General features: G+C 67.1%; 49 protein-coding genes (1 of these 49 only partly in view). 24 read left to right on the top strand and 25 right to left on the bottom strand.

Going from position 1 to position 57,114, the window contains the following annotated elements:
- A protein-coding gene (locus VRZ77_RS16280; protein WP_414593653.1) for a pyridoxal phosphate-dependent aminotransferase crosses the window boundary here: on the bottom strand, positions 1-788 show its 5' portion. The gene continues 421 nt to the left of window position 1, outside the view; 788 of the gene's 1,209 nt are visible here — the first part of the coding sequence; the start codon lies at positions 786-788; the stop codon falls past the left edge of the window.
- Positions 789-938: 150 nt separating this feature from the next.
- Here VRZ77_RS16280 and VRZ77_RS16275 point away from each other — a divergent pair, with 150 nt between their 5' ends.
- From VRZ77_RS16275 to aat, 6 genes are all read left to right on the top strand, one after another.
- Positions 939-2,384, top strand: coding sequence for a M48 family metalloprotease (locus tag VRZ77_RS16275; protein ID WP_414593660.1), 1,446 nt, complete (start codon positions 939-941; stop codon positions 2,382-2,384).
- A 44-nt stretch (positions 2,385-2,428) separates the two neighbouring features.
- Positions 2,429-3,214 carry a DsbA family protein gene (locus tag VRZ77_RS16270; protein WP_414593652.1) on the top strand — a complete coding sequence of 262 codons (786 nt, stop codon included), beginning with the start codon at positions 2,429-2,431 and terminating at the stop codon, positions 3,212-3,214.
- 192 nt (positions 3,215-3,406) lie between these two features.
- Positions 3,407-3,844 (top strand): type II 3-dehydroquinate dehydratase, encoded by a 438-nt coding sequence (gene aroQ, locus VRZ77_RS16265; RefSeq protein ID WP_414593651.1) that lies wholly within the window; start codon positions 3,407-3,409, stop codon positions 3,842-3,844.
- 33 nt (positions 3,845-3,877) lie between these two features.
- Positions 3,878-4,351 carry an acetyl-CoA carboxylase biotin carboxyl carrier protein gene (gene accB, locus VRZ77_RS16260; RefSeq protein WP_414593659.1) on the top strand — a complete coding sequence of 158 codons (474 nt, stop codon included), beginning with the start codon at positions 3,878-3,880 and terminating at the stop codon, positions 4,349-4,351.
- Between the two features lie 11 nt (positions 4,352-4,362).
- Entirely contained in the window at positions 4,363-5,715 is a 1,353-nt protein-coding gene (accC, locus tag VRZ77_RS16255) for an acetyl-CoA carboxylase biotin carboxylase subunit (RefSeq protein WP_414593650.1), read from the top strand.
- A gap of 96 nt (positions 5,716-5,811) precedes the next feature.
- Positions 5,812-6,489, top strand: a complete 678-nt coding sequence (aat, locus tag VRZ77_RS16250; RefSeq protein ID WP_414593649.1) for a leucyl/phenylalanyl-tRNA--protein transferase — start codon at positions 5,812-5,814, stop codon at positions 6,487-6,489.
- Here aat and VRZ77_RS16245 read toward each other — a convergent pair.
- The 3 genes from VRZ77_RS16245 to VRZ77_RS16235 all read right to left on the bottom strand — a co-directional run bounded on the left by VRZ77_RS16245 (position 6,420) and on the right by VRZ77_RS16235 (position 8,929).
- Positions 6,420-7,055 (bottom strand): DUF2155 domain-containing protein, encoded by a 636-nt coding sequence (locus tag VRZ77_RS16245; protein ID WP_414593648.1) that lies wholly within the window; start codon positions 7,053-7,055, stop codon positions 6,420-6,422. The genes aat and VRZ77_RS16245 overlap by 70 nt on opposite strands.
- 161 nt (positions 7,056-7,216) lie before the next feature.
- Positions 7,217-7,630, bottom strand: coding sequence for an NADH:ubiquinone oxidoreductase subunit NDUFA12 (locus tag VRZ77_RS16240; protein ID WP_414593647.1), 414 nt, complete (start codon positions 7,628-7,630; stop codon positions 7,217-7,219).
- 102 nt (positions 7,631-7,732) lie between these two features.
- Complete coding sequence (locus VRZ77_RS16235) at positions 7,733-8,929, bottom strand: MFS transporter (RefSeq protein WP_414593646.1); 1,197 nt, start codon at positions 8,927-8,929, stop codon at positions 7,733-7,735.
- A gap of 552 nt (positions 8,930-9,481) precedes the next feature.
- Between VRZ77_RS16235 and VRZ77_RS16230 the strand changes: the two genes are divergently transcribed.
- The 3 genes from VRZ77_RS16230 (at position 9,482) to VRZ77_RS16220 (ending at position 14,280) form a co-directional block, all read left to right on the top strand.
- A complete protein-coding gene (locus tag VRZ77_RS16230) occupies positions 9,482-13,195 on the top strand; it encodes a vitamin B12-dependent ribonucleotide reductase (protein ID WP_414593645.1) in 3,714 nt (1,237 codons plus the stop codon).
- Positions 13,196-13,302: 107 nt separating this feature from the next.
- The gene (locus tag VRZ77_RS16225; protein WP_414593644.1) at positions 13,303-13,683 is read left to right on the top strand and encodes a GFA family protein; all 381 of its coding nucleotides are present in this window, start codon (positions 13,303-13,305) and stop codon (positions 13,681-13,683) included.
- A gap of 60 nt (positions 13,684-13,743) precedes the next feature.
- Positions 13,744-14,280: a GNAT family N-acetyltransferase gene (locus tag VRZ77_RS16220; protein WP_414593643.1), complete on the top strand. Its 537-nt coding sequence runs from the start codon at positions 13,744-13,746 to the stop codon at positions 14,278-14,280.
- Positions 14,281-14,387: 107 nt separating this feature from the next.
- Here VRZ77_RS16220 and VRZ77_RS16215 read toward each other — a convergent pair whose 3' ends face one another.
- The 4 genes from VRZ77_RS16215 to VRZ77_RS16200 all read right to left on the bottom strand — a co-directional run bounded on the left by VRZ77_RS16215 (position 14,388) and on the right by VRZ77_RS16200 (position 18,172).
- Positions 14,388-14,603: a cold-shock protein gene (locus VRZ77_RS16215; RefSeq protein WP_241619192.1), complete on the bottom strand. Its 216-nt coding sequence runs from the start codon at positions 14,601-14,603 to the stop codon at positions 14,388-14,390.
- Between the two features lie 292 nt (positions 14,604-14,895).
- Positions 14,896-15,108: a cold-shock protein gene (locus tag VRZ77_RS16210; protein ID WP_013165948.1), complete on the bottom strand. Its 213-nt coding sequence runs from the start codon at positions 15,106-15,108 to the stop codon at positions 14,896-14,898.
- A 266-nt stretch (positions 15,109-15,374) separates the two neighbouring features.
- The gene (locus VRZ77_RS16205; RefSeq protein WP_414593642.1) at positions 15,375-15,695 is read right to left on the bottom strand and encodes a glycine zipper domain-containing protein; all 321 of its coding nucleotides are present in this window, start codon (positions 15,693-15,695) and stop codon (positions 15,375-15,377) included.
- A 197-nt stretch (positions 15,696-15,892) separates the two neighbouring features.
- On the bottom strand, positions 15,893-18,172 hold the full coding sequence (locus VRZ77_RS16200; protein WP_414593641.1) for an NADP-dependent malic enzyme: 2,280 nt from the start codon (positions 18,170-18,172) through the stop codon (positions 15,893-15,895).
- Between the two features lie 158 nt (positions 18,173-18,330).
- On the opposite strand from VRZ77_RS16200, the gene VRZ77_RS16195 reads away from it, so the two are divergent.
- Positions 18,331-20,331, top strand: coding sequence for a hypothetical protein (locus VRZ77_RS16195; protein WP_414593640.1), 2,001 nt, complete (start codon positions 18,331-18,333; stop codon positions 20,329-20,331).
- Between the two features lie 63 nt (positions 20,332-20,394).
- Here VRZ77_RS16195 and aspS read toward each other — a convergent pair whose 3' ends face one another.
- Both aspS and VRZ77_RS16185 read right to left on the bottom strand, forming a co-directional pair.
- Positions 20,395-22,167 carry an aspartate--tRNA ligase gene (gene aspS, locus VRZ77_RS16190; RefSeq protein ID WP_414593658.1) on the bottom strand — a complete coding sequence of 591 codons (1,773 nt, stop codon included), beginning with the start codon at positions 22,165-22,167 and terminating at the stop codon, positions 20,395-20,397.
- A gap of 153 nt (positions 22,168-22,320) precedes the next feature.
- Positions 22,321-22,788, bottom strand: a complete 468-nt coding sequence (locus VRZ77_RS16185; protein ID WP_414593639.1) for a DUF992 domain-containing protein — start codon at positions 22,786-22,788, stop codon at positions 22,321-22,323.
- Positions 22,789-22,930: 142 nt separating this feature from the next.
- Between VRZ77_RS16185 and rnd the strand changes: the two genes are divergently transcribed.
- Positions 22,931-24,094 carry a ribonuclease D gene (gene rnd / locus VRZ77_RS16180; protein WP_414593638.1) on the top strand — a complete coding sequence of 388 codons (1,164 nt, stop codon included), beginning with the start codon at positions 22,931-22,933 and terminating at the stop codon, positions 24,092-24,094.
- A 96-nt stretch (positions 24,095-24,190) separates the two neighbouring features.
- Here rnd and VRZ77_RS16175 read toward each other — a convergent pair whose 3' ends face one another.
- The 4 genes from VRZ77_RS16175 to VRZ77_RS16160 form a co-directional block, all read right to left on the bottom strand.
- Positions 24,191-25,705 (bottom strand): Ppx/GppA family phosphatase, encoded by a 1,515-nt coding sequence (locus VRZ77_RS16175; protein WP_414593637.1) that lies wholly within the window; start codon positions 25,703-25,705, stop codon positions 24,191-24,193.
- A 4-nt stretch (positions 25,706-25,709) separates the two neighbouring features.
- The gene (locus tag VRZ77_RS16170) at positions 25,710-27,833 is read right to left on the bottom strand and encodes an RNA degradosome polyphosphate kinase (RefSeq protein WP_414593657.1); all 2,124 of its coding nucleotides are present in this window, start codon (positions 27,831-27,833) and stop codon (positions 25,710-25,712) included.
- Positions 27,834-28,024: 191 nt separating this feature from the next.
- On the bottom strand, positions 28,025-28,750 hold the full coding sequence (locus tag VRZ77_RS16165; RefSeq protein WP_414593636.1) for a chromosomal replication initiator DnaA: 726 nt from the start codon (positions 28,748-28,750) through the stop codon (positions 28,025-28,027).
- A 3-nt stretch (positions 28,751-28,753) separates the two neighbouring features.
- Entirely contained in the window at positions 28,754-29,842 is a 1,089-nt protein-coding gene (locus VRZ77_RS16160; protein WP_414593635.1) for an AI-2E family transporter, read from the bottom strand.
- A gap of 249 nt (positions 29,843-30,091) precedes the next feature.
- On the opposite strand from VRZ77_RS16160, the gene VRZ77_RS16155 reads away from it, so the two are divergent.
- The 4 genes from VRZ77_RS16155 to VRZ77_RS16140 all read left to right on the top strand — a co-directional run bounded on the left by VRZ77_RS16155 (position 30,092) and on the right by VRZ77_RS16140 (position 33,586).
- Entirely contained in the window at positions 30,092-31,237 is a 1,146-nt protein-coding gene (locus VRZ77_RS16155) for a benzoate/H(+) symporter BenE family transporter (RefSeq protein ID WP_414593634.1), read from the top strand.
- 74 nt (positions 31,238-31,311) lie between these two features.
- Positions 31,312-32,394, top strand: a complete 1,083-nt coding sequence (purM, locus tag VRZ77_RS16150) for a phosphoribosylformylglycinamidine cyclo-ligase (protein WP_414593633.1) — start codon at positions 31,312-31,314, stop codon at positions 32,392-32,394.
- A complete protein-coding gene (gene purN, locus VRZ77_RS16145) occupies positions 32,391-33,044 on the top strand; it encodes a phosphoribosylglycinamide formyltransferase (RefSeq protein WP_414593632.1) in 654 nt (217 codons plus the stop codon). The genes purM and purN overlap by 4 nt, the downstream gene beginning before the upstream one ends.
- Before the next feature lie 194 nt (positions 33,045-33,238).
- Positions 33,239-33,586: a DUF6790 family protein gene (locus tag VRZ77_RS16140; RefSeq protein WP_414593656.1), complete on the top strand. Its 348-nt coding sequence runs from the start codon at positions 33,239-33,241 to the stop codon at positions 33,584-33,586.
- Between the two features lie 4 nt (positions 33,587-33,590).
- On the opposite strand, the gene VRZ77_RS16135 is transcribed toward VRZ77_RS16140, so the two are convergent.
- From VRZ77_RS16135 to ndk, 5 genes are all read right to left on the bottom strand, one after another.
- A complete protein-coding gene (locus tag VRZ77_RS16135; RefSeq protein ID WP_414593631.1) occupies positions 33,591-34,421 on the bottom strand; it encodes a transglutaminase-like domain-containing protein in 831 nt (276 codons plus the stop codon).
- Between the two features lie 77 nt (positions 34,422-34,498).
- The gene (locus VRZ77_RS16130; protein WP_414593630.1) at positions 34,499-36,601 is read right to left on the bottom strand and encodes a molybdopterin-containing oxidoreductase family protein; all 2,103 of its coding nucleotides are present in this window, start codon (positions 36,599-36,601) and stop codon (positions 34,499-34,501) included.
- 70 nt (positions 36,602-36,671) lie between these two features.
- Positions 36,672-37,415, bottom strand: a complete 744-nt coding sequence (locus tag VRZ77_RS16125) for a TerC family protein (protein ID WP_414593629.1) — start codon at positions 37,413-37,415, stop codon at positions 36,672-36,674.
- Between the two features lie 167 nt (positions 37,416-37,582).
- Complete coding sequence (locus VRZ77_RS16120) at positions 37,583-38,281, bottom strand: TerC family protein (protein WP_414593628.1); 699 nt, start codon at positions 38,279-38,281, stop codon at positions 37,583-37,585.
- A 376-nt stretch (positions 38,282-38,657) separates the two neighbouring features.
- On the bottom strand, positions 38,658-39,080 hold the full coding sequence (gene ndk, locus VRZ77_RS16115; protein ID WP_414593627.1) for a nucleoside-diphosphate kinase: 423 nt from the start codon (positions 39,078-39,080) through the stop codon (positions 38,658-38,660).
- A 378-nt stretch (positions 39,081-39,458) separates the two neighbouring features.
- Here ndk and VRZ77_RS16110 point away from each other — a divergent pair, with 378 nt between their 5' ends.
- The 3 genes from VRZ77_RS16110 to VRZ77_RS16100 all read left to right on the top strand — a co-directional run bounded on the left by VRZ77_RS16110 (position 39,459) and on the right by VRZ77_RS16100 (position 42,552).
- On the top strand, positions 39,459-39,677 hold the full coding sequence (locus tag VRZ77_RS16110) for a hypothetical protein (RefSeq protein ID WP_414593626.1): 219 nt from the start codon (positions 39,459-39,461) through the stop codon (positions 39,675-39,677).
- Between the two features lie 392 nt (positions 39,678-40,069).
- Positions 40,070-40,633 (top strand): DinB family protein, encoded by a 564-nt coding sequence (locus VRZ77_RS16105; protein ID WP_414593625.1) that lies wholly within the window; start codon positions 40,070-40,072, stop codon positions 40,631-40,633.
- A 53-nt stretch (positions 40,634-40,686) separates the two neighbouring features.
- On the top strand, positions 40,687-42,552 hold the full coding sequence (locus VRZ77_RS16100; protein WP_414593624.1) for an ABC-F family ATP-binding cassette domain-containing protein: 1,866 nt from the start codon (positions 40,687-40,689) through the stop codon (positions 42,550-42,552).
- Positions 42,553-42,806: 254 nt separating this feature from the next.
- Here VRZ77_RS16100 and VRZ77_RS16095 read toward each other — a convergent pair whose 3' ends face one another.
- The 3 genes from VRZ77_RS16095 to VRZ77_RS16085 all read right to left on the bottom strand — a co-directional run bounded on the left by VRZ77_RS16095 (position 42,807) and on the right by VRZ77_RS16085 (position 46,379).
- Positions 42,807-44,048 (bottom strand): porin, encoded by a 1,242-nt coding sequence (locus VRZ77_RS16095; protein ID WP_414593623.1) that lies wholly within the window; start codon positions 44,046-44,048, stop codon positions 42,807-42,809.
- A 322-nt stretch (positions 44,049-44,370) separates the two neighbouring features.
- Positions 44,371-44,817 (bottom strand): DNA polymerase III subunit chi, encoded by a 447-nt coding sequence (locus tag VRZ77_RS16090; protein ID WP_414593622.1) that lies wholly within the window; start codon positions 44,815-44,817, stop codon positions 44,371-44,373.
- A 56-nt stretch (positions 44,818-44,873) separates the two neighbouring features.
- Entirely contained in the window at positions 44,874-46,379 is a 1,506-nt protein-coding gene (locus VRZ77_RS16085; RefSeq protein WP_414593621.1) for a leucyl aminopeptidase, read from the bottom strand.
- A gap of 208 nt (positions 46,380-46,587) precedes the next feature.
- Here VRZ77_RS16085 and lptF point away from each other — a divergent pair, with 208 nt between their 5' ends.
- The 6 genes from lptF to rsmA all read left to right on the top strand — a co-directional run bounded on the left by lptF (position 46,588) and on the right by rsmA (position 54,363).
- Positions 46,588-47,745: an LPS export ABC transporter permease LptF gene (gene lptF / locus VRZ77_RS16080; protein ID WP_414593620.1), complete on the top strand. Its 1,158-nt coding sequence runs from the start codon at positions 46,588-46,590 to the stop codon at positions 47,743-47,745.
- 40 nt (positions 47,746-47,785) lie between these two features.
- The gene (gene lptG / locus VRZ77_RS16075; protein WP_414593619.1) at positions 47,786-48,871 is read left to right on the top strand and encodes an LPS export ABC transporter permease LptG; all 1,086 of its coding nucleotides are present in this window, start codon (positions 47,786-47,788) and stop codon (positions 48,869-48,871) included.
- 92 nt (positions 48,872-48,963) lie between these two features.
- Entirely contained in the window at positions 48,964-51,336 is a 2,373-nt protein-coding gene (locus VRZ77_RS16070) for an LPS-assembly protein LptD (protein WP_414593655.1), read from the top strand.
- A gap of 142 nt (positions 51,337-51,478) precedes the next feature.
- Positions 51,479-52,459 carry a peptidylprolyl isomerase gene (locus VRZ77_RS16065; protein ID WP_414593618.1) on the top strand — a complete coding sequence of 327 codons (981 nt, stop codon included), beginning with the start codon at positions 51,479-51,481 and terminating at the stop codon, positions 52,457-52,459.
- An 8-nt stretch (positions 52,460-52,467) separates the two neighbouring features.
- Positions 52,468-53,496, top strand: a complete 1,029-nt coding sequence (gene pdxA, locus VRZ77_RS16060) for a 4-hydroxythreonine-4-phosphate dehydrogenase PdxA (RefSeq protein ID WP_414593617.1) — start codon at positions 52,468-52,470, stop codon at positions 53,494-53,496.
- The gene (rsmA, locus tag VRZ77_RS16055; RefSeq protein ID WP_414593616.1) at positions 53,497-54,363 is read left to right on the top strand and encodes a 16S rRNA (adenine(1518)-N(6)/adenine(1519)-N(6))-dimethyltransferase RsmA; all 867 of its coding nucleotides are present in this window, start codon (positions 53,497-53,499) and stop codon (positions 54,361-54,363) included.
- 15 nt (positions 54,364-54,378) lie between these two features.
- Here rsmA and gmk read toward each other — a convergent pair whose 3' ends face one another.
- The 3 genes from gmk to mltG all read right to left on the bottom strand — a co-directional run.
- Positions 54,379-55,032 (bottom strand): guanylate kinase, encoded by a 654-nt coding sequence (gene gmk, locus VRZ77_RS16050; protein ID WP_414593615.1) that lies wholly within the window; start codon positions 55,030-55,032, stop codon positions 54,379-54,381.
- A gap of 5 nt (positions 55,033-55,037) precedes the next feature.
- Entirely contained in the window at positions 55,038-55,925 is an 888-nt protein-coding gene (locus tag VRZ77_RS16045; protein WP_414593614.1) for a YicC/YloC family endoribonuclease, read from the bottom strand.
- Positions 55,926-56,030: 105 nt separating this feature from the next.
- The coding region (gene mltG / locus VRZ77_RS16040) for an endolytic transglycosylase MltG (RefSeq protein WP_414593613.1) at positions 56,031-57,114 on the bottom strand (1,084 nt) is incomplete at its 5' end.

Raw genomic sequence — 57,114 nt, 5'->3', positions numbered from 1 at the left:
ACCATCCAGCCGACACGCCAGCCGGTCATGCAGAAATATTTGGAGAAGGAATGGATCACCGCCGCGTTGGGCGACAGCGCGGCGGCGGTGGTCGCGGGGAAGGCATAGTCCAGCCCGTGGTAGATTTCATCGGAGATGAAGCGGATGCCGAGCCCCTCGGCGGTGGCGATCAGCTCGGCCAGCGCCTCGGGCCGCATCATGGTGCCGGTCGGATTGGCCGGGCTGGCCACCAGCACGCCCTTGAGCGGGCCCTGCGCATGGGCCTGCGCGAGGGCCTGCGGCGTGATGACCCAGCGCGAGGCGGCATCGGTCTCGATCAGCACCGGCTCGCAGCCGAGCGCGGTGAGGATGTGGCGATAGGGCGGGTAGCCGGGATTGGCGATCGCCACCCGGTCGCCGGGCTCGAACATCGACAGGAAGGCCAGCAGGAAGCCGGCCGAGGAGCCGGTGGTCACCACCACCCGCGCCGGGTCGAGGTCGAGATCGAGATCGTAGGTCTCGCGATAATGGCGGGCGATTCGGGCGCGCAGCGAGGGGATGCCGAGCGCGGTGGTGTAGCCGATGCGCCCATGCTCGAGCGCGCGCGCCGCCGCGGCCCGCGCCGCCTGCGGTGCCGACGCGGCCGGCTGGCCGACCTCCATATGGATGACATGCCCGCCCGCGGCCTCGATCCGCGCGGCGCGCTCCATCACGTCCATGACGATGAAGGGCGCGATTTCGCTGCGGCGCGAGGCGGCGGTGAGCGCCGCCGCGACGGCTTCGGGCGTGAGCGGTAAAGAAAGGCTCATTGAGGCCACCTGGTCCGGCCGGTCGCCGCATCCGCGCCGCATTCTGCGGGTCGTGTGCGGCCTCCCGTTCAATTGAAGATGATCGGCAGGCCCTTGACCCCTCCGCCGTTGGGCGTCAGGTCTCAAGGCCCGGCATGCAAGCGATGGATGATGCTTCTGTCCCGCATTGACAACCCCCCGTTTCGGCGGACGGCTGAGGCACCTGCGCCATCTGGCATCCTCCGCGGCTGCGCGCGGGGCCTTGCGCTCGCCGCCACCCTTGTCGGGCTCGCCACGCCTGCGGGCGCGCAGCAGGCGCGCGTGCCCGGCGTGATCCGCGACGCCGAGATCGAGGCGCTGATGCGCGACTATACGCGCCCGATCTTCAAGGCTGCCGGCCTCACTCAGCAGAACATCCAGGTCGTGCTGATCGGCAATGATTCGTTCAACGCCTTCGTCGCAGACGGCAAGCGCATCTTCATCAACACCGGCGCGCTGAAGCAGGCCGAGACGCCGAACGAGGTGATCGGCGTGCTGGCGCACGAGACCGGGCATATCGCCGGCGGCCATCTCGCACGCATGCGCCAGCAGATGGAATCGGCGCAGACTGCCGCCATCGTCGCCATGCTGCTGGCAGCCGGCGGCGTCGCGGCGGGCGCGTCCAGCGGCGCCAATATGGGGGGCGCGGCGGCGGGCGCGATGATGCTGCCGCAGGACATGATCCGCCGCTCCCTGCTCGCCTACAAGCGCAGCGAGGAACAGGCCGCCGACCGCTCGGCCGTGACCTATCTGAACGCGACAAAGCAGTCGGCGAAAGGCATGCTGAAGACGTTCGAGCGCTTCCAGAGCGACCAGCTCTTCATCAGCCAGCGCGTCGACCCCTATCTGCTCAGCCATCCCATGGCGACCGACCGCATCCAGGCGCTGGAGACGCTGGCCCATGCCAGCCCCTATTTCAACGCCAAGGATTCGCCCGAGCTTCAGGCCCGGCACGACATGATGCGCGCCAAGCTGGTCGGCTTCACCCAGACGCCGGACGCGGTGGCCCGAATCTACGGGCAGCAGACCACCCTGCCCGCGCGCTATGCCCGCGCCATCTCCGCCTATCGCTTTGGCAGCATCCCGGACGCGATCCGCCAGATCGACGCGCTGATCGCGCAGAATCCCGGCAATCCCTATTTCCATGAGCTGAAGGGACAGGCGTTGCTGGAGGCCGGCCGGGCCAAGGAGGCGGTGCCGCCGCTGCGCCGCGCCGTGCAGCTTTCTAACGGCCATCCGCTGATCCGCATGCTGCTCGGCCAGGCGCTGGTCGCGAGCAACGACAAGGCCGCCATGGACGAGGCGGTGCGCGAGCTGAATTTCAGCCTGCAGCGCGAGCCGGATTCGCCCTCCGGCTGGCGCTATCTCGCCATGGCCTATGGCCAGCGCGGCGACATTCCCAATGCCGACCTCGCCTCCGCGCAGTCGGCCTTCGCCGGCGGCGACATCAAACTCGCGCGCGAGCTCGCCGCCCGCGCCCGCACCAAGTTTCCGCTCGGTTCGCCCGGCTGGCTCAAGGCCGACGACATCGTGAACCTCAAGCCCCCCGTCGACGCGCGCGGACGGCCGCAACAATGATGCCCCGCGCGCCGGCCGAACCGATGCCCCTTCTGGAGAGACCCATGTCGCTGCCCTCCCTCGTCCGCACCGCCGCGCGCGGCCTGGCTGCCGGATGCCTCGTGCTCGGCCTCGCCGCCAGCTTCGCCCCGACTCCCGCCCGCGCGCTCGACGAGGCGCAGCGCAAGGAGTTCGAGGGCGTGATCCGCGAGTACCTCATCAGCAACCCGGAAGTGATCCAGGAAGCGATCGCCGAATTGCAGAAGCGTCAGGCCGCCGCCGAGGCCGCCCAGCGCGAGAAGGCCGTGGCCGAGCTGAAGCCGCTGATCTTCGATTCCCCGCGCGGCAGCGTCATCGGCAACCCCAAGGGCGACGTCACGCTGGTCGAGTTCTTCGATTACAATTGCGGCTACTGCAAGCGCGCCCTCGGCGACATGGTGGAGCTGCTGGACAATGACCCCAAGCTCAAGATCGTGCTGAAGGAATTCCCGGTGCTCGGACCGGGCTCGGTGGAAGCTTCGCAGGTCGCGGTCGCGGTGCGCCTCGTCGCTCCCGACAAGTACCTCGCCTTCCACAAGAAGCTGCTCGGCGAGCGCGGGCAGGCCAACAAGGCCAAGGCGCTGGAAGCCGCCGAGGCGGTCGGCGTCGACCGTACCGCGCTGGAAAAGAAGCTCACCGATCCGGAAGTCGCCGCCACCCTTCAAGAGAGCCTCCAGCTCGCCGACGCTCTCGGCATCGACGGCACGCCGAGCTATGTGGCTGGCGAAAGCGTCATCGTCGGCGCGGTCGGGCACGACCAGCTCAAGGACGTGGTCGCCTCCGTCCGCTCCTGCGGCAAGGCCAAGTGCTGAGGCCAAGTGCTGATCGAAAACCTGACGGGCGCGGCGGGCGGCGAGCTGAGCCGATTCGTCGCGCCGGCGCCGCGAGCTGGGGGTTAGTAACCCTCAAAGCAAGCCGGGGCTTGGCGTGCGGGCAGGCATTGCCTATAACCCGCGGCTGTCCCGGCTTCCGCCGCGCGACGGCGACCGGCTGATCGAGACCCGATGTCTGAAATCATTCACGTTGTTAACGGCCCGAACCTCAACCTGCTCGGCACCCGCGAGCCGGAGGTCTATGGCCGCGCCACCATCGCCGATGTCGAGGCGGCGTGCCGCGAGACCTGCGCGGGCTACGGCTTCGAACTGGTGTTCCGTCAGTCGAACCATGAAGGCGATCTCGTCAACTTCCTTCAGGAAGCACGCGGCTCGCTCGGCGTCGTGATCAACGCCGCCGCCTATACCCACACCTCCGTCGCACTTGCCGACGCGATCAAGGCCGTCGGCCTCAATGTCGTCGAAGTGCACCTGTCAAACGTCTTCGCGCGCGAGGCCTTCCGCCATCATTCCTATATTTCGCCGGTTGCCCGCGGGGTGATCTGCGGGTTGGGGATCGACGGCTACCGCCTCGCCATCCACGCGCTAGCCGCAAGCCGTGGAAACTGAGGGAGACGGGCGAGCGACCGTCACGGGATCATGATGAAAACAAACAAGCCGGCCATTGACCCCGCGCTGGTGCGCGAGATCGCAACTCTGCTGTCCGAAAGCGACCTCACCGAGATCGAGGTCCAGCACGAGGATCTGCGCATCCGCGTCGTGCGGGCAGCCCCCACCGTCTACGCCGCCCCGGCGCCCGTCGCGGTGGCGCCCGCCGCTGCCGCCCCGGCTCCGGCCGCAGCCGCGCCCGCCCCGGCCGCGGCCGCCGATCCGGCCAAGCATCCCGGCGTCGTGCCCTCGCCGATGGTCGGCACTGCCTATCTCGGACCCGAGCCCGGCGCCCGGTCCTTCGTCGATGTCGGCACCGTGGTGAAGGAGGGTCAGACCCTGCTCATCGTCGAGGCCATGAAGACGATGAACGCCATTCCCGCTCCCCGCGCGGGCACCGTCACCCGCATCCTCGTCGACAACGCGCAGCCGGTCGAATATGGCGAGCCGCTCATGATCATCGAGTGAGGACGGCTGGAATGTTCAGCAAGATCCTCATCGCCAATCGCGGCGAGATCGCCCTGCGCGTGCTCCGGGCCTGCAAGGAGCTCGGCATCGCCACGGTCGCGGTGCATTCCACCGCCGACGCCAACGCCATGCACGTCAAGCTCGCCGACGAGAGCGTGTGCATCGGCCCGCCGCCCGCGCGCGACAGCTATCTCAACATCCCCGCTTTGCTCGCCGCCTGCGAGATCACCGGGGCGGAAGCGGTGCATCCCGGCTACGGCTTCCTCGCCGAAAACGCCCGTTTCGCAGAGATTCTGATCGACCACGGCGTGCAGTTCATCGGGCCCAAGCCCGAGCACATCCGCATCATGGGCGACAAGATCGAGGCGAAGCGGACCGCCAAGAAGCTCGGCATCCCCTGCGTCCCCGGTTCCGAAGGCGGCATTTCCTCCGACGAGGAAGCCGCCAAGGTCGCTACAGAGATCGGCTTCCCGGTGCTGATCAAGGCCGCTGCCGGCGGCGGCGGACGCGGCATGAAGGTCGCGCGCTCCGCGGACGAACTGTCCTCCGCCCTGTCGCAGGCGCGCTCGGAAGCCCGCGCGGCCTTCGGCGACGATGCGGTCTATATCGAGAAATATCTCGGCACGCCGCGCCACATCGAAATCCAGGTGCTCGGCGACGGCCAGGGCAACGCCATCCATCTCGGCGAGCGCGACTGCTCCCTGCAGCGCCGGCACCAGAAGGTGTGGGAAGAGGCCCCCTCGCCCACCATCACCGCCGAACAGCGCGCCCGGATCGGCGAGACCGTCTCCAAGGCCATGCGCGACATGAAGTATCTCGGCGCGGGCACCATCGAGTTCCTGTACGAGAACGGCGAGTTCTACTTCATCGAGATGAACACCCGCATCCAGGTGGAGCATCCGGTGACCGAGGCCATCACCGGCATCGACCTGATCCGCGAGCAGATCCGCGTCGCCACCGGCGAGCCGCTCGGCATCGAGCAGAAGGATGTGGTGCTGCGCGGCCATGCCATCGAGTGCCGCGTCAACGCCGAGCACCCGCGCACCTTCCGCCCCTCGCCGGGGCGGATCGACAACTGGCATGTGCCGGGCGGGCTCGGCGTGCGTGTCGATTCGGCCGTGTATCAGGGCTATACGATCCCGCCCTATTACGACAGCCTCGCCGGGAAGCTCATTGTTCACGCCAATACGCGCGAAGAATGCCTCGCCCGTCTCAAGCGAGCGCTGGACGAATTCGTGGTCGAAGGCATCGAGACCACGCTGCCGCTGTTCCGCGAGCTGGTGCGCAATCCCGATATCGAACGCGGCGCCTACGACATCCACTGGCTGGAGCACTTCCTCGCCGAGGGCGAGCCGGCGAGCTGATCCCGGCTACGTGCCCTCCTCCCGGCCAGGCCGGACAGCCACGGAAATAAGCGGCGGCGCCTTCACAGCGCCGCCGTTCTTCGTCATGCTTGAGGCATGTCACACCCGCGCGAGCATCAGGTCGAGATCACCCCGGAAGTCCTGCTCAAGGCCTATGCCTGCGGCATCTTCCCGATGGCGGAAAGCGCCGACGATCCGGGGCTGTACTGGATCGAGCCGGAGCGGCGCGGCATCATTCCGCTCTCCGAGTTCCAGCTCTCCAGCCGCCTCGCCCGCACGGTGCGCTCGGACCGCTTCGAGATCCGCGTCGACCATGATTTCGAGGCGGTGATCGACGGCTGCGCCGAGCCCGCCGATGGCCGCAGCTCGACCTGGATCAATCCGCGCATCCGCAAGCTCTATTGCGACCTGCACGCCCGCGGCTTCTGCCACTCGGTGGAAGCCTGGGAGGACGGCAGGCTGGTCGGCGGGCTCTACGGCGTGCGGTTGGGCCGCGCCTTTTTCGGCGAGAGCATGTTCCACCGCGCGCGCGATGCCTCGAAGGTCGCGCTGGTGCATCTGGTGGCGCGGCTGCGCAAGGGCGGCTTCATGCTGCTGGACACGCAGTTCGTCACCGACCATCTGCGCAGCTTCGGCGCCGTGGAGGTGCCGCGCCGGCACTATCACCGGCTGCTGGAACAGGCGCTCGACGGCGAGGGAGATTTCTACTGCTGGGGACCCGGCGAGGCGATTTCCGGCGCGGTCTGCTTGCAGTCGGTCAGCCACGCATCATAGATCGGGTGCTCGATGCCGTGCAGGCCGGGGCTGGAGGCGAACATCCAGCCGCCGAACAGCGGCTTGATCTTGCCGTCCAGCGTGATCTCCTGAACCTCGACAAAGCCGGTGGTGTTCTGGGTCTCGTTCTCGGGCCGGGTGTAGCAGGCGCGCGGGGTGATGCGCAGCGCGCCGAACTGCACGGTCTCGTTGATCGCGACATCGAAGCTGATGATGCGGCCGGTGATCTTGTCGAGGCCGGAGAACACCGCCGTCTTGTTGGCGATCTTCTGCTCGGGCGGCTGCACCACCTCGATATCCCCGCTCGGCCCATAGGTCGCCGCGCCCGGCACGTCGGGCTGCGCGGGCGCCGGGGCGCGGTTCTCGCCGCCGGCGGGCGGCTCCATGATTGAGGGCACGCCGGGGCCACCGGGCGGCGAATCGGGATTTTCCACCGGGCCACCGGGCGGGGGCGCGAGCGGGGCCGATTCGACGCCGCCCTGCCAGCCCTGCTGGGCGCTCGCCGGCCCGGCGAAAGCCATGGCGAGGCCGAACGCCGCAAGAAGGACGGTGGTTTTCGAGAACATGGAACCGGGCACCTTCGCATCGCCTTGCGCAGCACGCCCACCGCCGGCGCATCGCTGCGGCGCAGAATGCGCGGCATTAAGGCGGTGTCGGGGCGAAACCCGTGGCAGCGGAAAAAGCAAGGCGACCCGCATGGCGCGGGCAGCCACGGGCGCGGAAAGCCTCACTCCGGGGTCCAGGCCCGGTAATCGCCGGTCACGACCGGGCGGTGGCCGAGACCCAGAGTGGAGCCCGGCGGCCGATAGGCTTCGGCGGTGCCGGTCGGGTTGGCGCGGTGCGGCTTCTCCCACTCGCGCGGGACATAGTTTTCCTCGCTCGGCGGCACGTCGGAACGCTGGTGCATCCAGGCATGCCAGCCGGGGGGAATCGCGGTCGCCTCGGCCACGCCGTTGAAGATCACCCAGCGGCGCTCGAAGCCGAGCGTCGGGTCGATCTTGCCGCCCTTGACGCGGTAATAGCTGTTGCCGAACTCGTCCGTGCCGACCTTCTCGCCATAGCGCCACGTATAGAAACGGGTGCCCATGGTCTGGCCATTCCACCAGGTGAAGGTCTCGACGAGGAAGTCATAAAGTTTCACGAAAATCGTCCCTGGACGGCTGGAAACAGGCAGCTTGAAACCTGGTCGGACCATGCCATCCGCGCCCGCTCCTGTCCAGACGCGAGCGGGCGCGTGCGACGGTTACGCACGGCGCGAGCGGAACTCGCTCAGGTAATAAAGCACCGCAAGGAGCAGAATGGCGCAGCCCGCCAGCGTGACATAGGCCCAGCCGCCATGCTCGTAGAGCGGGCTGGCCAGTGCCGAGCCGGTGGCGCCACCGAGGAAGAACAGCGCGATATAGAGCGCGTTCAGCCGCGCGCGAATGTCCGGCGCCAGCATGAAGATGGCCCGCTGGCCAAGCACGAGATTCGCGGTCACCGCCACGTCGAGCACAATGGCGCCGGCCACGAGGATGCCGACCGAGGCGTTGTTCGCCCCGATCTCGGTGATCGCCATGCCGGCGAAGGCCAGCAGCAGCATCGCTCCGGTGGCCGCGCGCGACCAGCCGCGGTCGGCGACCCAGCCGGCCAGCGGCGACACCACCACGCTCGCCGCACCTGCCAGCGCGAACAGGGCGATGGCCTGCTGGCCGAAGCCGAATTCCGGGCCGATCAGCAGGAGCGGCACCGCGGTCCAGAACAGGGTGAACACGCCGAACATCGCCGCCTGATAGGCCGCGCGGCGGCGCAGCAGCGGCTGCGACAGGAACAGCGGCAGCAGCGAGCCGACCAGCGCGCCATAGCCCACCTGCCCTTGCGGCCGGCGATGGGGCAGCGCCGCGCGCAGGCCGAGCGCAAGGCCAAGCATCAGCAGCGCGGCCAGCGCAAACACCGCGCGCCAGCCGAACCAGTGCGCGATCATGCTGGACACCGGGCGGGCGAGCAGGATGCCGGTCATCAGCCCGGACACCACGCTGCCGACCTTGCGCCCGCGCTCGGCAGGATGGGCGAGATGGGCGGCAAACGGCACCGCGATCTGCGCCACCACCGAGCCGACGCCATAGAGCAGCGCGGCAGCGAGGAAGAGCGCCGGCCCGGTGGCGGCGAAAGCGAGCGAAAGCCCGGCGGCGGCGCAGATCAGGATGGTGGCGATCAGCGCCCGATTCTCCACGATGTCGCCAAGCGGCACCAGCAGAAGGAGGCCCAATATGTAGCCCACCTGCCCGACCGTGACGACGAGGCTGGCCATGGTCTCGTCGAGACCGATGTCGCCGGCGATCAGGGCGATGAGCGGCTGGGCGTAATAGAGATTGGCCGCGCCGGCGCCGGCGGCCAGCGCCAGCAGGAAAAAGGTGATGTTACCGGCGCCATGCGAGGGCGCGTGTGCATGTGTGTTCATGTGCGGAAACCTTGGCCTGAACGGCCCAAACCATAAGGAGTTGCGCCCCATTTGGAGTGTGGCCCCGCCGCTGTCCAGATGGCGCTGCGGCAGGTGTTTTCCATTTGCACGTCGCCAGTTGGATTGCGCATCTGGCGGCTGCGCCCCATGCTTGCCCTCGTCAGCCGATTCTGGCGCAGCGCATATCAGTCCCGCTGTGGCCAGAGAGTACGGCGCGCAATCCCCATTGTTCAGCTTGTTAGAAACCGAAAACGGTTGCGTCGCGTCTGGAATCCCGCCCGCGTCAAATCGGCGTTAAGGTGGTCGAAAGGATTGCCGACCCACACTATATGTAGATGACGGATCGATGGCGTCCACAAGGGATTGTCACCAAGAGGATTGCCAGCCCGGAGGAATCGCGGCAACTTCATGGCACATTCAAGGGTTCCGGCCGCGCCGGAAATTCCGACAAATCGCCATGAAGCCCGCTGACGCAGCAGCTGCGTCCGGCGCAAGTATTTTTGACCTTTAGATCGTGCGTCCATCCGTCGGGACGCCATGGGAGCGAACAACATGCGCATCGAGCGCCGCTACACCAAGGCCGGCCGTTCTCCCTATGCGGACATCGCCTTCCGCAAGGTGACGAGCGAGATTCGCAACCCCGACGGGTCGATCGTGTTCCGCCTCGAAAACATCGAGGTGCCCGAGCATTTCTCGCAGGTCGCGAGCGACATCCTCGCCCAGAAGTATTTCCGCAAGGCCGGCGTGCCCGCGCGGCTTAAGAAGGTCGAGGAAGAGACCGTCCCCTCCTTCCTGTGGCGCGGCGCGGCCGATGAGAAGGCGCTCGGCGCGCTTCCCGAGGCCGAACGCTTCGTCGGCGAGATTTCCTCCACCCAGGTGTTCGACCGTCTCGCCGGCACCTGGACCTATTGGGGCTGGAAGGGCGGCTATTTCGACAGCGAGGACGACGCGCAGGCGTTCTTCGACGAGCACCGCTACATGCTCGCCATGCAGATGGCCGCGCCGAACTCGCCGCAGTGGTTCAACACCGGCCTGCACTGGGCCTATGGCATCGACGGGCCGAGCCAGGGCCATTTCTACGTCGATTACGCCACCGGCAAGCTGACCCGCTCCAAGACCTCCTACGAGCACCCCCAGCCGCATGCCTGCTTCATCCAGTCGGTCTCGGACGATCTGGTGAACGAAGGTGGCATCATGGACCTGTGGGTGCGCGAGGCGCGCCTGTTCAAGTACGGCTCCGGCACCGGCTCCAACTTCTCCGCGCTGCGCGGCGAGGGTGAGCGCCTGTCCGGCGGCGGCCGTTCCTCGGGCCTGATGAGCTTCCTGAAGATCGGCGACCGCGCGGCGGGCGCTATCAAGTCGGGCGGCACCACGCGCCGCGCCGCCAAGATGGTCGTGGTCGACGCCGACCATCCCGATATCGAGACCTATGTCGACTGGAAGGTGAAGGAGGAGCAGAAGGTTGCCGCCCTCGTCACCGGCTCCAAGACCGTCGCCAAGCACATGAAGGCCGTGATGAAGGCCTGCGTGAACTGCGAGGGCGAGGGCGAGGATTGCTACGACCCCGAGAAGAACCCGGTGCTCAAGCGCGAGATCCGCGCCGCCAAGAAGGCGCAGGTACCGGAGAACTACATCCGCCGCGTCATCCAGTTCGCGCGCCAGGGCTACACTGACATCGATTTCCCGATCTACGACACCGACTGGGATTCGGAGGCGTACCTCACCGTCGCCGGCCAGAACTCCAATAATTCGGTGCGCGTGGACGACGCCTTCCTCAACGCGGTGAAGGCCGATGCCGACTGGAACCTGACCAGCCGCACGACCGGCAAGATCACCAAGACTTTGAAGGCGGCCGAGCTGTGGGAAAAGATCGGCCATGCCGCCTGGGCCTGCGCCGATCCCGGCATCCAGTTCCACACCACCATCAATGACTGGCACACCAGCCCGGCCGGCGGCCCGATCCGCGCCTCCAACCCGTGCTCGGAATACATGTTCCTCGACGACACGGCGTGCAACCTCGCCTCGCTGAACCTCCTGCAGTTCCGCCGTGCCGACGGCTCGTTCGACGTCGAGAGCTACGAGCATGCCTGCCGCCTGTGGACGGTGGTGCTGGAAATCTCGATCCTGATGGCGCAGTTCCCCTCCAAGGAAATCGCCAAGCTGTCCTACGAGTACCGCACGCTGGGTCTCGGCTACGCCAATATTGGCGGCCTGCTGATGACCTCTGGCATCCCCTATGACTCGGCCGAGGGCCGCGCCTATTGCGGCGCGCTGACCGCGATCATGACCGGCGTCTCCTATGCCACCTCGGCGGAGATGGCCAAGGAGCTTGGCCCGTTCCCGCAGTACAAGCCGAACGCGCCGCACATGCTGCGCGTGATCCGCAACCATCGCCGCGCCGCCTATGGCGAGGCCGAGGGCTATGAGGCGCTGTCCACCAATCCGGTGCCGCTCGATCACGCCGCCTGCCCGCAGCCGATCCTGATCGAGCGCGCCAAGGCGACCTGGGACCGGGCGCTGGAGCTTGGCATCGAGCACGGCTACCGCAACGCCCAGACCACGCTGCTCGCGCCCACCGGCACGATCGGCCTGGTGATGGACTGCGACACCACCGGCATCGAGCCCGATTTCGCGCTCGTGAAGTTCAAGAAGCTGGCCGGCGGCGGCTACTTCAAGATCATCAACCGCGCCGTGCCGGAGGCGCTGCGCACGCTCGGCTACAGCGAGAGCCAGATTGCCGAGATCGAAGTCTATGCGGTCGGCCACGGCACGATCGCGCAGGCCCCGGCGATCAATCACTCGACGCTGCGCGCCAAGGGCTTCGACGACGCTATGCTGGCCAAGATCGATGCCGGCGCGAAGTCGGCCTTCGACGTCAAGTTCATCCTCAACCGCTGGACGCTCGGCGACGAGGCGATGGCCAAGCTCGGCGTGCCCGCCGAGAAGCTCGCCGACCCGGCTTTCGACCTGCTGAGCTTCCTCGGCTTCTCGAAGAAGGACATCGAAGCCGCGAACATCCATGTCTGCGGCGCCATGACCCTGGAAGGCGCGCCCTTCCTCAAGACCGAGCACTATCCCGTCTTCGACTGCGCCAATCCGTGCGGGCGCATCGGCAAGCGCTACCTCTCGGTGGAAAGCCACATCCACATGATGGCGGCGGCGCAGCCCTTCCTCTCGGGCGCGATCTCCAAGACCATCAACATGCCGAACGAGGCCACCGTCGAGGACTGCAAGGAGGCCTATCTCCTGTCCTGGCGCCTCGCGCTCAAGGCCAACGCGCTCTATCGCGACGGCTCCAAGCTCTCGCAGCCGCTGAACTCCCAGCTCATCGCCGACGAGGACGACGAGGAGGAGGACGCGATCGAGGCGCTGCTGGAGAAGCCCGCCGCCGCCCGCGCCACCCAGATCGTGGAGAAGGTGGTCGAGAAGGTCGTCGAGCGCATCGTCGAGGTTCACAGCCGCGAGAAGATGCCGGACCGCCGCAAGGGCTACACCCAGAAGGCAGTGGTCGGCGGCCACAAGGTCTATCTGCGCACCGGCGAGTATGATGACGGCCGCCTCGGCGAGATCTTCATCGATATGCACAAGGAAGGCGCGGCGCTGCGTTCCTTCATCAACAACTTCGCCATCTCGGTGTCGCTGGGCCTCCAGTACGGCGTGCCGCTGGAGGAGTATGTCGACGCCTTCACCTTCACCCGCTTCGAGCCTGCCGGCCCGGTGCAGGGCAATGAGGTGATCAAGTACGCGACCTCGATCCTCGACTACATCTTCCGCGAACTCGCCGTGTCCTATCTCGGCCGCAACGATCTCGGCCATGTCGACCAGTCGGAATCCAATTTCGACGCGCTCGGCAAGGGCGTGGAGGAAGGCAAGCCGATGCCGACCCCGGCGACGCGCATGGTCTCCAAGGGCCTGACGCGCGGCAAGGCGGTCGGGCTGATGGTGATGCCCGGCGGCGCGGTCGCCGGCACCACCACGGCGGCGGGTGGCTCCAACGTCACCGCGCTGCGCGGCGGCGGGCTGACGCAGGGCGCGACGGCACTGAAGTCGGAACCCGAGGAAGAGGCCGGCACCGCCGCCCTCCCCTGGTCGGCTCCCGCTCCCACCGTGGCGGCGGCCCAGCCGACCAAGGCCGAGGCCCGCGCCATGGCCCGCGCCAAGGGCTATGAGGGCGAGGCCTGCCCCGAGTGCCAGAACTTCACCATGGTGCGCAACGGCACCTGCCTGAAGTGCGAGACCTGCGGCGGCACCACCGGGTGCAGCTGAGCCCTGCCTCTTGAAACCTGAAACGGCCGGGCGACCCCCGGCCGTTTTCGTTTGACCATCCCCCGGCCAGGAGCGCCCCACCCTCACACGCGACGAGGACATCCCGCATGAACGACGAGACCGCCAGCACGCCCCTGCCCCCGCTGCATTCCGGCGGCTGCCATTGCGGCGCGGTGCGCTTCGAGACGAGGGTGGACCTCTCGCATGTCATCACCTGCAATTGCTCGATCTGCACCGCCAAGGGCCTGCTGCTGGCCTTCACACCGGCGGAGAACTTCACGCTCCAGCAGGGCGGGGACCGGCTGAACGAATATCGCTTCAACCGGCATGTCATCGGCCATATGTTCTGCACCGCCTGCGGCACCGAACCGTTCGCCCGCGCCACTACGCCGGACGGCGTGCCGATGGTGGCACTCAATGTGCGCTGCCTCGACGGGGTGGATATCGCCGCGCTCAACCCCATGCCCTATGACGGGCGCAACAGCTGACACGCCCGCAGGCGTCCTCGCCTGTGGAACAACGGACGGGGCCCGGCCCCGCATCTCCTCATGGTCGACATTCCCACCCTTCTGACGCCGCGCCTGAAGCTGCGCGCCTACCGGCTCGACGACTTCGACACCTATGCCGCGATGTGGCAGGAACCCGCCGTGGTGCGCTTCATCGGCGGGACGTCGCGCCCGCGCGAGGCGTCCTGGGCCAGCTTCCTGCGGCAGATGGGCGGCTGGCACCATCTCGGCTTCGGCTTCTTCGCCATCGAGGACCGGGAGAGCGGCGCCTTCATCGGCGAGGCCGGATTCCACGACCTCAAGCGCGCGCTGGTGCCCTCGATCGAGGGCACGATGGAGACCGGCTGGGTGCTGGCCGGCGCGATGCAGGGCAAGGGCCTCGCCGAGGAGGCGATGCGCGCCGCGCTCGGCTGGGCGCGCGAGCACGGCAAGGGCGAGCGGCTGACCTGCATGATCGAGGTGGAACACGCCGCCTCGCTCCATGTCGCCGGCAAGCTCGGCTTCACGACCTTCGCCCGCGCCACCTATAACGGCAAGGATGTAACGCTGCTGGAGCGCCCGCGCCTTCTGGCACCATGAGTGGGTGTGAGATCCACGCGCGCAATGAAAAAGCCGCCGATCCGGCGGGATCAGCGGCTTTCCATGTTGGTCACCAAACGCCGGGCGGCACGCCCAGCGAGAGCCGATCAGCCCACGCGCAGATTGACCGCAGAGGTCTTGCCCGAACGCTGGTCGGTCTGCAGCTCGAAGGAAACCTTCTCGCCGTCGCGCAGGCCCTGCAGGCCCGAGCGCTGCACGGCGCTGATGTGCACGAACACATCCTTGCCGCTGTTATCGGGCTGGATGAAACCATAGCCCTTCTGGTCGTTGAACCACTTCACGGTGCCGGTCTGGGTGGACATAGTCGGTAGTCTCTCGCATCGAGGTTGCACATGGCGGCCGGACAACTGCACTGCCGGTCGTTTGTTCGAATTTGGAAGAAAATCTGAACGTGCACCGGCACTAGAGCCTAGTGAAACGAGCCAGTCGTCAAGCCAAAGTCTGTGCAGACACTAGACGGAATGCGAGACAATGCAAGCCTGCCGCCGCGTCAAAAACGGGGCCGCACAACGAGAAAACCGCCATTCTTCGCAGAATGGCGATCTTCTAAACTGGTAGAGGCGTGGCTAAGCCGCCCGGTCCGGAAAGCGCCGCTCAGAGCGGACGCAGGTTGACCGCAGAGGTCTTACCGGAACGCTGGTCGGTCTGGAGCTCGAAGGAGATCTTCTCGCCGTCGCGCAGGCCCTGGAGGCCGGAGCGCTGAACCGCACTGATATGGACGAAAACGTCCTTGCCGCCGCTATCGGGCTGGATGAAGCCGTAGCCCTTCTGCTCGTTGAACCACTTCACGGTGCCGGTATCAGCCATAGAAAACAACCTTCGGAAGACCACATTTTGACAGTGGGCGGGTGCCGCGGCATCCCGCCAAGCTCAGCCGCGTTTTTGGAAACAAGAGGATTCCGCCAGCATGGCGACCCAGTCATGAGGCCAAATTCGTGCTGCGTCCAGATTGGTCAAGATTGTGGCTTTTGCACGGCAGGACCCGCCGCAAAAACGCCTTGTTTTCACAGCCGCGCGACGCGATTAGGCCGCGCGGGTGGTTTTGAAGGGCTAAACCGCGAAAAAACGCAGCCTCAACGGCAGCGACGACGGTCGACGCGGGTCACGCGGCCGTTGGAATTGCGGAAATAGCAATTGCCGCTGCGCCAGAAATAATACGAGCGCGCGTTGCGCCGCGACTGGCTGCCGATGACCGCGCCGGTGCCGGCGCCGATCGCCGCGCCGGTCAGCGCCCCGCGGCCGGTCCCGGTCACCGCTCCGCCGATCACCGCGCCGGAAACACCGCCGATCGCGGCGCCACGGGCGGCATTGCTCTGCGCCGAGGCCGGAACGGCCTGGGAGAAGGCGAGCACGGCAAGGGCCGCCGCCGCGACCAGGGACAGGCGAAACGTCATGGCACGATCTCCGACATATTCGGGCACGCGGCCCTTCGTCCAAAAAGACAGGGCCGCGAACATGGTTCACGGCCCCAGCCCCCATCTCTTACTACCGCCCCGCCGCCCTTCTCGCCAGAGGCGCGGCGCACCGCACCTCCTCGCATAGGAAGGAAAGCTCGGGCCGGAGGGACGGGACAGGCCCGCCCCCTCGCGCGTCACACGCCCTGCGCCTCGACGACGGCGATGGCGGTCATGTTGACGACGCCGCGCGCGGTCACCGACGGGGTGAGGATGTGCGCCGGGCGCGCCGTGCCGAGCAGGATCGGCCCGACGGGGAGCGAATCGCCGAACACCTTCACCATCTGGTAGGCGATGTTGGCGGCGTCGATGTTCGGCATGACGAGAATGTTCGCCACGCCCTGCAGCCGGCCACCGGGCAGCACGCGCTCGCGCATCTGCGGCAGCAGCGCGCTGTCGCCTTCCATTTCGCCGTCGACCATCAGCGTGGGCTCGCGCTCCAGCAGCAGTTCCACCGCGCGGCGCATCTTGCGGGCGCCGTCGTCCTCGCGGGTGCCGAAATCGGAGTGCGAGAGCATCGCGATCTTCGGCTCGATGCCGAAGCGGCGCACATGGGCCGCCGCCAGCGCCGACATCTCCGCCAGTTCCTCGGCGGTGGGGTCGCTGGTGACCTGCGTGTCGCACAGGAAGAACGCGCCCTTCTGGGTCAGCAGCATGGAGAGCGCCGAGACGTCCGACACTCCCGGCGCCAGGCCGATGATGGTGCGGATATGGCGCAGATGGCGGATGAAACGCCCCTCGACGCCGCACAGCATGGTGTCGGCATCGCCGCGCATCACCGCCAGCGCCGCGATCACGGTCGGGGTGGTGCGCACCAGCGTGCGGGCGAGTTCGGGCGTCACGCCGCGGCGGCCGGCCAGTTCGACATAGGTATTCACATAATCGCGATAGCGCGGATCATCGTCCGGGTTCACCAGATCGAAATCGCGGCCGGGGCGGATCGACAGGCCGAAGCGTTCCAGACGGGTGTCGATCACCTGCGGACGGCCGATCAGGATCGGGCGGGCGAGGCCCTCCTCCACCACCACCTGCGCGGCGCGCAGGATGCGCTCGTCCTCGCCTTCGGCGTAGATCACGCGCTTGGGCGCCTGCTTCGCCATCGCGAACAGCGGCTTCATCACCAGGCCGGAGCGGAACACGAAGCGGTCCAGCCCCTCCATATAGGCATCGAAATCGGCGATCGGCCGGCGCGCGACGCCGGATTCCATGGCCGCCCTCGCCACCGCCGGCGCGACGCGCAGGATTAGGCGCGGGTCGAAGGGCGAGGGAATCAGCGAGGTCGGGCCGAACACCGGGGTCTCGCCGCCATAGGCGCGTGCCACCACGTCGGAGGGCGTCTCGCGGGCGAGCTCGGCGATGGCGTTCACCGCCGCCACCTTCATCTCCTCGTTGATCGTGGTCGCGCCGGCATCCAGCGCGCCGCGGAAGATGAAGGGGAAGCACAGGACGTTGTTGACCTGGTTCGGGAAGTCCGAGCGGCCGGTGCAGATCATGGCGTCCGGACGCGCCTCGCGGGCGAGGTCGGGCATGATTTCCGGGGTCGGGTTGGCCAGCGCCATGATCACCGGGTTCGGCGCCATGGCTTTCAGCATCTCGGGTTTGAGCACGCCGCCGGCCGACAGGCCGATGAAGATGTCCGCGCCCTCGATCGATTCGGCGATGGTGCGCTTGTCGGTCTTCTGGGCGAAGGCGCCCTTATAGGGGTCCATCAGCGTGGTGCGGCCTTCATAGACCAGCCCCTCGATGTCGTTCACCCAGATGTTCTCGCGCTTGGCGCCCATCGAGACCAGAAGGTTCAGCGTGGCGATCGCCGCCGCGCCGGCGCCGGAGGTGACGATCTTCACCTCGTCGATCTTCTTGCCCCCTAGGAACAGCGCGTTGACGATGCCGGCGGCGATGGTGATCGCGGTGCCGTGCTGATCGTCGTGAAACACCGGGATGTTCATCTTCTCGCGCAGGCGCGTCTCGATCTCGAAGCATTCCGGGGACTTGATGTCTTCCAGATTGATGCCGCCGAAGGTCGGCTCCAGCGCGGCCACGACCGAGACGACATGGTCCGGCTCCAGCGCATTGATCTCGATATCGAACACGTCGATGCCGGCGAACTTCTTGAACAGGACCGCCTTGCCTTCCATGACCGGCTTGGAGGCTTCCGGCCCGATATTTCCGAGCCCGAGAACCGCCGTGCCGTTGGAGACCACCGCGACCAGATTCTGGCGGCCGGTGAGTTCGGCAACCAGGGAGGTGTCTGCGGCGATCGCCTCGCACACCGCTGCGACGCCCGGCGTATAGGCCAGGGCCAGATCGCGCTGGTTGGCGAGCGGCTTGGTCGGCTGGATTTCGAGCTTACCCGGCCGCGGCAGGCGATGATAAATCATCGCGCCCGAGCGCAGGTCATCAGAAATATACGAGGCCATAGCTTTTCCTTCCCCGAACTGCCGGCAAGTGGGCTCTTCCCCCGCCGTACAACGAGTCTCGGTTTTTGTAATGCCCGCGATCGGGCTGTTGGAATAAGATTTCCGCAGGGCAACGCGATTCAGCACGGATCGCCAGTGCCGCTCCAGGTCGTGGTCGCATGCGCAAATCGTTTCTAGTCGGGCTGATCGCTCTGCTCGCCGCCGGGGTTGGCGGCTATTTCGGGTTCACACTTTATGTCGGCTACCAGGCACGGCAACAGGTCGACGCGTTTTTTCTCAACCTCAAAGCCGCTGGTATCGAGGGAAGCAGCGGCAAGGTCGAGTTCGACGCCTTCGACGGCCGGCTCGATATAGACGACCTCGTGTTTTCTGTCGCGGGCCAGGGCACGCTGAAAATCGCCAGCTTCACCGCCGAAGGCCTCTCGCAGACCGCGCCGAACCGCATGAGCGCGAAGCGGATCGATTTCCACGGCGTGAGCTTTGCCGGCCCGCTGCCGTTCTCCCCGGGCGTCGAGGGGCGTTACGACGCGCCGCTGATCGAATTGACCGGCGTGGACGGGCCGACCGAGGTGGTCGCCTCGGGTCCCGATCCGGCGCAGCTCGTGCTCGCCCTCATCGAAGAGACCACGATCACCAAGATCGCGATCCCCGGCGCCACCGGCTCCACCCGCGCGGGGACCGGGGCCTATCTCGTCGAGACCGACATAAGCCATGGCGCGGTGACCGTCGAGACGCTCGACAAGGGCCGCATCGCCGCCCTGACGCTGGAGCCGTCGAGCTTCCGCATCGCCGGCGCGGGGACTGACGCGGGCGCCGGCCGGATCGGCCGCGTCACCGCGAGTGGCGTCGACCTCGCCGGCGGCCTGATCCTGCTCGATCCCAAGCGGCGGCCGGCCGAGACCGGCTACCGCACGCTCTACGGAATGATCACCGTCGACGGCTACGAGGTCAGCACGGATAACGGCCTGCACCAGAGCTGGAAGACCATGGAGCTGCGCGACATTGCGCTGAAGCCCTCCGCGGTGCCCGTCGAAAACCTGCTGGCGACGGCCCAGCGCGTGCAGCTTCAGGTCGGGCGCGGCGAGCCGGCCGCGACCGATGACACGGCCGAACTGCTGCGCGGCGTGGCCGACATCTACGATGCGATGCGCCTCGGCAGCGCGACGCTGACCGGGCTGGAGACCACGCAGCCGGACGGCTCCAAGGCGCAGCTCGCCACCATGAAGGTCGGCGCGCTGGATGCCGGGGTGCTGTCGCAGATCACGCTCGAAGGCTTCACCGGCACCGACGGCCCGGACAAGCCGGCGAGCTTCGAGCGGCTCACGCTCGGCGGGCTGCGTCCCGGCGCCATGATGCGGATGGCGGCCGACAGCGTCGACGATCCCGACGCCACCGGCGACATCGGCTTCCTGATGCGCGGCTTCGGGCTGCTCGGGCGCTTCGAGCTGCTCAATGCCAAGGCGACGATGACCAAGGGCAAGGACCCGGCGACCATCGACAAGCTTCAGCTCGCCTGGACCGCGAGCGAGGGCGCGCTGCCGACGCAGTTCTCCGCCACGCTGCGCGCTGCCGGCCCGACCGACGCGCTGGACACCGGCCAGCCGGCCGCGCAGGTGCTGCCGGAGGGCATCGCCCGCGCCAGCATCGCGCTCGACCTCGGCGCGCAGTGGAATGCGGGCGAGCAGAGCGTGACCGTGACGCCGGTCTATCTGGAGATTTCCGACGCCTTCTCGCTGAATGCCGGCGCGGTGTTCACCGACGTCGACAGCTCGATCTTCTCCGACGAGCCCGAGGGCGTGACGGCGGCGGCGCTGGCGGCCAATCTCGCCTCGCTGGAGGTGACGCTGGTGGATTCCGGCCTCTACCAGCAGAAGCTCGACGAGGCGGCGCAGCAGCAGGGCATTCCGGCCGAGACGCTGCGCCAGCTGTTCGCCGGCTTTGCCGAGCTGCTCCTGGGGCAGACCGTCTCGGAGCGTCCCGAGCTCGACCCGGCGGTGCAGGCGCTGGTCGCCTTCCTGCAGAAGCCGATGGGCACGATCGCGCTGCGCGTCACCCCGCGCGGCGACGCGCTGACCGTGCTGACCATCATGCAGGCGCTGCAGGACGACCCGACCAGCCTGATCGACGAGGTCGAGGTCGAGGTGATCGACACGCCCTGACGAAAAAGCCCGGCGGGAGCACCGCCGGGCTTTTCGCGAAGTCTTGCAGTGAGCGCGCGGCGCTCACTTCTCCTGAATGTTGGTGCGGATGTGCAGCTCGCGCAGCTGGCGGGGCGTCGCCTCGTTGGGGGCGCCCATCAGAATGTCCTGCGCCTGCTGGTTCATCGGGAAGATCGAGATTTCCCGCAGGTTGGTGACGCCGCACAGCAGCATCACGATGCGGTCCACGCCCGCCGCCATGCCGCCATGAGGCGGTGCGCCGTACTGGAAGGCGCGGTACATGCCGCCGAAGCGCTCGACCACCGTCGCCTCGTCATAGCCGGCGAGCTCGAACGCCTTCACCATCGCCTCGGGGCGGTGGTTGCGGATGCCGCCGGAAGCGATCTCGTAGCCGTTGCAGGCGATGTCGTACTGGAACGCCTTGATGGTCAGCGGGTCCTGCCCGTTCAGCGCGTCCAGCCCGCCTTGCGGCATGGAGAACGGGTTGTGCGAGAAGTCGACCTTCTTCTCGTCCTCGTTCCACTCATAGAACGGGAAGTCGACGATCCAGGCGAGCTCGAACCGGTCGAAATCGACGAGCTTCAGCTCCTCGCCGACCTTGGTGCGGGCGCTACCGGCGAACTTGACGAACTTCTCCGGGTTGCCGGCGACGAAGAAGGCGGCGTCGCCGGCGCCGAGGCCGAGCTGCTGGCGGATCGCCTCGGTGCGCTCCGGGCCGATATTATTGGCGAGCGGGCCGGCGCCCTCCCCGCCTTCGCGCCACATGATGTAGCCGAGGCCCGGCTGGCCCTCGCCCTGCGCCCAGGAATTCATCCGGTCGCAGAAGGCGCGCGAACCACCCGTCGGACCGGGGATCGCCCACACCTCGTTCTTCGGGTCTTCGAGCATGCGCGCGAACACCTTGAAGCCGGAACCGCGGAAATGCTCGGAGACGTTCTGCATCTCCAGCGGATTGCGCAGGTCCGGCTTGTCGGTGCCGTATTTGCGCATCGACACCGCATAGGGAATGCGAGGCCAGTTCTTGGTCACCGGCTTACCCTCGGCGAACTGCTCGAACACGCCGGTGATCACCGGCTCGACGGCGGCGAACACGTCTTCCTGCTCGACGAAGCTCATCTCCAGGTCGAGCTGGTAGAACTCGCCCGGCAGGCGGTCAGCGCGCGGGTCCTCATCGCGGAAGCAGGGGGCGATCTGGAAGTAGCGGTCGAAGCCGCTCATCATGATCAGCTGCTTGTACTGCTGCGGCGCCTGCGGCAGCGCGTAGAACTTGCCGGGGTGCAGGCGGGACGGCACCAGGAAGTCACGCGCGCCCTCGGGCGAGGAGGCGGTGAGGATCGGGGTCTGGAACTCGAAGAAGCCCTGCCCCTTCATCTTCGCGCGCATGGCGTCGATGATGGCGCCGCGGGTCATGATGTTCTTGTGCAGCTTCTCGCGGCGCAGGTCGAGGAAGCGATAGCGCAGGCGCGTTTCTTCCGGGTAGTCGATATCGCCGAACACCGGGAGCGGCAGCTCGGCGGCGGGGCCCAGCACCTCGATCTCGGTGGCGTAGAGCTCGACCTCGCCAGTCGGCAGCTCGGGATTGACGGTGCCTTCGGGGCGGTTGCGCACGCGGCCATCGACGCGGATCACCCATTCCGAGCGCACGGTCTCGGCCAGCTTGAAGGCCGGGCTGTCGGGATCGACCACAACCTGGGTCAGGCCGTAATGGTCGCGCAGATCGATGAACAGCACGCCGCCATGGTCGCGGATGCGGTGGCACCAGCCCGAGAGGCGGGCGGTGGTGCCGACATCTCCGGCGCGAAGGGCTCCGCAGGTGTGAGAGCGATAGCGGTGCATAGTCATGATTTTCCGACCGGACTGACGACAGGCAAACGAAAACACCCCTCCGGGGCGACCCAAGGGGCGCGCGGAGGGGTGCAATGCCTAACCAGCCTTGTCAAGGAATTCCGCACGCGGACGGGCCCAGTGCGGCCTTGCGGGAGCCCGGAATCAGGGGACGTAGCGCAGGGTCAGGCCGGCGACGCCGAGCGCGAGCGAGGCGCCGACATTGCCTTCGACCGACACCGGGTTGAGCGCGAAGGAATTGCTCGAACCGACCAGCACATTGGCGCCGACGCCGACGCCGAGCGCGACATTGCCGGTGGCGCCGGCATATTTGCCGGCCAGCGCGCCGGCCTGAACCTGCTTGGCCACCGCCAGCACGCCCCAGGTCATCACGCCGCCGCCGGTGACGCCGAGATCGAGGCCCACGGTCTCGATGGTGCCGGCATAATTCTGGACCGCGCTGTTGTCGGCCGGCGTGAAGGTGCAGGTCAGCTCCTGCTTCGAGGTGACCAGCAGCCCGATCGAGGTGCCGGCATTGCAGACCAGCACGCCGGCATCGACCTTGTCGGCGGCAGAGGCCGGCAGGGCGCCAAGGACCACGGCGCAGGCGGCGGCGAGAAGCACGTTCTTCATGGTGATTTCCTCACATCGGCCAGCTCCGCTGCCGGCTCGAATCCGACGCACAGATTAGCCCCGCATGGTTAATGCTTCGGTACTAAATCTGCGCAATTGCCTGTCGTCTCCCGCGCGCGACTCCGTTATGAAGCATGTAGCCATGGATATGATCACAACGACAGACGCCCTCGCCGCGGCCTGCGAACGGCTGGCCCGCCACCCGTTCGTGACCGTCGATACCGAATTCCTGCGGGAGACCACCTTCTGGCCGAAGCTGTGCGTCGTGCAGCTCGCCAGCCCCGACGAGGCGGTGGTGATCGACGCGGTTGCCGACGGGCTCGACCTTGCGCCCTTCTTCGCGCTGATGGCGGATGAGAAGGTGCTGAAGGTGTTCCATGCCGGAAGGCAGGACATCGAGATCGTCTGGCATCTCGCCGGGATCATCCCGCACCCGGTGTTCGACACCCAGGTCGCGGCCATGGTGCTCGGCCATGGCGATTCCATTTCCTACGACCAGCTCGTGCAGCGCCTTACCGGCGAAGTGCTCGACAAGTCGCTGCGCTTCACCGACTGGTCGCGCCGCCCGCTCTCCGCCGCGCAGATCGCCTATGCCGAAGCCGACGTCACCCATCTGCGCGACGTGTTCCGCAAGCTCGACGCCGACCTCAAGAAGCGCGGGCGCGCCGACTGGGTGGGCGAGGAGATGGCGGTGCTCACCTCGCCGGAGACCTATCGCCAGGAGCCCGAGCGCGCCTGGGAGCGGCTGAAGGCCCGCGCGCGAAAGCCCAAGGACCTGGCCGTGCTGATGGAGGTCGCGGCGTGGCGCGAGCGTGAGGCGCAGTCGCGCGACATGCCGCGCTCCCGCATCCTCAAGGACGATGTGATCGCCGAGATCGCCTCACAGCATCCGACCACGCCGGAACGGCTCGGCCATCTGCGCTCGATCCCCAAGGGCTTCGAGCGCTCGCGCTCGGGCGAGCAGATCATCGAGGCGGTGCAGGCGGGCCTTGCGCGCGACCCGAAGACGCTGCCGCGCATCGAGCGCGACCGCCCGCTTTCCAACGGCGCCTCGGCGACGGTGGAGCTTCTCAAGGTGCTGCTGCGCATGACCTCGGAGCAGCACGGCGTCGCCGCCAAGGTGATCGCGACGGTGGACGACCTCGAACGCATCGCCGCCGAGGACGAGCCGAACGTCCAGCCGCTGCACGGCTGGCGGCGGGAGCTGTTCGGCGAGCAGGCGCTGGCGCTTAAGGCCGGGCGCCTCGCGCTCGCCATGCAGCGCGGCCGGGTGATCGCGCTGGAGCGCGAGGCGAAGCCGGTCTGAACGAAGCCGCCTTCAGGATGACGGCTCTCAGCGTCGGCCATGGCCGACGCTAAACACGCCGTCCCAAGGCACGGCCCTTTGCCGTCAAGAATGGGCTCAGGTCACCACTACCGGCTCGCGGCCGATCAGCCGTGCCAGCGTGCGCACGCGGCTGTTGATGCGGTCACCGGCGAGCGGGGCGAGATCGCCTTCGAGATGCAGCGTCAGCTTGCCCTTGTCGACGGTGAGCGGCGCCAATGGCAGCGTGCCCGGCATCGCCGCCGAGAGGATGTAGCCAACCCGCATCACCGCGCCGAGGATGCGCGCGCGGTCGAGGAAGCGGGTCGAGACCAGCTCGCGGATGCGCGGCGACAGATCCTCGTCGATCAGCCCGACATGGCGGTAATAGATCGCCAGCGCCAGGAAGGCGCGGCCGGGATGATCGAGACCGATGAAGGCGGCGTGCGCGATCAGGTTCAGCGCCTGCTCGCCGCGATAATCGGGATGGGCGCGCCAGCTTATATCCGCCAGCAGGCAGGCGGCATGGCGCAGCCGCTTCTCCTCGACGCTCTCCTCGATGCCGGTCGAGGCCATGAAGCGATCGGTCCAGGCGATCAGTTCCCAGCCATGGGCGGGCGAGCGTGAGCGCAGTTCGTTGAGCTCCGAGGTCGCGGAGAGCAGCGGGTCGACCGTGCGGTCGGCCTCGGGCAGCAGCTCGAACAGCAGCCCCTCGCGCACGCCCTGCGCCGAGACGAAGATGTTCGCCGGCTTGCCGATGCGGATGATGTGCTCCAGCACCAGCGCGCCATAGGCGAGCAGCGGCCGGCGAACTTCCGACACCGTGTCGATGCGTGACAGCGTGTCGATGGGCACGCGGCGCACCAGGCGCACGAATTCCAGCATCTCCTTGGCCGGCACGATATAGCCGTGCATCACATGCAGCGGATAGCCGCGCTGGAACATGTGCAGCCGCGCCAGCGCGCGCCACGTGCCGCCCACCGCGTAGAAGGTGCGGCCCTTGAGGTGATCGAGGTGCTTGTCCTTGGCGAAGGCGTCCTTGACGATTTTGTCGGCCTTCTTCAGCGAGCGGCCGGAAGTGTCCTGAAGCGCCAGCCCGCCGAGCGGAAAGGTGACGCCGCTGCCGATCTTGTGGCCGTGCAGCTCCGCCAGCTCCAGCGAGCCGCCGCCCAGATCACCCACCACGCCATTGGCGTGATAGACGCCCGAGACGATGCCGAGCGCGGAAAGCTGCGCCTCGCGCTTGCCCGAGAGCAGTTCGACATCGGCGCGGCAGATTTCGGCGCAGGCGCGCACGAATTCCGGCCCGTTGGACGCGTCCCGCGCCGCGGCGGTGGCGAGCACATAGAGCTTGCCGACGCCCATGCGGTCGCACAGCACGCGGAAGCGGCGCAGGGCGGCAAGCGCCTTGGCCACCGCCTCGGCGTTCAGCCGCCCGGTGGTGAGCACCTCGCGGCCGAGGCCGCAGGAGGCCTTCTCGTTGAAGATCGGCGTCGGCGAGCGCGACAGGCGCTCATAGACCACCAGACGAACCGAGTTGGAGCCGATGTCGATAACGGCGGTCGGCGCCCCGGAAACGAGGCCGTTGGCGGCCCCGCTCAGCATCTCGCTCATGCGGTCACGCGCGGTTGCGACGGCGGACGAGGCTGCGCGGCGAGGAGTCCTTGAGCGATTTTCCACGTCCCGACAGGCTCGGATTGGTCATGAAATACTGCTGGGCGTTGAATGCTTCCTCGCCCTCAGCCGGCACTATGCGTTGAGACGAGCCGTCCGGCAACACGCGCCAGCTCTGCTGGTTGTCCTGAAGGTTGGCAACCATGATCTGGTCGAGGATCTGCATGTGCACCGTCGGATTGGTGATCGGGCACAGCGATTCCACGCGCCGGTCGAGATTGCGCGGCATCAGGTCGGCGGAGGAGATGTAGACCGCCGCCTCCGGGTGCGGCAGGCCGTGCCCGTTGCCGAAGGCGTAGATGCGGGGATGTTCGAGGAAGCGGCCGACGATCGACTTCACGCGGATGTTCTCCGAGAACCCCGGCACGCCGGGCCGCAGGCAGCAGATGCCGCGCACCACGATGTCGATCTGCACGCCGGCCTGGCTGGCGCGGTAGAGCGCGTCGATCACGGTGGGGTCGACCAGCGCGTTCATCTTCAGCCAGATCACCGCCGGGCGGCCGGCGCGAGCAAACTCGATCTCGGCGTTGATGTGGTCGATGATGCGCTTCTTGAGCGTCAGCGGGGCGATCGCCATCGCCTCCAGCTCCGCCGGCTCGGCATAGCCGGTGATGAAGTTGAAGATGCGCGCCACGTCGCGGCCGATCACCGGGTCGGCGGTGAAGAACGACAGGTCGGTATAGATGCGCGCCGTGATCGGGTGGTAATTGCCGGTGCCGACATGGCAGTAGCTGGCGAGTTGGCCGCCCTCGCGGCGCACCACCAGCGAGAGCTTGGCGTGGGTCTTCAGCTCCAGGAAGCCGAACACCACCTGCACGCCGGCGCGCTCCAGATCGCGGGCCCAGCGGATATTGGCTTCCTCGTCGAAGCGGGCCTTGAGTTCGACCAGCGCGGTCACCGATTTGCCGGCCTCCGCCGCCTCGGCCAGCGCCTTGACGATCGGGCTGTCGGAGGAGGTGCGGTACAGCGTCTGCTTGATGGCGACGACATTAGGGTCGCGCGCCGCCTGCCGCAGGAACTGGATCACCGCATCAAAGGATTCGTAGGGGTGGTGGACCACGAGGTCCTTCTCGCGGATGGCGGCGAAGCAGTCGCCGGCATGGTCGCGGATGCGCTCGGGGAAGCGCGGATTATAGGGCTTGAACTTGAGGTCGGGCCGGTCGACGCCGACGAGCTGGCTGAACTCGTTCAACGCCAGCACGCCGTCGACCAGCATCACCTCGTCGGCCTTGATGCCGAGTTCGCGGGTGACGAAGTTGCGCAGTTCCTCGGGCATGGAAGCATCGACCTCCAGCCGGATCACCGTGCCGAGACGGCGCCGCTTCAGCGCGCTCTCGAACAGGCGCATCAGGTCCTCGGCCTCTTCCTCGACTTCGAGGTCGCTGTCGCGGATGACACGGAAACCGCCCTGGCCCTTCACCTGATAGCCGGGGAACAGGCGGCCGATGAACAGGCCGATCATCTGTTCCAGCGTGATGAAGCGCTGGACGCCGTTCTCGCCGTCCGGCAGCCGGATGAAGCGGTCGATCTTCGCCGGCACGCGGATCAGCGCGTTCATGGCGCGGCCGTCGCTGATGCGCGCGAGCTGGAGCGCCAGCGAGAAGCCGAGATTGGGGATGAACGGGAACGGATGCGCCGGATCGATGGCGAGCGGCGTCAGCACCGGGAAGACGTGGGCGAGGAAGAACTCGTCGAGCACCGCGCGATCGGGCTTGAGCACGTCCGCACCATCGACCAGTTCGACGCCGACAGCCTTCAATTCGACGCGCAGGCCGCGCCAGCGCGCCTGCTGGTCGTTGGCAAGGCCGGCCACCGCCTCGCTGATCAGCGGAAGCTGCTCGGCCGGGGTGAGGCCGTCGGGGCTCTTGCCGCCATAGCCCTCGCGCACCTGCTCCTTGAGGCCGGCCACGCGGACCATGAAGAACTCGTCGAGATTATTCGCCGAGATCGACAGGAAGCGCAGCTGCTCCAGCAGCGGATGGGCGCTGTTCGACGCCTCTTCCAGCACGCGGCGGTTGAACTGGAGCCAGGACAGCTCGCGATTGATGAAGCGTTCCGGGGACGCCATCAGATCGGCTTCCAGGGTCGTCGGCTGCACCGCCTCCGCCGTCTCCGGTACAACTTCCAGCACCGGCTGCCTCTCGGTATCGGCCACGATGTCGGCTCCCTTGCTCTTGCTCGCTACCCGCTTGGTTCGCCGGGAAGTTCGCCGCGCTTCATGACCGCTGGATGACATTGAGATCTTAACCTTAGGTCAACTCAAGTGAATGGGAAGCCGGCGGACGACGCATCGCCCTCCGCCTCGTCGGTTTGCGTGCGCTCGCGCAGCAGTTCGGCCGCCAATGCGCGGGTCAGAGGCCGCTTGCGGGCGAGCGCCTCGCGGTCCAGCGCTGCGACGAGGTCGCGCAGCGCCCCGATGGAGCGCTCGACCCGCGGCAGAAGATAGCTCAGCAGCGCGTCGTCTGGGGAAATCTGCCGGTCGGCGAAAAGTTTCACCGCGACCATGGCCAGCAGACGGTCGTCCGGCGCGCCGAGGCTCACCGCCGGCATCGCCCGCAGCCGCGAGGCGAGATCGCGCGTGGTCACCTCCTGCGCCAACGCGGCCGGCAGGCGGCGCGTGGTGACCAGCACGCTCGCGCGCTGTTCATTGGCGAGATTGATGAGGTGGAACAGCGCCGTCTCATCGAACGGTCCCTCGCCGAGGTCCTCCAGAACCAGCGCGCCGCCGGCCAGCAGCGAGGGCACCGCCGCCGCCTCCAGCTTTGCTGCCGGTAGGACCGGGGCGCCGGCCTCCTCGGCGAAGATCGCGGCGAGATGGGACTTGCCGGAGCCTTCCGGCCCGCTCAGCGCCACCAGTCGCGCCGGCCAGTCCGGCCAGGCATCGATCAGCGCCAGCGCCGCTTCATTGGCGGGAGCGGGCAGGAAATCGGCCCGCGCGCGGCTTTCCGCATGCGGCAGGTCGAGGGGAAGCTGGCGCGTGGCCATGGCCTAGCTCATCAGCCCGTCTTCGGCGGGCGGCTCCTCGCCGGTGTAGAGCGGGCTCGCCAGATATTGCTTGATGGCGAAGCGCACCAGCACGCCTGCCGCCGCCGCCAGCGGCACCGCCAGCAGCAGGCCGAGGAAGCCGAGCAGATAACCGAAGGCCAGCAGGGCGAACATCAGCCACACCGGATGCAGCCCGACGCTCTCGCCCACCAGCTTGGGCTGGAGGATGTAGCCCTCGATGAACTGGCCGAAGAAGAAGATGCACAGCACGACCACGATCATGGTGTAGTCCGGGAAGAACTGCACCACCGCGACGCCGGCCGCCAGCACCAGCCCGGTGAGCGAACCGACATAGGGGATGAAGGTAATCATCCCCGAAACCAGACCGATGACGAAGCCGAAATTCAGCCCCGCGACGGTCAGGCTTAGCGCGTAATAGAGGCCGAGGATCACGCAGACCGCCGACTGGCCGCGCACGAATCCTGCGATCGCGTGATCCATCTCGGTCGCCAGCTCGCGAAGCTGCGGACGCTGCTTCACCGGCAGCCAGGAATCCACCTTGTCGATCATGCCGTTCCAGTCGTTCAGCATGTAGAAGGCGACGACCGGGGTGATGACCAGCAGCGAGAACACCGAGAGCAGCGCCTGCCCGCCGGTCCAGATCGATTGCAGCAGGGTCAGCAGATAGGCCGCGCCTTGGGTGGCGAGGTCGCTGAGCCCCTGCCGGATCTGCGGCATGCGGTCGCCGATCACCGAGCGCAGCCAGTCCGCCTTCTCGCCCGTCGCAAGATTCTGCAGCTTCACGATGTACTCGGGCAGGTTCTGGATGAAGGCGGCGAGTTGCGAGGAGAAGATCGGGAGCACCAGCAGCAGCAGCGCGATGCCGAGCAGCAGGGTCACGGCGATGGTGAGCAGCGAGGCCAGCAGCCGGTTCATGCCCAGCCGCTCAATCCGTGTGGTGACCGGGTTGAGGAAATAGGCCAGCGCCATACCGGCGACGAAGGGCAGCAGCACGCTGGACAGCAGCCAGCAGGCGAGCACGAACACCGCCAGCATCGAAAGCCAGAACGTCACCTGCTTATGCCAGATCATGCTGCCGTCCGAAGGTCCCGAGGGATGCCGCCCGCCCTGCTTCAATACCCGAGCAGGGGTTGAAGTTCGGTTGAGGCCATTGATACAGCAAAATCTTGCGTGTGCGATGCACAAGCGCCGGCGCCCCCATCATTCGCCGCGCCGGCGGGCGCCCCCTCCCTTCGTACCCGTGACGCGGCGGCGACGGCGTGGCACAAGGCGGGAAGCTTCCTGTGCCTCCTGCTCCTTTCGACTGCCGCGATGATCTCCATGCGCTTTTCCGTCCTCACCTCCGCCGTCGTCGCCGCGCTGGTCGGCTTTGGCGGAACCATCGCCATCGTCGTCGCGGCCTCGCAGGCGGCGGGGGCCAATCCGGAGCAGATTTCCTCGGGCGTGGTCGGGCTGTGCCTCTCCATGGCCGCGACCAGCGCCTTCCTCGGCTGGCGCCACAAGCTGCCGATCATCACCGCCTGGTCGACGCCCGGCGCGGCGCTGGTGGCCGGTTCGCAGGGGCTTTCGATCGAGGTCGCGGTCGGCGCCTTCCTCATGGTGGCGGCGCTGATTCTCGTCACCGCCGCGGTGAAGCCGCTCGGCGCGCTGGTTCAGCGCCTGCCGGTGGCGGTGGCCGCCGCTATGCTGGCGGGCGTGCTGTTCCGCTTCTGCACCGCCGTGTTCACCAGCGCGCAGGTCGACCCGATGCTGGTGCTGCCGCTGGTGGTGCTGTTCCTGGTGGCGCGGCGCATCAACCCGTTCGGGGGCGTGCTGGCGGTGCTGGGTGTGGGCATCGCCTTCGCGTTCTTCCTCGGCGAGGTGGCGCCGCTGCCCGAACATATGCCGCTGCCGACGCTCACACTGATCTGGCCCGCATTCGACCTTCAGGCGCTGATCGGCATCGGCCTGCCGCTCTATCTCGTCACCATGGCCTCGCAGAACCTGCCGGGCTTCGCGGTGCTTCAGGCGGCCGGCTACACGCCGCCGACACGCTCGATTCTCGCGGTGACCGGCCTCGCCTCGCTGATCACCGCGCCGTTCGGCTCGCTCACCACCAATCTCGCGGCGATCACCGCCTCGATCTGCACCGGGCCGGACGCCCATCCCGATCCGGCTAAGCGCTGGATGGCGAGCCCGTGCTACGGCCTGTTCTACATCCTGCTCGCCATTGCCGGCGCGGCGCTGGTGGCCCTGATCGCCGCGCTGCCGGCGGCGCTGATTGCCACCTTCGCCGGCCTCGCCTTGCTGGGGCCGCTGGTGAACGCGCTCGGCACCGCGATGGGCGATCCGGCCCGCCGCTTCCCGGCGGTGCTGACGCTCGCGGTCACGGCCTCGGGCGTCTCGATGGCGGGCATCGGTTCGGCATTCTGGGGTCTTGCCGCCGGCCTGATCGCGCTTGGCATCGACCATGCCGGGCGGCGCTGACACCCTTGCGCGCGCGCCGCGCCTTGCGAGGCGGCGGATAAGCGGCTAATCCGCCTCTCAATCCTCGGGAGCCAATGATGAGCGGTACGGAAAAAGGCCTCAGCTATCGTGATGCGGGCGTCGATATCGATGCCGGCAACCGGCTGGTCGATCTGATCAAGCCGCTGGTCAAGGCGACGCGCCGCGCCGGCGCGGATGCCGATATCGGCGGTTTCGGCGGCGTGTTCGATCCCAAGGCGGCGGGGTTCAAGGACCCGCTGATCGTCGCGACCACGGATGGCGTCGGCACCAAGCTCAAGATCGCCATCGAGACCGGCCGCCACGAAACCATCGGCATCGACCTGGTGGCGATGTGCGTCAACGATCTCGTGGTGCAGGGCGCCGAGCCGCTGTTCTTCCTCGACTATTTCGCTACCGGGAAGCTCGCTCCCGATGTCGGGGCCAAGATCGTCGCCGGCATCGCCAAGGGCTGCACGGAATCCGGCTGCGCGCTGATCGGCGGCGAGACCGCCGAGATGCCCGGCATGTATGCCGAGGGGGACTATGATCTCGCCGGCTTCTCGGTCGGCGCGGTGGAGCGCGGCGAATTGCTGCCCTCCCCCAATGTGCGCCCCGGCGACGTGCTGCTCGGCCTCGCCTCCTCCGGCGTGCACTCCAACGGCTATTCGCTGGTGCGCCGCATCGTCGAGGTCTCGGGGCTCGGCTGGGATGCACCCGCGCCGTTCCACAAGGGCCAGACGCTGGGCGAGGCGCTGCTCACCCCGACGCGGCTTTATGTGAAGTCGGTGCTTGGGGCGATCCGCTCGACCGGCAAGGTGAAGGCGCTTGCCCACATTACCGGCGGCGGCTTGACCGAGAACCTGCCGCGCGTGCTGCCCAAACACACGGTCGGGCGCATCGACCTCGACGGGCTCACCGTGCCGCCGGTGTTCCGCTGGCTGGCGCAGACCGGCAACGTCGCCCCGGACGAGATGCTGCGCGCCTTCAACTGCGGCATCGGCATGGTGGTGGTCTGTGCCCCGGAGGATGCCGAGACCGTCGCGGATGCGCTGGCCGATGGCGGTGAGGAAGTCACGCATCTGGGCTGCATCGAGCCCGGCGAGGGCGCGGCGCACACCGTCTATGACGGCACGCTCGCGCTGGACGCCCCGCTGTGAGCCGCGCGCGCGTCGCGGTCCTGATCTCGGGCCGCGGCTCGAACATGATGTCGCTGCTGGAAGCCGCTGCGGCGCCTGATTACCCGGCCGAAATCGTGCGCGTGATCTCCAACCGGCCGGACGCCCACGGGCTGGTGCGCGCTGAGGCTGCCGGCATCGCGACGCTCGCCATCGACCACAAGGCCTATGCCGACCGCGAGAGCTTCGACGCCGCGCTCGACGCCGCGCTGGAAGAGGCGCAGGTCGATATCGTGTGCCTCGCCGGCTTCATGCGCCTGCTCACCCCCGGTTTCACGCAGAAATGGCGCGGACGGATGATCAACATCCACCCGGCGCTGTTGCCGAGCTTCAAGGGCCTGCACACCCATGAGCGCGCGCTGGCCGAGGGCGTGAAGATCCACGGCTGTACCGTGCATTTCGTGACGCCGGAGATGGATGTCGGCCCGATCATCATCCAGGCCGCCGTCCCGGTGCTGGAGGGCGACACCCCGGACACGCTGGGCGCGCGCGTGCTGGCGCAGGAGCATGTGATCTACCCCGCCGCGCTGCGCCTCGTCACTGAAGGTCGCGCGCGCATCGTGGAGAACCGCGTCGCGATCGACGAGTTCGAGCTCGCCCCGCCGGCGCTGGTGGTGCCGCCGGCGATCTAGATTTACGGCGATACCGCTTGCCGGACGGGTGGGAACGTTCGATCCTCTGCGCGAAAGTCGTGCACCGTCGGGATATGCGAGCGGCAAGGGGAACGCGATGATTGAGGCGGCGATCGCCTTCGTGCTGGGCAACCTGCCGGCACTCCTGTTCGTCGGCGCCTTCGTCATGGCGGCGCTGACGAGAAGCCCCACTTATTATCCCGCCCGCCTTCTGGGCCGGCTTCTTCCACATTGTATTCCCGCACATGGCGGCGGCCAGCATCGGCTGGGAGGTCAGCCCGTTCCAGTTCGAGATCGGTGTGGCGGATGCCGCCATCGGCGTCGTTGCCATCCTCTCCTTCTGGCGCTCGCTGGCGTTCAAGGCGCCGGTGGTCGGCTATTACAGCCTGTTCTCCTTCGGTGTCGCTTACGGCCATTTCCGCGAGGCATTTGAGGCCGGCGACACCTCGAAGAACAATTTCGGGCTGCTTCTGGTCATCACGCTGATCTACGCCGTGCTGCTGCCGGTGCTTTACGTGCTGGCGCGCCGGAAAAGCACCTGAGCGTTCAGGCGATCCCCACCGCGCGCACGGTGGGCTCCTCCTCGGCACCGGTGTCCGAGGCCTCGATCCCGACCTTCATTCCGGTCATCTCGGCCTCGCCATAGATCGTGGCAAAGGCCGCATCCGCCGCGTCGCGCCCGACACCGATCCGCACCAGCCCCTGAAGCGCGGCCTTGCGGGTCGGGTCGAACAGATACCAGGCATCGCCGAGGTAGGCCTCGAATACCGCGTGGAAATCCGGCGGATCGAGCTGCCACGCATAAGCGCTGGCGAAGCGCGCGGGGATTCCGAGCGCCCGGCAGAAGGCGATCGCCAGATGCGCGAAGTCGCGGCACACGCCGGCGCGCAGCACCATGGTGTCATAGGCCGAGGTCTGCGAATCCGAGGTGCCGCTCTGGTAGTCGACATGCTCGTAGATCCAGTTGCAGATCTGCGTCACCCGGCCATGGCCCGGCGGCAACGCGCCGAATTCGCGATGGGCGAAGCGCGCCAGCAGGTCGGACTGGCAGTAGCGGCTGGGATTGAGATAGGGCGCGAGTTCGAGCGGCAGTTCGGGGATGGGAACCTCGCGCACGGTCGCGGGGTCGGCGTCGTGCATGTCGAGCGCGACCTCGGCGTCATAGTTCACCGAGAACGGGCCGGGCTGCACCATGACGCGCACGAGGCGCGTCCCGCTTTCGCTGGCGACATGGCGGTCCAGCGCCTGCGGCGGATCGAGCACCAGGCTCTCGGAGAGGATGCGCTGGTTGCGCAGCGCGGCAGCCTCGACATTCAGGATGAACAGCGTGGGCTGCTTCACCTCATAGTCGAGGCGGGAGGAGACGCGGAATTTCATCGGGCACCTTGCGGCTGAACGGGTCGCGGGCAAGACGCGCGAACCCTCGCGAAGTTCCCTATCCGCGCACCGATATCTTAGCCCGACGCCGCAGCCGCCTCGCGGACGATCCGCACGCGGTTGTCGTGGAACGCCGCGCCGCCGACCGGGGCGACCGGATCGGCGCCGGTCAACGTGTTGATGCCGCGCCCGCCGCGATGGGTGCGGTTCGGCCAGATCGATTCCGCCACCACCACGCCGCGCCGCAGCCCGTCGAACAGCCGCGCGTGCAGTTCCACCCCGCCGCGCGCGCTTTCCACCCGCACCACATCGCCGGACGCGATGCCGAGAGCGGCGGCATCTTGCGGGTGGATCAGCAGTTCGGGACGCTTCTCGCGCGCCAGCGAGCCCGGCGTCTCGGTGAAAGTCGAGTTGAGGAAGGAGCGCGCCGGCGCGGTGACCAGCCGGAACGGGTATTCGGCCGTCGCCTCCTCGATCACGCCCCAATGGTCGGGCCATTCCGGCATGTCGGCCACCGGGCCGAACTTTGCCGGAGCCGCATAAGGCACTTTCGGCCAGTTTGGCTTGAAGCGGAACTTGCCGTCCGACCAATTGAAGCCGCGCCCGTAATGCGCGGTCCCGAAATCCGGCTGCACGTCGATGAAGCGCTTTTCCTCCAGCTCGGCGAAGCTGCCGCGCTTACTGGCCTGCAAGGTGCGGTCGGCGATCTCACGGGCGCTGAGCGTGAACCCCTCATGCTCGGCGCCGAGACGCTCGGCCAGCGCGCAGATCACCTCATGGTTGGAGCGGCACTCCCCCGGCGCTTCCACCAGCTTCGGGCCGGCGATGACATACTGGTTGCCGCCGCCCTGATAGATGTCGTCATGCTCGGTGAACATGGTCGCGGGCAGCACGATGTCGGCATAAAGCGCGGTCTCGGTCATGAACTGCTCGTGCACCGCGACGAACAGGTCCTCGCGCGCAACGCCCGCCCGCACCTTGTCCTGCTCCGGCGCCACCGAGACCGGATTGGTGTTCTGGATCAGCATCGCCGTGACCGGTGGACCGCCGCCCAGCACCTCGGCCTCACCGCACAGGATCGCGCCGATGCGCGACTGGTCGAGCATGCGTGCGCTCGGCGCCGGGCCGCCCGTGCCCTCGATGAGCTGCTTGTTCCAGCCGAAGATCGCGCCATTGGTGTGAAATACCCCGCCCCCCTCATGGCGCCAGGCGCCGCTCACCGCCGGAATGCAGGTCACGGCGTGCATGTTCACCGCGCCGTTGCGCGAGCGCGTGAAGCCGTAGCCGGCGCGGATGAAGGTGCGCGGCGTGGCGCCGATGGCATGGGCGAAGGCGACGATCTCCTCCGCCGGCAGCCCGGTGATCGCCGCCGCCCATTCCGGCGTGCGGTCCGCCAGATGCGCCTCCAGCCCGACCGGATCGTCGGTGTAGCGCGCGAGATAATCGCGGTCCGCCATCCCGTCGCGAAACAGCACATGCATCACCGCGCAGGCCAGCGCGCCGTCGGTGCCGGGGCGGATGAGAACCGGTATGTCGGCCTGCTCCATGGTCGGAGAGCGATAGACGTCGACCACCGCGATCCTCGCCCCGCGTTCCTTCCGGGCGCGGGTGGCGTGGGCCATGACGTTGATCTGGGTCGAGACCGGGTTGGTGCCCCAGATCACCACCAGATCGCTCTTTGCCATCTCGCGTGGGTCGGGCCCGGCAAGCCGTCCGGTGCCGGCGAGGAAGCCGCTCCAGGCCGGGTTGATGCAGATCGTGGAGAAGAAGCGCGAATAGCCCTTGGCGTGAGTCAGCCGGTTGATGCCATCGCGCATCACCAACCCCATCGTGCCGGCATAGTAATAGGGCCAGACCGCCTCGGGCCCGTGCGTCGCCTCGGCAGCGCGGAAGCGCGCGGCGATGGTGTCCAGCGCCTCGTCCCAGCCGATCGGTTCGAACGCGCCACTGCCTTTGGGCCCGGTGCGGCGCAGCGGCTGGGTCAGCCGGTCGGGGTGGTTGGCGCGCTCGGCATAGCGCGCCACCTTCGCGCAGATGACGCCGGCGGTGTAGCTGTTGTCCTTCGAGCCGCGCACCCGTCCGATGCGCCCGCCGGAAATGTCGATTTCCAGCGCGCAGGTCGAGGGGCAGTCATGCGGACAGGCGGAATAGCCGGTGCGGATCGGATTATGTTGATTCATGAAAAAGCGCTCCGCCACCATCGTAGCGGAGCGCCCTTCCCTTTTACACTGTCCGTTGGGACAGGATCGCTCAGTGGGCGCCCGCCTCGCGGCGGCGGCTCTTCACGATCCAGCCGAAGGACAGAACGAAGGCCGCGCCGATCACCGCCGCGATGTAGTGCGGCAGAGCGGTCGGCTTGAGCCCGATCGGGTCTTCCGGATCGGCGATGGTCTCGACGAGGCCGGGGCCCATGGTCTGCATGGTCTCCAGCACGATCTTGTCGCTGACCAGCATTTCGCCGGCAATCCAGCCGAGCAGCGCCGCGCCGAACCAGATCAGGGCCGGGAAGCGCGAAATCAGCTTCAGGATCAGCTGCGAGCCGAAGATGATCAGCGGGATGGTCAGCAGCAGGCCGAAGATGAACAGCTCGGCATGCCCGCGGGCGGCAGCGGCGATGGCCACCACATTGTCGAGGCTCATCACCGCATCGGCGATGGCGATGGTGCGCACGGCCTTCCACAGGCTGTCCGCGCTCTCGACATGATGATCGCCGCCCTCTTCGTCGAGGACGAGCTTGATCGCGATCCAGAACAGCAGCAGCGCGCCGACCACCTTCAGCAGCGGGACGCCGAGCAGGTAGGACACCGCGAGCGCGAAGATGATGCGCAGGCCGACGGCCGCGCCAGCACCCAGAAGGATGCCCCATTTGCGCTGCTTTTCCGGGAGCGAACGGCAGGCGAGCGCGATGACCACCGCGTTATCGCCGGAGAGCAGAAGATCGATCCAAATGATCTGCAGCAGGGATACCCAGAAGATCGGGCTTGAGAAGTCCATCGTTTTCTCTCTGGTCAATCACAAAATCAGGGTGAGAAAAGCGGCGCCCCGATGCCGGGAAGATCTGGCATACATAATAAAATACGCCAGTTTCCAGTCCTCGAACTGAAAGTGCCCGCGGCTGCGGACCGCGGGCACTTTCGGCGAGGGGAACCGCCTATCGTCGTTCAGGCCCCGGCGTGGGGGTGTGCGCTCTTCTTCATCCGCACGACGGTCCAGCCGATCGCGAGCACCGCCAGCGCGCCAGCGGCGGCCGCGACATACTCGAACTGGTGAACGATGGTCTCGCCAAGATAGTCGAGCACCTTCACGTCCGACATGAACATCTCGCCGGCCACCCAGCCGAGCAGCGCCGCACCGGCCCACACGAGCCAGGGGAAGCGCGACAGCAGCTTCATGATCAGCGCGGCGCCCGCGACAATCATCGGGATCGAGATGACGAGGCCGATGATGATCAGCGTCCAGTTGCCGTCGGCGACCGCCGCGATGGCGACCACGTTGTCGAGGCTCATCACGAGGTCGGCCACGGCGATGGTGCCGACCGCGCGCCACAGGCTCTCATGACCCTGAACGCCCTCGCCTTCTTCACCCTCGGGAACCACGAGATCCACGGCAATGTACATCAGGGCGATGGCGCCGAGGATGCGCAGCCAGGGCAGGCCGAGCAGCACGGCGACGATGGCCGTGAACACGATTCGCATGCCGACGGCGACACCCGCGCCGAGCACCATGCCGATGCGGCGCAGACGATCAGGCAGCGACCGGCAGGCCATGGCGATCACGACCGCGTTGTCGCCCGACAGCAGGACGTTGATCCAGATGATCTTCAGAAGCGCCAGCCAGAACAGTGGCTCAAGATAGCTCATGATACAGATTTCCCCTCACCACCCGCCCTCGTTGGGACGGGCTTTTGATATGGTTCAAGTCGGCGTTGGCGCGCCGTTGCTACGGTGAGGCAAGAGGAGGTGGCTCCGGCGGGCCCACTCCCGGGCGCTCTTGGCGCGCCATAACGGCTATCCCCGCTGCGGGCCACTTCTCCGTGGCCGGACCCCCGCAGCGCCCATATCCAAGCAACATACATAATAATCTATGGCGGGGCCAAGCCCATGCGGGAAATTTCCTGCAGAAATGATGCTGCAAGCGCACAGGACTGCGCTGCCGCGCAAAAAATAGCAGCGCCCCGCTCCAGCATCTGGAGCGAGGCGCGCCGTAAGGTCAAGCAGTCAGAGCCGCGGATGCAGCTCAGCCGACGATTTCATTACCCGAGAAGAACTGCGCGATTTCGATCGCGGCATTCTCCAGGCTGTCGGAACCATGAGCCGAATTCTCACCGACCGAGAGCGCGAACTCCTTGCGGATGGTGCCGTCGGCCGCATTGGCCGGGTTGGTGGCGCCCATCACTTCGCGATACTTCGCGACAGCGTTCTCGCCCTCAAGCACCTGCACGACGATCGGCTCGGAGATCATGAAATCGACGAGCTCGCCGAAGAAGGGGCGCTCCTTGTGGACGCCGTAGAAGGTCTCGGCCTGGGCGCGGGTAAGAAGGATGCGCTTCTGCGCGACGATGCGCAGGCCGGCCTTCTCGATGGTGGCATTGATAGCGCCCGTCAGATTGCGGCGGGTGGCGTCCGGCTTGATGATCGAAAAGGTGCGCTCGAGCGCCATGGCGGTCGTTCCTTGAAGGTACAGGGAGGAAGTGATTTCGCAGCGGCTTATAGCGGCGCCTCACCGTCCCGACAAGATGACCGGCCGGACGAGGTGACGCGCGGCTCCCCTACGTTGGGTTAATCACGTTTTCATGAAGCGCCCTTGGAACTTTCTCGCGGCATCACACGTTAATTGCACGTTAACGGATCGCATAAGGCACACGACGGACATGCAGGAACGGAAGTGGTCTCGTTCTTCGCCGCGCAGCACCCGGCAGGGTGGGCGTGATCCGGTTTTCGCGTGCCTCGTGTTGGTACCCGCAGTCGAGAGCAGACGTATGACGACATAACGGCCCGGTGGCATTCCCCACCGGAACAGGTGGTGAAGGTGAATGCCATGCTCAGGACCGTTTTCATAAGCGCGATAGCCACCCTGATGGGAGCGACCGCGCTCTTCGCCGGCGCCGCCTCGACCAGCGGCTATTTCAAGCGGCAGCCTGATGTCGCCAGCGTCGAGATACCGGTGGAGGAAATCGCGGGTGACTGCGTGGTCCAGAGCCGCTGGGTGAGCGATGCGGGTCGCATGGTGAAGGTCGATCGGCCGGTCTGTTACTGAGGTGACCGACAGCAGAGTTTGAACAGTTTGACGGAATAGGCTCGCGGCATCCCCCACTCCCCCAAGCCCCAACGCGAGCTTATCGTGGCCCCGGCTCCTCCCCCCAAGGAGCCGGGGCTTTTTTTTCATCCGCTCCGCTGGATGAACGCCGGACAACGCCGCGTTCAGCGGGCGTGCGGGTGGCGCGTGACAATGTCTGCGCGTTCCGGTTCACCGGAACCTTCTGGAACGCGCAGCCGGTTTTCGCCGACCTCGTGCTGCGCCGCCCCGGCCCTGCCCCGCAGGGTCGGGGCTTTCCCGTGCGCGATCGATGACATCACCGCTGTGAATTGGCGTAGAGACCAGCGCGCGGGCATCATCTTGGCGCTCGCCACCTGTCCGCCGGGGTTGCCATGACTAACTCCCTCTCCACTGACTCTCTCACCGTCTTCTCGCCGCTGTCGCGTTACCGCGATCTCGCCGCCTATAACCGTTGGGCAAATACCCGTCTGCTGGATGCCTGCGCCCGGCTCTCCCGCGCGCAGTATCGCGAGGATCGCGGCACGTTCTTCGGCTCGATTCACGGCACGCTGAACCACCTGCTGGTGGCAGACCGAATCTGGATGGGCCGCTTCACCGGCGAGGGGCCGACCGCCGGCCGGCTCGATGCCATCGCCTGCGAGGAGCTGGACCAGCTCGCAACCGAGCGTGCGCGGGAGGATGGGCGCATTGTCGCCTATGTCGACGGGCTGGACGTGGCCGATCTCGCCGCGGAACTGCGCTACGCCAATTCGAGTGGGGCGCGCTTCGCGCAGCCGCTGGGTCCGGCGCTCGACCATTTCTTCAATCACCAGACCCATCATCGCGGGCAGGCGCACGCGCTGCTGAGTCATTTTCTCGGCAATGCCGAAACCCCTTCGCTGGACCTCATTTATTTCCAGCGCATGACCGGCGCGGGTGGCGCACGGGCCGGCTGAACCCGTCCGTTCTCCCCCTTGCCCCCGCTGGCGCGGCGGTGCAAAAGGCGGGCGTGATCACTCTCAACGACATATCGCTGCGTGTTGCCGGGCGCCTGCTGATCGACCACGCCACGGTGGCGATCCCCGAGGGCGCGCGTGTCGGTCTGGTCGGGCGCAACGGCACCGGCAAGACCACACTGTTTCGCGCGATCACCGGCGACCTGTCGCTTGAAAGCGGCGATATCCGCATTCCCAGCGGTGCGCGTATCGGCCAGGTCGCGCAGGAGGCGCCGGCCGGCCCCGAGCGGCTGATCGACGTGGTGCTCGCCGCCGATACCGAGCGGGCCGCGCTGCTCGCCGAGCGCGAGACTACACAGGACCCGGCGCGCATCGCCGAGATCGAGATCCGCCTCGTCGACATCGACGCGCATGCCGCGCCCTCCCGCGCGGCGCGCATCCTCGCCGGCCTTGGCTTCGACGAGGCGGCACAGCAGCGGCCGTGCTCGGAATTCTCCGGCGGCTGGCGCATGCGCGTGGCGCTCGCCGCCATCCTGTTCGCTGAGCCGGACCTGCTGCTGCTGGACGAGCCGACCAACTATCTCGACCTCGAAGGCACGCTTTGGCTGCAAGACTACCTCGCGCGTTATCCGCGCACGGTGCTGATCGTCAGCCATGACCGCGAACTGCTGAACGAGTCGGTGTCGTACATCCTGCATCTCGACCGGGCCAAGCTGGCGCTGTGGCGCGGCGGCTATGATTCGTTCGAGCGCCAGCGTGCCGAGAAGCAGGTGCTCGACGCCAAGATGCGCGCCAAGCAGGATGCGCGGCGCAAGCATATGGAATCCTTCGTCGAACGGTTCCGCGCCAAGGCATCAAAGGCCCGGCAGGCGCAGTCCCGCCTCAAAGCGCTGGCGCGCATGGCGCCGATGAGCGAGGAGGCCGGCGAGAGCGCGGCGGCGATCTCGATCCGTCATCCGGCCCGCATCCCCTCCCCGCCGATCCTGACGCTGGATCGCGTGTCCGCCGGCTATGATCCCGGCAAACCGGTGCTGCGTAACCTGACACTGCGGATCGACCATGACGACCGCATCGCCCTGCTCGGGCCGAACGGCAACGGCAAGTCGACCTTCGCCAAGCTGGTGTCGGGCCGGCTGCCGGCGTTGGGCGGCGAGGTGGTGAAGGCGGCGGGGCTGGAGATCGCCTATCTCGCCCAGCACCAGCTCGACGAGCTGGTGGCCGAGGAGACCGTCTACGACCATGTGCGCCGGCTGATGCCGGAGGCTCCGGAGGCCAAGGTGCGCTCGCGCGCCGCCGAAATGGGCTTTTCGGGAGGAACCGCCAACACGAAGATTGCCGCGCTCTCCGGTGGCGAGAAGGCGCGGCTGCTGCTCGGCCTCGCCGCGTTCAACGGGCCGCATCTGCTGATCCTCGACGAGCCGACCAACCATCTCGACATCGCCTCGCGGCAGGCGCTGGTCGAGGCGATCAATGATTTCCCCGGCGCAGTGATCCTCGTCAGCCATGATCGCGCGCTGCTCGATGCCTGCGCCGAGCGGCTCTGGCTGGTGGCCAACGGCACGGTGCGCCCCTATGAGGGCGATCTCGACGAATATCGCGCGCTGGTAGTCGGGCGCACGGCATCGTCCCAGCGGGGCGAGCCGTCCTCGCGCGCCGATGAGCGGCGCAATGCGGCCGGGAAGCGCGCGGAAACCGCGCCGCTGCGCAAGAAGATCAAGGATGCCGAGGCGGCCATGGCGCGGCTGGAGAAAACGCTGGGCACGCTCGATGAGAAACTTGCCGACCAGTCGATCTATCTGCGCGATCCCACCGGTGCGCAGCGTCTGGCGCGCGAGCGCAGCGAGGCGGCCGCCGCCCTCGAAGCTGCGGAAGAGAGCTGGCTGCAGCTTTCCGCAGAACTCGACGCCGCCAGCGCCTGAGCGGCGCAGAAACAGCCCCTCGCGCAGGCACGGCCGCAGCGGCGCTGCCGAGACACGCCGCTAATCGCATGCCGGACGGGCGGCGAGCCAACCCGGATACATTACACCCCATCGCATGCGTCGACGCCGCGGACGAGGTTCCGCGCGAGCCATCGTGCGCGTTTGGTCGAGGCAGGCTCAAGCGAAGCAAGGCCCAAAAGCAAAGAGCCCCGGCACAAGGCCGGGGCTCTCCGTAGAACCAATCTCGGAAGAGATCAGAACGAGCGACGAACCGACAGGATGACCTGGTTGTTGTCGGTCGAGCTGGTGGCGTTGCCGAGCTCGTCGATAACCGGGCTGTCGTACTGGGTCTCGCCGTAGGTGTACTGAGCGACGAACAGCAGGTTCTTGACCGGGCTCCAGTTCAGGCTGGCGCCGACGGTGAAGAGGTTGTAGCTCGGGGTCGCCAGACCAGCGTAGCTGACCGGAACTTCGGCTTCGCCGTAGTTACCGAACACGACGCCGTAGAAGTTGGACGAGAAGTAGTGAGTGAACTCAGCCGCAATCGTCCAGGCTTCCGAAGCTTCGAACTCGCCGGTGAGCGGGTTGAAGTACAGGTCGACCAGCGAGTAGTCGCCGAGGGTCGAGTAGCCACCGAGGATACCGGTGTACTCGGCAGCGCCCTTGCCGTAGGTGCCTTCGATGTACAGCGTGTCGCCATCGCCGAAGGACGGCAGGTTGAACTTCACGCCGCCGAGGACGGCCCAACCCACGTTGTCCTTGACTTCGAAGCCGGTCAGGTCGCTGTCGAGCGCCTTGACCATGCCCGACACCTGGAAGCCGCCCCACTCACCTTCGTAGTTGATGTTACCGACGAAGGCCGGGATGTCGGTCTCGGTGTAGATGCCCGGGAAGTCCGTGCCGTTCGAACGCTGGGTGTCGTCTTCGATCGAGAAGGTGGCCGTGAAGCCGTTGCCGAAGTCAGCGGTGTAAGCCGCGACGATCGCGTTCTCGTCCGAGGTGATTTCGACCGAGTCGATACCCCAGATGTTGTTGTCGGCGTAGTAGTCGAAGAACGACTGAACCTTACCGAAGGTGAAACCAGCGAACTGGATGTAACCCTTGTCGAGGTTCGGAGTGGTGCTCTCGCCGAAGTTACCGGAGTAATCGTCGCCGTAGGTCATGCGATACTCGATGTACGAACGCAGGGTGCCGTATTCGGTCTGCGTGCGGGCATCGAGGCGGATCGCGCCACGAGCGAGGAAGTAGGTGTCGTCGTAGAACGACTCATCCGTGCCCGAGTAATCCTGGTAGTTGTAGTCGGTCTGCACGAAGCCACCGACCTTGAGGCAGGTATCCGAGCCGGGGATGTAGTAGAAGCCCGCGCCGTAGGTGGAGCAGATCTTCACGTATTCCGCAGCCTTCGCCTTCACAGGCAGATCGGCCGCCGCAGCAGTCCCGACCATAGCAAGCCCGGCAACAGAACCGAGCAGCACATTCTTAATGACCGTCTTCACTTCATTCTCCCCCAAATTGGATCAATGTTGGGTTTTCGGTTGTCAGGACCCACCGCAACCGCGGCATCCGTTGATGATATTGTTGGAAACGGTTCCGATGCGCAAAGGCAAAGTGGCCGTTTGAGGCCTCACCGAGGCATTCCGCGGTGAAGTGTTGCCATCCAGACACAATTTTGAAAGCGGGAGCACTTCGTGGGCATGGCGGGTAACAGTAGAAAAAACACAAGGTAAATCAATCGTTAACCGCGTCGGCAACCCACTGGCCGCGTGGCAAATATGGCGGCGCGGGCCGCATTGCCGCCCCGTTTGCCGCCCTGTGGGCTCAGCGCTGCTGCCAGCGGCCTTCAGCGGTTTGCTGCCAATAGGCGACCTCGTGACCGGCCGCCCGCGCGGCGCGCCATTGCGCCCGCGCATGCTCGATCTGGGCGGGTTCGTCGCCGTCAAATAGATGAATCACGCGCGTATAGGCGCCCGCGTCGGGAATCGACGACTGTTCAAGAAGGAAGCGCACCACGGCGCTGTTGGGATTCGATTCGTCAGTGGTCAGGAGAATCGGCTGACGCGCCGGCTCGGGCTGGCGATCGGTGCCATGGGGCAGGAACGAGGCGTCGTCATAGGTCCACAGCACCTGGTCGAGCGCGTCGACCCGCTCCTGGGAGGAAGCCTGCACCACGCAGCGCCAGCCGCGTTCCAGGCACTTCTCCAGCAGTTGCGGCAGTGCCTTCTCCAGCGGCCGGCCCTGCAGATGATAGAAAAACACCTCGGACATGAAGGCCTCCGCAAAGGAAGAAGGCCGGAACCCGGTTCCGGCCTTCGCTGTGATTCTCAGGCTTCGTAGTCGCGCGCGACCAGCTCGTCGAGCAGCCGCACGCCCCAGCCGGCGCCCCAGCTCTTGTTGAACTCGTTGGCCGGCGAGGACATGCCGGTGCCTGCGATGTCGAGATGCGCCCACGGCACATCGCCGACGAAGCGCTGCAGGAACTGCGCGGCGGTGATCGAACCGCCGAATCGCCCGCCGGTGTTCTTCATGTCGGCGAATCGCGAATCGATCAGCTTGTCGTAGTCCGGCGAGAGCGGCAGGCGCCACACCTTCTCGCCCGTGCTCTGGCCAGCAGTGAACAGCCGGCCGGCGAGCGTGTCGTCATTGGAGAACAGGCCGGCATGCTCGGTGCCGAGCGCGACCATGATCGCGCCGGTGAGCGTGGCGAGGTCCACCATGAACTGCGGCTTGAAGCGCTCCTTGGCGTACCAGAGCACGTCGCCCAGCACGAGGCGGCCCTCGGCGTCGGTGTTGATGATCTCGATGGTCTGGCCCGACATCGAGGTCACGATGTCGCCGGGGCGCTGCGCCTTGCCGTCGGGCATGTTCTCCACGAGGCCGATCAGGCCGACCGCGTTCACCTTGGCCTTGCGGCTGGCGAGCGCGTGCATCAGGCCGATCACGCAGGCCGCGCCCGCCATGTCACCCTTCATGTCCTCCATGCCGGCCGCCCCCTTGATGGAGATGCCGCCGGTGTCGAACACCACGCCCTTGCCGACGAAGGCGACCGGGGCGACGCCCTCCTTGCCGCCGTTCCAGCGCATCACCACGACGCGGCTCTCCTCGGCCGAGCCCTGGCCGACGCCGAGCAGCGCGCCCATGCCGAGCTTCTTCAGGTCCTTCTCGCCGAGCACCTCGACATCCACGCCCACCTTGGCGAGATCGCCGGCGCGCTTGGCGAATTCAGTCGGGGTCAGCACGTTGGCGGGCTCGTTGACCAGATCGCGGGCGATCATGATGCCCTCGCCCGCGCCCTCGCGCTTCTTCCAGGCGCGCTTGGCCGCCGCGTCATCGGCGACATAAAGTGTCGCCCTGAGCTTGGACGCGGCGTCTTCGGGCTTCTTCTTGGTCTTGTAGCGGTCGAAGGCATAGGCGCGCAGGCGCAGCCCGAGCGCGATTTCGGCAGCGGCCTCCGGCGGCACATCAAGGCCGGGAAGTTCGAGAACGAGACTCACCTCCTTCGCCGAGGACGGCAGACGGCCCATGATGGCGCCGCCGAGCTTCAGCCAATCCAGCGCCTTCATCTCCGCCGCCTTGCCGGCGCCGACGACGATGACGCGCGAGGCAGCGACGCCGGGCGGGGCGATCAGGTCGAGCGCGCCGCCACTCTTGCCTTCGAAGCGGTCGGCGCCGGCCGCGCGCGTGAACAGATCGCCCGACGGCGCCAGCATCGCCTCGCCCGACGGCGACAGCGCCGGCACCCCGCCCGCGACCTCGACGGCCAGCAGGACCACCACGCCCTCGGGGGTCGCCGGCAATTTGGCGAAACTGATCTTCACATTCTCGGGCATGCTCTCGCACCTTGGTTGGCGTCGGTTTGGTCAGCCTTCTTAAACGAAGCCAGGACGCGCGACGAGGGGCGCTCGCCGTTGCGCCGCAGCATTTGACCGAGGCAGGATTTGCACGCGGCGCCCGGCCCGCTTATTCATCTGCGTCGACGATGATGATCGAGGGCCGAGGGGCGGTCGCTCTGCGACGCTTGTTGAGGAAGACCGCCTGATGACCCGGCTCGACCGCTATGTGTTCCGCTCGGCGGCCTTCGCGTTTCTCGGCGTGCTCGGCGTGCTGGCCGGCATGATCTGGGTGACGCAGGCGCTGCGCCAGCTCGACATCATGACCACCCAGGGCCAGACCATCCTCGCTTTCGTGTTCATCACCAGCCTCGCCCTGCCCGCGCTGGTGCTGGCTCTGGCGCCCGCCGCCCTGTTCATGGCGGTGGCCCACACCCTGTTTCGCATGAACAGCGATTCGGAAATCGTGGTGGCGAGTGCGGCCGGCATCTCCACCTGGCGATTCCTGCGGCCGCTCATCATCCTCGCCGTGCTGGTGGCCGCGGGCTGCACGGCGCTGTCGATGGAGATGGTGCCGGCCGCGATGCGGCAGTTCAGATATGAGATCACGCGCGTGCGCGCGGACCTCGTGGCCTTCATCGCCCAGCCCGGCCGCTTCACCATGCTGGCGCCGGGCATGGTGTTCAACGTGCGGGAGCGCAATGCCAACGGGGTTCTCGGCGGCATCTTCATCAATGATGCGCGCGATCCCGAGCAGGTGAACACCTATCTCGCCGATCGCGGGCAGGTGATCGACACCGCGACCGGCACCTTCCTCATTCTGGAGGAAGGGGCAATTCATCGCCGCACCCCCGGCAAGCCCGACACCAACATCGTCGAGTTCGAGCGCTACGCCTTCGACCTGTCGCCGTTCACGTCGAGCGCCGACATGGCGGTGTACCGAGCACCGGAGCGCTCGTTCCGCGAATTGCTCGCGCGCTCGCCGGACGACCCCGCCTATCAGAAGGACCCCGGCCGGTTCACCGAGGAAATCCACCGGAGGCTCTCGCTGCCGCTCTATGTGCTGGCGTTCTTCAGCATCGCGGTCGCCGCGCTGGCGGAGCCGCGCACCACACGCGAGGGCCGCGGGCTCGCGCTCGCCGCCACCGCACCCTGGGTGATCACGCTCCAGGTCATGAGCTTCGGCCTGATCAACCAGGTGCGCAACAACGACGACCTGGTGCCGCTGGTCTATCTGGTGCCCCTGCTGGTCATCCTCGGCAGCATCCTGTCGCTCACCGGGCGGTTCAAGCCGCGCATGCCGCAGGCGCTGCGCCGTCTGATCGATAACCTGGCGCAGCGCGTCGTTCGCGAGACGGTCAATTGAGCGCACGCGACCAGCAGCACCGCACAAGCGAGGTCCGGCGGTGATCGGACGCACGCTCGCCATCTATTTCGGCCGCCGCTTCCTGAACTCCGTGCTCGGGATTTTCCTCGGCTGCGCCTTCCTGATCATGCTGGTCGACTTCCTGGAGATGTCGCGCCGCGTGGGCGAGCGCGACATCGACACGCTCTCGCTTCTCCTGGTCGTCGTCTACCGCGCCCCATTCTTCACCGAGCAATTGCTGCCCTTCGCGGTGCTGTTCGGCTCAATCGGCACCTTCCTCACCCTGTCGCGGCGGCTGGAACTGGTGGTGGCGCGCGCGGCCGGCATTTCCGCATGGCAGTTCATCTCGCCGGCCTGCGTGCTGGCGCTGGCGCTCGGCGTGTTCTCCACCACGGTCTACAACCCGGTTTCCGCGGACTTCAAGGAACGTGCGAATCGCATCGAGGCGGAAATCTTCAACCGCCAGACCGGCCTGTTTTCCTCAACGGGCAGCGGGTTCTGGATTCGCCAGCAGAGCGTCGACGGCGAGGCGATCATCGAGGCCGCGGCCAAGAGCGATGGCGGGCGGCAGCTTTCTGGCGTCAACGTTTTCGTGTTCGGGCACGACGAAAAGCTGGTGGAACGCATCGAGGCGCGCAGCGCGACGCTCGAATCCGGTTCATGGCGGCTAAGCGACGCGCGCGTCTTAACTCCTGGAATAGGGTTGATGAGCTACCATACGTACATGGTCGCTACGAATCTCACCCCCTACCAGGTGCAGGACACGCTTCAGAGCGAGTCCGTCTCCTTCTGGGATCTTCCACAGGCTGTGGATGCCGCCGAACGCGTCGGGTTCGGCGCGGAGCGCTATCGGCTGCAATATCAAAGCCTGCTCGCCCGACCCGTGCTGTTGCTGGCGATGGTGCTCATTGCCGCCTCCGTCAGCCTGCGCGTGTTCCGCTTCGGCGGGATCGGCCAGACGATTCTGGGTGGCGTGGCCGCCGGGTTTCTGCTTTATGTGTCGACCAAGCTCGCCGAAGACCTCGGCGCGGCCGGGATCGTGAATCCCATTATCGCAGCGTGGTTTCCAGCAGTCGTTGGGGCATTGATGGGTGTACTCATCCTGCTTCACCGGGAGGACGGATGAAGGTCGGCAGCGTATACGCCGGCCAGGCGGGCTCAAAGGTTCTCCAGCGTTCGCGCCGGCGGAATCAGCTCGCTTGTTGGCTGTTCTTGACGGTGTTTTCGGGCACGCTGGGCGTTCTTGTTCCGGCGCAGGAGGCGTCTGCCCAGGAGGGCGGCGCGCCAGTGATCGCCCGCGAGCTTCTGGGCGAGCGTCAGGTCGACCCGAATGCCAAGATGCTCGTGACCGCTGATGAGCTGGTCTACGACTACACGCGCAACGAGGTCATCGCCGATGGCAACGTGCAGATCTATTATGACGGCTCCGTCCTTGAGGCGAGCCGCGTCGTCTATGATCGCAACAACAACCGGCTGAAGGCCGAGGGCGGCGTCCGGCTCAAGGACAAGGACGGCCAGGTCATCTCCGCCGAGAGCCTCGACCTGTCGCAGCAGTTCACCGACGGCTTCGTCAATTCGCTGCGCATCGACACCGTCGACAACATGCATTTCGCCGCCGCTCGGGCCGACCGCTCGAACGGCGACACCACGGTTCTGACCAGCGGCGCCTACACGCCCTGCGAACCCTGTAAGACAAACCCGGAAAAGCCGCCGCTCTGGCAGGTCAAGGCCGCCAAGATCATCCATAAAGAAAAAGAGCAGATGATCTATTTCGAGGACGCGCGCCTCGAATTCCTCGGCGTGCCGATCGCCTGGGCGCCCTACATGTCCGCGCCCGACCCGACCGTGAAGCGCAAGTCCGGCTTCCTGGCGCCGAAGTTCATCAACAACTCGGAAATCGGCTACGGCGCCACGATTCCGTATTTCTGGAACATCGCGCCCAATATGGACGTGACGTTCTCGCCGCTCTTCGTCTCCAAGCAGGGCGTGATGCTCGACGCCGAGTTCCGCCAGCGGCTCGAAACCGGCACCTGGCGCATCCGCGCCGCCGGCATCGACCAGCTCGACAAGGACGCGTTCCAAGGCCAGCCGGGCTATCGCGACCAGCGCGGCATGATCGAGACCCATGGCCAGTTCAACATCAACGAGCACTGGTATTGGGGCTGGGACGGCTGGCTGACGTCGGACGAGACCTTCCTCGACGACTACGACCTGATCAACGATACGATCAAGGAAGTCACCTCGCAGATCTATCTCGTGGGCCAGGGCGACCGCAGCTATTTCGACATCCGGGCCCAGTACTTCACCGGCCTGACCTCCTATGACGACCAGGAGCAGCTCCCGGTCATCCATCCGGTGCTGGACTACAGCAAGACCCTCGGCGATTCGATTTTCGGCGGCGAGTTCAACTATGCCTTCAACCTGACCAGCCTGACCCGCGATCAGGCCGACCTGCGCGCGACCTCGGCGGAATACGTTCCGGCGGTGATCACCGAAGGTCCGATGAACCAGTGCGACCTTGCCGAAATCAGTGCCGATCCGGCCGCGCAGCAGCGGCAGGACTGCCTGATGCGCGGCATGGCCGGCTCCTACACCCGCCTGTCAGGCGAGGCGACGTGGCGCCGCAGCCTGATCGACAATGCCGGCCAGGTGTGGACGCCTTTCGTCAATCTGCGCGTCGACGTGGCGTCGGTGCAGGCCGAGTCCCAGGACTATCCGTGGCTGCCCAGCGGCGACAATCAGCTGATCCGCGCCATGCCGGCTGTCGGCCTCGAATACCGCTACCCGTTCATCTCCGTGGAGACCTGGGGCACCCAGACCATCGAGCCGATCGCGCAGATCATCGCGCGCCCCAACGAGACCGATATCGGCCAGTTCCCGAACGAAGACGCGCAGAGCCTGATCTTCGACGACACCAACCTGTTCGAGATCAGCAAATACTCGGGCTATGACCGTGTGGAAGGTGGCGGCCGCGCCAATGTCGGCCTCCAGTACACCGCCAATCTGAATGGTGGCGGCATCGTCAACGCCCTGTTCGGCCAGTCGTACCACCTGTTCGGCAAGAACTCGTACGATTACGTCGACATGGCCAATACCGGCGCCGAATCCGGCCTGCAGGACGATGCCTCCGACTATGTGGCCCGCGCCCTGTTCGCGCCCACCTCGAACTTCGCGGTGGTCAACCGCTTCCGCTTCGACAATGACGACTGGACGGTCGAGCGCTACGAACTGGAAGCGCGGACCAAGGTCTCCGACCTGTCGCTCAGCGCCATCTACGGGCTCTATGCCGCGCAGCCGGAACTCGGTTATTACGAGAACCGCGAGGGCATCCTCGGCCGCGCCGCCTATGCGATCAACCAGAACTGGAGCGTCTCGGCGGCCGCGCGCTACAATCTGCACGAGGATGAGGTCGACTACACCTTGTTCGGCATCTCCTATGCCGACGAGTGCTTCGGCCTGACGCTCAGCTACAAGTCGGACTACACCGAAAGTGGCAACCGCGAGCGGGTCGACACGGTGCTGCTGACCTTCAACCTGCGCACGCTCGGCGGCGCCGGCTTCTCGACCGAGGTCGGCGGCAGCGGCGACTGACGGTCGCCGCGCCGGCCCCGTTCCGCCGGCGCGGTGTCGGTCGCATTGACGCCACAAGCGCCAAGCAGAACGGCCGGACGGGTTGAGACAGCGAAGAATGCCGCCGAGGGCCCCGGCGGCGACAAGGGAGCAGAGGCACGGAATGCGCAGCACGAGCACTTCCCGCTTTCACCACCGCCGGAAATACGCGGGGGGTCTGGGGCGCTCGCTGGCTCTTGCCCTGCTGATGGCCGGCACCGCCTCGCTGACCGTGGGCTTTTCGCGGCCGGCGGCAGCCCAGCAGATTCTCGTCATGGTGCAGGGCGACCCGATCACCAGCTTCGACGTCGCCCAGCGCATCAAGCTCGCCCAGCTCACCGAGCGCCAGTCACTCAGCCAGAAGCAGGCGCTCGACGCACTGATCGACGAGCGGCTCAAGATCTTCACCGCCCAGCGCTACGGCATCGCCGCCGACACCGAGGAGGTGGACAAGCTGTTCGCCAACATGGCGAGCCGCTCAGGCCGCACCCCCGACCAACTCGCCCAGGCGCTGGGGCAGAACGGCATCGACGCGCGCATCCTCAAGAACAAGATGCGCGCCGACTACGTCTGGAACAACTATGTGCGCGGGCGCTTCTCCTCGGCGACCACGGTGCGCGATTCCGACATCTTCCAGGCGCTGGAGGACAAGGGCGAGGATACGGTGCAGGCCCAGCGCACCACCGAATACTCGATCCGCCAGATCGTCCTCGTGGTCTCACGCACCGATTCCGATGCCACGCGCGGCCAGCGCATGACCGAGGCCAACAATCTGCGCAAGGCGTTCACCAGTTGCGAGGCCGGCGTCGCCGCCGCCCGCCAGCTCCGCGAGACCGTGGTCCGCGAGCCGGTGCTGCGCACCTCGGCCGACATGTCGGCGCCGCTGCGCAAGCTGATGGACGACACCCCAATTGGCCAGACCACGCCGCCCGAAATCACCCAGGCCGGCGTCGAGCTGGTCGCCATCTGCGCCAAGCGCGAAATCGTCGGCGAGAGCGCCAAGAAGCGGGAAGTGCGCAACGAGCTGCAAAGCAAGCAGTTCGACAGCCTGTCGCGCCGCCTGCTCGACGAGGCCCGCAAGTCCGCCATGATCCAGTACCGCTGAGCGCTTCAATGAACCCCTCGCGCTCGCCCGCCCTCGCCCTTTCGCTCGGCGAACCTGCTGGCATTGGCCCCGATATCGCGCTGATGGCCTTCGCCCGCCGCGCCGAAGCCGACCTGCCGCCCTTTTTCGTCACCGGCGACGAGCATTGTCTGCGCGAGCGCGCGCGGCGGCTCGGCCTTCCGGTCGAGATTCGCGCGAGCACCCCGGCGCAGGCGAGCGAGGTCTTCGCGACCGCCCTCCCCGTCGTCGCCGCCGGCCCTCGCGCCACCGCCGCCCCCGGCACGCCGGACGCCACCAGCGGCCCCGCCCCGCGCGCGGCGATCGACGCGGCGGTGCGCTTCACCCAGTCGGGCGAGGCTGCCGCGGTCGTCACCAACCCGATCTCCAAGGCGGTGCTCTATTCCACCGGCTTCAGCTTTCCCGGCCACACCGAATATCTGGCGCATCTGGCCGGCGAGCCCGCGCCGCGCCCGGTGATGATGATCTGGTCACCCGAACTCGCGGTGATTCCGGCCACGATCCACATTCCGGTCGCCGATATTTCCCGCGTGCTGACGCAGGAGCTGCTGGTCGAGACCGGCCGCATCGCCGCGCACGACCTCTCGCACCGCTTCGGCCTTGCCCGCCCGCGCCTCGCCTTTTGCGGGCTGAACCCGCATGCCGGCGAGCAGGGCACGATCGGGCGCGAGGACGAGGAGATCACCCGCCCCGCGATCGAGACGCTGCGCCGCGAGGGCATCGACGCGCGCGGACCGTTCCCGGCCGATACGCTGTTCCACGCGGCGGCACGGCCCAATTACGACGTGGTGATCGGCGCCTATCACGATCAGGTTCTCGCCCCGGTCAAGACGCTGGCCTTCGACCGCGCGGTGAACGTCACGCTCGGCCTGCCCTTCGTGCGCACCTCGCCCGACCACGGCACCGCCTTCGACATCGCCGGCACCGGCCGCGCCGATCCGGCCAGCCTGATCGAGGCGCTGCGCCTTGCCCGGCGGCTGGCGGACCGCGACCGCGCCGGCCACGACAAAGCCGCCTGAATGGCCGCGATCGACGACTTGCCGCCGCTTCGCGAGGTCATTCGCGAGCACGGGCTGTCCGCGCTGAAGTCGCTCGGCCAGAACTTCCTGCTTGACCTCAACCTCACCTCGCGCATCGCCCGCACCGCCGGGCGGCTGGAGGGGGTGACCGTGGTCGAGGTCGGCCCCGGACCGGGCGGGCTCACCCGCGCGATCCTGGCGCTGGGGCCGAAAAAGCTGATCGCCATCGAGCGCGACCGCCGCTGCATCGCCGCGCTGGAACAGGTGGCGGCGCATTATCCCGGCCGGCTCGATATCGTCGAGGGCGACGCGCTGGAGGCGGATTTCGCCGCGCTGGTGCCGGAAGGCGCGCCCGCCGCGATCATCGCCAACCTGCCCTACAACATCGCGACGCCCCTGCTGGTCGGCTGGCTGTCCACCGATCCATGGCCGCCCTGGTACAAGAGCCTGACGCTGATGTTCCAGCGCGAGGTCGCCGAGCGCATCGTCGCCGCGCCGGGCGAGGACCATTACGGACGCCTCGCCGTGCTCACCGGCTGGCGCGCCACGGCGCATATCGCCTTCGACGTCGCGCCCTCCGCCTTCGTGCCGCCACCCAAGGTGACGTCGTCGGTGGTGCACATCGTGCCCCGCGCGACGCCCCTGCCCTGCCCGCTCAATGCTCTGGAGCGGGTGACGGAGGCCGCGTTTGGCCAGCGCCGCAAGATGCTGCGCCAGAGCCTGAAGAGCCTGGGCACCGACCCCATGCCGCTGCTGGAAGCCGCCGGCATCGCGCCGACCGAGCGCGCCGAGCGCGTGCCGGTGGAGGGTTTCGTCGCGCTGGCCAATGCCTGGCTCGCCGCGCGGGCCAACCCCATCGGCGGGTAAGGCTGCGGGTAAGGCTCACGCCGTCAGCGCGCTCAGTTCCTCGTCGAGCCGGGCGATGATCGGCGGCAGGCCGACCTGCCGCTCGCGGCGCAGCCGCTCCGCCAGCAGGATGTTGCGCAGATTGGCGAAGGTGCTGTTCAGGTCCTCATTGACCAGCACGTAATTGTAATCTTCCCAGTGCGAGATCTCGGTGCGGGCGTTCTTCAACCGCTTCTCGATCACGCCCGAGGCATCCTCCGCCCGACGCTCCAGCCGCATCTTCAGCTCGGCCGCAGACGGCGGCAGGATGAACACGCCGACGATATCCTCGCGCATCTTGGCGTAGAGCTGTTCGGCGCCCTGATAGTCGATGTCGAACAGCACGTCGCGGCCGCTCGCCAGCGCCTGCTCCACCGGGTCGCGCGGCGTGCCGTAGAAATTGCCGTGCACCTCGGCGTGCTCAAGGAGATCACCGGCATCGCGCAGGCGCTCGAAGCGCTCGCGGGTGAGGAAGTGATAGTGCACGCCCTCCACCTCGCTCGGGCGCCGGCCGCGTGTGGTCACCGACACCGAGAGGTAGATGTCCGGGTTCTGCTCCAGCAGCAGGCGCGCCAGCGTCGACTTTCCTGCGCCCGAGGGCGAGGACAGGATCAGCATCAGCCCGCGACGGTCGACATTTGAGTGTTTCATACGCCCTACTCGATATTCTGAACCTGTTCGCGGAACTGCTCGACCACGCCCTTGAGCTCCAGCCCGATCGCGGTGAGCGACACATCATTGGCCTTGGAGCACAGCGTGTTGGTCTCGCGGTTGAATTCCTGCGCGAGGAAATCGAGCCGCCGCCCCACCGGGCCGCCCTCCGACAGCATCACGCGCGCCGCCGCGACATGGGCGACCAGCCGGTCCAGCTCTTCGCGCACATCGACCTTGGTCGCCATCATCAGCGCTTCCTGATGCAGCCGGTCCGGGTCGAAATTTGTGCTGGTCTCGGTGAGCACGCGGATCTGCTCGGCGAGCTTGGCGCGGATCGCCTCCGGCCGCCGGGCGGGATTGGCTTCGGCGGCGGCGGTCAGCGCGGCGATGGCGTCGAGCCGGTCGCCGAGCACGCCGGCCAGCGCCGCGCCCTCGCTGGCGCGCATCGCCACCAGCTCGGCCAGGGCCTGGTCGAAGCCCGCCACCACCGCCTGCTCGGCGGCGCGGCGTTCGGCTGGCGTTTCCTCGGCCTCGGCGATCTCCATCACGCCCTTGAGATTGAGCAGCGCTTCGAGGCGCACCGGCGGCGCCTTCAGTTCGGCGGCGACCTTGCCGACCGATACCGCGATGGCACGCAACATGTCCTCGTTCACGCGCACGCTGACGCCGGCGTCGGTCCGGGTCACGGTGAGGCTGGCGTTGACGTTGCCGCGCGACAGCAGGCGGGAGGCGGTCTGCTTCAGCCCGGCCTCCAGCCCGTCCCAGCCGACGGGCAGGCGCAGGCGAACATCCAGTCCCTTGCCATTGACCGACTTGAGTTCCCACGCCCAGCTCCAGGCGCCGCTGACGCCCTGGGCACGGGCAAAGCCCGTCATGCTGGCAAGTGCCATTTACTCAAACTCCCGCGCGGTGGCGATGACGCTTCATCGCCGACGGCGCGGACCATAAACACCGCGCGCGCCCGCCTCAAGCCATCGCGGGACCCGCGGAACGCCTCAATCGACCGCCGTCGCGCCGGTATTGCCGGAGACGCCGGCGGGCGCACGGGTAGGATCGATCTTCTGGTCGCGCTCGATCTGGCGCCAGCGCGCGACGTTGCGGTTGTGCTGGTCCAGCGTCTCGGCGAAGGCGTGGCCGCCGGTGCCGTCGGCGACGAAATACAGCGCCTTGGACTTGGCTGGATTAGCCACCGCTTCGAGCGAGGCGCGGCCGGGATTGCCGATCGGTCCGGGCGGCAGGCCGGGGATGGTGTAGGTGTTGAACGGCGTCGGCGCGGTGATGTCCGCGCGGGTGATCGGCCGGTCCAGCCGGCCCTTGCCGCGCACCAGTCCGTAAATGATCGTCGGGTCGGATTGCAGGCGCATCTTCTTGTTCAGCCGGTTGACGAACACCGCCGCCACTTCCGGCCGCTCGCTCGCCTGCCCGGTCTCCTTCTCGACGATCGAGGCCAGAATGACCAGTTCGTCCGGTGTCTTCAGCGGCAGGTCGGGATCGCGCTTGGCCCACACCTCCTGCAGCACCGCCGCCTGGGTGCGGGCCATGCGGCGCAGCATGTCCTCGCGCGAGGTGCCGCGGGTGATCTTGTAGGTGTCGGGCATCAGGCTGCCCTCGCGGGGCACCTGCCGCACCGCGCCGGAAAGCTCCGCAACCTCGGAGAGGCGCTGGACGATCTGGTCGCTGGTCAGGCCCTCGGGAATGGTGACGTTGTATTCGATCACCTCGCCGGAGACGATCTTCGCCAGCACCTGGCGCTGGCTGGCAGCCTGCGGGAACTCGTATTCGCCCGCCTTCAGCTTGCCGGAGGCGCGGGTGCCGAGCGCGGCGCCGACGAACACCCACTTCTCCCCGATCACGCCCTTCTTCACCAGAAGGTCCGCGATATCCATCAGTCCATACTCGCCGGGAATCACCACCGCCGTGTCCTGCGGCAGCGGGCCGGGCGCATCATATTCGGCCTTGCCGTACCAGAGCGCGCCGCCGCCGACGATGATCGCCACGGTGGCCAGGGTGAACATCCAGCTCAGCCCGACCACGAAGGCATTATTGGCCCAGCGCGAGGGCTTGCGGACGGGCTTTTTG

The sequence above is a fragment of the Ancylobacter sp. G4_0304 genome, from assembly GCF_047501495.1.
GTDB lineage: Bacteria > Pseudomonadota > Alphaproteobacteria > Rhizobiales > Xanthobacteraceae > Ancylobacter.
Note: the sequence above shows the minus strand (reverse complement) of the source record. Positions and strands in the feature narration are given on the sequence as shown.

What these genes read in the sequence shown, in the direction of transcription:
- VRZ77_RS16275 (WP_414593660.1), top strand. Translation starts at nt 939, where the DNA reads ATGCTTCTGTCCCGCATTGACAACCCCCCGTTTCGGCGGACGGCTGAG.
- VRZ77_RS16270 (WP_414593652.1), top strand. Translation starts at nt 2,429, where the DNA reads ATGTCGCTGCCCTCCCTCGTCCGCACCGCCGCGCGCGGCCTGGCTGCC.
- aroQ (WP_414593651.1), top strand. Translation starts at nt 3,407, where the DNA reads ATGTCTGAAATCATTCACGTTGTTAACGGCCCGAACCTCAACCTGCTC.
- accB (WP_414593659.1), top strand. Translation starts at nt 3,878, where the DNA reads ATGAAAACAAACAAGCCGGCCATTGACCCCGCGCTGGTGCGCGAGATC.
- accC (WP_414593650.1), top strand. Translation starts at nt 4,363, where the DNA reads ATGTTCAGCAAGATCCTCATCGCCAATCGCGGCGAGATCGCCCTGCGC.
- aat (WP_414593649.1), top strand. Translation starts at nt 5,812, where the DNA reads ATGTCACACCCGCGCGAGCATCAGGTCGAGATCACCCCGGAAGTCCTG.
- VRZ77_RS16245 (WP_414593648.1), bottom strand. Translation starts at nt 7,055, where the DNA reads ATGTTCTCGAAAACCACCGTCCTTCTTGCGGCGTTCGGCCTCGCCATG.
- VRZ77_RS16235 (WP_414593646.1), bottom strand. Translation starts at nt 8,929, where the DNA reads ATGAACACACATGCACACGCGCCCTCGCATGGCGCCGGTAACATCACC.
- VRZ77_RS16230 (WP_414593645.1), top strand. Translation starts at nt 9,482, where the DNA reads ATGCGCATCGAGCGCCGCTACACCAAGGCCGGCCGTTCTCCCTATGCG.
- VRZ77_RS16225 (WP_414593644.1), top strand. Translation starts at nt 13,303, where the DNA reads ATGAACGACGAGACCGCCAGCACGCCCCTGCCCCCGCTGCATTCCGGC.
- VRZ77_RS16220 (WP_414593643.1), top strand. Translation starts at nt 13,744, where the DNA reads ATGGTCGACATTCCCACCCTTCTGACGCCGCGCCTGAAGCTGCGCGCC.
- VRZ77_RS16215 (WP_241619192.1), bottom strand. Translation starts at nt 14,603, where the DNA reads ATGTCCACCCAGACCGGCACCGTGAAGTGGTTCAACGACCAGAAGGGC.
- VRZ77_RS16210 (WP_013165948.1), bottom strand. Translation starts at nt 15,108, where the DNA reads ATGGCTGATACCGGCACCGTGAAGTGGTTCAACGAGCAGAAGGGCTAC.
- VRZ77_RS16205 (WP_414593642.1), bottom strand. Translation starts at nt 15,695, where the DNA reads ATGACGTTTCGCCTGTCCCTGGTCGCGGCGGCGGCCCTTGCCGTGCTC.
- VRZ77_RS16200 (WP_414593641.1), bottom strand. Translation starts at nt 18,172, where the DNA reads ATGGCCTCGTATATTTCTGATGACCTGCGCTCGGGCGCGATGATTTAT.
- VRZ77_RS16195 (WP_414593640.1), top strand. Translation starts at nt 18,331, where the DNA reads ATGCGCAAATCGTTTCTAGTCGGGCTGATCGCTCTGCTCGCCGCCGGG.
- aspS (WP_414593658.1), bottom strand. Translation starts at nt 22,167, where the DNA reads ATGCACCGCTATCGCTCTCACACCTGCGGAGCCCTTCGCGCCGGAGAT.
- VRZ77_RS16185 (WP_414593639.1), bottom strand. Translation starts at nt 22,788, where the DNA reads ATGAAGAACGTGCTTCTCGCCGCCGCCTGCGCCGTGGTCCTTGGCGCC.
- rnd (WP_414593638.1), top strand. Translation starts at nt 22,931, where the DNA reads ATGGATATGATCACAACGACAGACGCCCTCGCCGCGGCCTGCGAACGG.
- VRZ77_RS16175 (WP_414593637.1), bottom strand. Translation starts at nt 25,705, where the DNA reads ATGAGCGAGATGCTGAGCGGGGCCGCCAACGGCCTCGTTTCCGGGGCG.
- VRZ77_RS16170 (WP_414593657.1), bottom strand. Translation starts at nt 27,833, where the DNA reads ATGGCGTCCCCGGAACGCTTCATCAATCGCGAGCTGTCCTGGCTCCAG.
- VRZ77_RS16165 (WP_414593636.1), bottom strand. Translation starts at nt 28,750, where the DNA reads ATGGCCACGCGCCAGCTTCCCCTCGACCTGCCGCATGCGGAAAGCCGC.
- VRZ77_RS16160 (WP_414593635.1), bottom strand. Translation starts at nt 29,842, where the DNA reads ATGATCTGGCATAAGCAGGTGACGTTCTGGCTTTCGATGCTGGCGGTG.
- VRZ77_RS16155 (WP_414593634.1), top strand. Translation starts at nt 30,092, where the DNA reads ATGCGCTTTTCCGTCCTCACCTCCGCCGTCGTCGCCGCGCTGGTCGGC.
- purM (WP_414593633.1), top strand. Translation starts at nt 31,312, where the DNA reads ATGATGAGCGGTACGGAAAAAGGCCTCAGCTATCGTGATGCGGGCGTC.
- VRZ77_RS16135 (WP_414593631.1), bottom strand. Translation starts at nt 34,421, where the DNA reads ATGAAATTCCGCGTCTCCTCCCGCCTCGACTATGAGGTGAAGCAGCCC.
- VRZ77_RS16130 (WP_414593630.1), bottom strand. Translation starts at nt 36,601, where the DNA reads ATGAATCAACATAATCCGATCCGCACCGGCTATTCCGCCTGTCCGCAT.
- VRZ77_RS16125 (WP_414593629.1), bottom strand. Translation starts at nt 37,415, where the DNA reads ATGGACTTCTCAAGCCCGATCTTCTGGGTATCCCTGCTGCAGATCATT.
- VRZ77_RS16120 (WP_414593628.1), bottom strand. Translation starts at nt 38,281, where the DNA reads ATGAGCTATCTTGAGCCACTGTTCTGGCTGGCGCTTCTGAAGATCATC.
- ndk (WP_414593627.1), bottom strand. Translation starts at nt 39,080, where the DNA reads ATGGCGCTCGAGCGCACCTTTTCGATCATCAAGCCGGACGCCACCCGC.
- VRZ77_RS16110 (WP_414593626.1), top strand. Translation starts at nt 39,459, where the DNA reads ATGCTCAGGACCGTTTTCATAAGCGCGATAGCCACCCTGATGGGAGCG.
- VRZ77_RS16105 (WP_414593625.1), top strand. Translation starts at nt 40,070, where the DNA reads ATGACTAACTCCCTCTCCACTGACTCTCTCACCGTCTTCTCGCCGCTG.
- VRZ77_RS16090 (WP_414593622.1), bottom strand. Translation starts at nt 44,817, where the DNA reads ATGTCCGAGGTGTTTTTCTATCATCTGCAGGGCCGGCCGCTGGAGAAG.
- VRZ77_RS16085 (WP_414593621.1), bottom strand. Translation starts at nt 46,379, where the DNA reads ATGCCCGAGAATGTGAAGATCAGTTTCGCCAAATTGCCGGCGACCCCC.
- lptF (WP_414593620.1), top strand. Translation starts at nt 46,588, where the DNA reads ATGACCCGGCTCGACCGCTATGTGTTCCGCTCGGCGGCCTTCGCGTTT.
- VRZ77_RS16065 (WP_414593618.1), top strand. Translation starts at nt 51,479, where the DNA reads ATGCGCAGCACGAGCACTTCCCGCTTTCACCACCGCCGGAAATACGCG.
- pdxA (WP_414593617.1), top strand. Translation starts at nt 52,468, where the DNA reads ATGAACCCCTCGCGCTCGCCCGCCCTCGCCCTTTCGCTCGGCGAACCT.
- rsmA (WP_414593616.1), top strand. Translation starts at nt 53,497, where the DNA reads ATGGCCGCGATCGACGACTTGCCGCCGCTTCGCGAGGTCATTCGCGAG.
- gmk (WP_414593615.1), bottom strand. Translation starts at nt 55,032, where the DNA reads ATGAAACACTCAAATGTCGACCGTCGCGGGCTGATGCTGATCCTGTCC.
- VRZ77_RS16045 (WP_414593614.1), bottom strand. Translation starts at nt 55,925, where the DNA reads ATGGCACTTGCCAGCATGACGGGCTTTGCCCGTGCCCAGGGCGTCAGC.